This is a genomic window from Rathayibacter sp. CAU 1779, from assembly GCF_054551755.1.
This window is the reverse complement of the sequence record NZ_JBTOLK010000006.1, coordinates 1-57,671: the sequence shown is the minus strand read 5'-3', so window position 1 is coordinate 57,671 and position 57,671 is coordinate 1. Positions and strand designations below refer to the sequence as shown.

Below are 57,671 nucleotides of genomic sequence, written 5' to 3'. Positions count from 1 at the left end.
TCGACTTCGTCGCGGTGACCGGCACCATGGACGGCCGGATGATCGAGTACGTCGACCACCTGCACGAGCACTTCGTCACCCCGGTGGTCCTGGAGAAGGGACGCTACGTCACGCCGACCGCGCCCGGCGCCGGCACCGAGATGTTGCCGTCGTCGCTCGACGAGTTCGAGTGGCACGAGCCCCAGCCGCAGGCGCGCGCATGAGCCATGACCCCAACCGCGGGCGGGACGACCCCGACCGTGGGGTGGGCGACCCCGACCGTGGGTTGAGCTCGTCGAAACCCGGCACCGAGCGCCCTCGACTTGTTCTCGACGACGTGCTGCCGCTCGGGTACGGATCAGCATCCCTCGGCAACCTGTACCACGCGGTGAGCGACGAGACAGCGGCCGAAGCGCTGGATGCTGCGTGGCTGGGCGGAATCCGCTACTACGACACGGCTCCGCACTACGGCCTGGGGCTGAGCGAACGACGCCTTGGCGCGTTCCTGCGCGAGAAGCCGCGGGACGAGTTCGTGATATCGACGAAGGTCGGACGTCTGCTGGAGCCGAATCCGGCGTTCGCAGGCGGACGGGATCTCGCTCATCAGTTCGACGTGCCCGACGATCTGGTGAGGCGCTTCGATCCGAGCGAGGCGGGCATCCGCCGCAGCCTCGAGGATTCGCTGGAGCGACTTGGGCTCGACCGCGTCGACATCCTGTACCTGCACGACCCGGACGCGTATGACCTCGAGCGGGGGCTTCGCGATGGGCTGCCCGCCCTGGCGAAGCTGCGCGACGAGGGACTCGTGTCGCAGATCGGCATCGGCGTGAACGACGCGGCGGTCGCCGCCCGAGCGGTCCGCGAAGGGGACCTCGACCTCGTGATGATCGCCGGGCGCTACACGCTTCTCGAGCAGCCTGCGCTCGACGAACTGTTCCCCGCCTGCCGGGAGCGCGGCACGCGGATCGTCGCCGCGGCCGTCTACAACTCTGGTCTGCTCGCCACCTCGACGCCCGCAGCGGATGCCACGTACAACTACGCCGCTGCGCCCCCGGAGATCATCGAGCGGGCACGCGAGCTCGCCAGGGTCTGCGCCGAGTTCGGAGTCGAGCTGCCTGCGGCCGCGCTGCAGTATCCGTTGCGGGATCCGCTCGTCGCATCGGTCGTCGTCGGAACGGCGAACCCCGACTCCGTGCGCAAGAACCTCGACCGATTCACGGCCGAGATCCCGGACGTGCTGTGGGCGGCGCTGGCCGAACGAGGCCTCATCCCGGCGTGAGCCGAGGTTCCGGTTGTGTGGTCGAGCGGCATTTCGCGCCGACACGCCGCGATCGCGTGGACGACACGCGCCCACCCTGCGTGAGTGCCGCAGGAGCAAACTGAGCAACTGACGGGACGGTGCTCCCCGCGGCCAATCAGCGAGCCGGGTCACTCGGCGTGCGCGTCACTCGGCGAGGGCGTAGAAGCGCCATGCCGTTCCCGCCTCGATGGAGGCGACGCCGTCGGCGTCGACCCCTGCGGCGATCGCCGCGCTCCGCACCCGCCCGCGCCAGGCGGCGAACGTTCCGGTCGCGCCGGTCAACGCGCTGACCGGCCAGTCGCTGCCGAGCATCGCGCGATCCGGCCCGAACGCCGTGATCGCGTGCTCCAGGAATGCGCCCGCGTGAGCGTCCAGTGCAGCGGAATCGGATGCCTCTGCCGCCAGCCCGCTCAGCTTCACGTGTGCCAAGGGGAGGCGTGCCATCCGGTCGATCGCGTGCGCCCAGGCGCGCCCCTCCCGCGATTCGATCCCGGCGTCGACGGGCGGCTTGCCGACGTGGTCCAGCACGACGGCGAGCTCGGGGACCTCCTCGAGCAGGTCCACCGCGTTGGCGAGCTGCGGATGCCGCACGCAGAGATCGAACGTCAGCCCGCGTTGCGACAGCATCCGCAGTCCGTCGAGGAGGGCACTGCGGCTCGCCCGGTTGCGGAGCAACTCACCGGGCTCGTCCTGCAGAAGGTGACGGATGCCGTGCACGCCGACCCGGCGTGGCTTCGGCCGCCGGACGCCTGCGTCCAAGCCAGCACTCCGCTGGTTGAGCTCGCCGAAGCCTTCACTCCGCCGGTTGAGCGTGTCGAAACCAGCTTTGGACGCGGCAGGCTTCGACACCCTCGACCCGGGGTCGGACAGCACCGCCAGCGCATCGAGGTGGCGCTCCAGGGCTGAGCCGGAGCGCAGGTCTGCATCGGCGACGATCGCGGCCAGCTCGGGCCACGCATCCGCGAGTCCGAGCACCCAGCGCACTTCGTCGAGCGCCTGATCGGGCCGGCAGCCGGCCTGCACGAAGACCATGAACGTGGTGGCGTAGGTCTTGGCGGGGCCGTCGCCATCGGGGCGATCGTCATCGGCACGGCCACCGTCGGCGTCACGTCGATCGGTGTCACCGCGGTCGGCGCCGCCCCGATCGGTGCCCCCACGGTCGATATCCGCCGGGAGGAACGCGCGCTGCAGCGCTGGGGCATCCGCCAGCCACGGGTAGTCGAGGCGTGCGGGATCCCACACGTGGACGTGCGCATCCACCACTCCGACAGCGACGTCGGTACGGGCGTTCAATCGAGGCCCATGTCGGCGATCGTGACGTCGTGGTCGGCGGTCCGCTGTTCCTCCAGTCGCCAGACCTGTCCGAGCGGCGTGTAACCGGCATCGCCGTCGGGCCCGAAGAAGTCGTCAACGAAGACGCCGATGCGGTGCTGCCAGCGCTTGTCGGCGTCATCCGCTCGGATCACGCGCATCGACGCCTCGAAGTCCTCGCATTCCACGAGGTGGAACAGCCGGTCGCCGGAACGCCAGATCGTCCAGTCGCGGATGCCGGCCCGATCGAACAGGTCGCGCAGCTCGCCGGGAACTCGGGCGTGCTCCCTCAGGTAGTCGTCGACGGCTCCCGGAAGGAGTGTGGAATGCAGTGCGATTCTCATGAGACTCCGATCGTCATGGCGCTGGCGAAAACGGTGAGCCGATCGTGGCGTCGAGCGCCTCGCGGAGCCATTCCTCGATGCCGGCGATGTGGGTGAGTGCGTGAGCGGATGCCAGTTCCGCGTCGCGCCCTCGCAAGGCGGCCAGGATGGCGCGATGCTCCGCGATCGTGCGGTCCGTCGCGTCCTGCTGGGTGAGACCGCGCCAGATGCGTGCGCGAACCGTGTTGCCCGAGATGGACTCGATCAGCTGGGCGAGGTAGTCGTTGCCGCAGGATTCGACGATCGCGCGGTGGAACTCCAGGTCGTGCTGCACCAGGGCCTCGATGCCCGCGTCCGAGTCGGTGTTGTCGATGAGGCCGGCGATGGCATCCAACTGCCCGTCGGTGATGCGCGTCGCGGCGAGCCTGGTCGCGGCGGGTTCCAGGATGCGGCGCACCCCGAAGATCTCCAGCACGGATCGGTCGTCGTGCAGGTCGATGACGAAGGAGAGTGCCTCCAGCAGCAGGCGGGGCTCGAGGCTCGTGACGTAGGTGCCGTCGCCGCGACGCACGTCGAGCACGCGGATCACCTCGAGCGCCTTGACCGCCTCGCGCAGCGACGAGCGGGAGAGCCCGAGACTCTCGCTCAGCTCCTTCTCCGGAGGAAGACGATCACCGGGCGACAGGCGCCCGCTCGTGATCATCTCCTTGATCTTGAGGATCGCCTCATCGGTCACGGCCATACGCGATGGTACCGCGAGGCGGGCGCAGACATCCGATGTCTGTCGTGTGCGGTCCAGCGGCAATCCGTCGCGACACGCCGCGGATGCCACGGGCCATGCCGACCGCGCTCGCGAAATGCCGCAGGAGCGCACCGCCCTCGTGGGGCGCACTCCGTGGTCCGCCCACTCTGCGACAATGGATGGTCAAACCCCTCGATGGCGACGGTGGGCGCCGCCCGCCTGCCGTGTGCGCATCGGCTGAGCAGGCATCCGCACACACATAAGGAATTCCCATGGGCAACGGATTCACCGTAGGCATCGTCGGCGCAACCGGTCAGGTCGGCACGGTGATGCGGCGCATTCTGGTCGAACGGGACTTCCCGGTGGAGAAGCTGCGTCTCTTCGCGACATCGCGTTCGGCCGGTACGACCCTGGAATTCCGCGGCGAGGAGATCGTCGTCGAAGACGTCGAGACCGCCGACTTCTCCGGCATCGACATCGCCCTGTTCTCGGCCGGTGCAACCGGCAGTCGCGCCTACGCGCCGAAGTTCGCCGAGGCCGGTGCGATCGTCGTCGACAACTCCAGCGCGTGGCGCATGGATCCGGCCGTTCCGCTCGTCGTGAGCGAAGTCAACCCGCACGCGATCGCCGAGGCGAGCCCCGCCGCAGGTGGACGCGGCATCATCGCCAACCCGAACTGCACGACCATGGCCGCCATGCCCGTTCTCAAGGTGCTGGACGCCGAGGCCGGACTTCAGCGCCTTATCGTCAGCACATACCAGGCCGTCAGCGGCTCCGGCCTGGCCGGCGCGCAGGAGCTGGCGGAGCAGGCGGAGGCGGCCGTGGCCTCCGGTCACCTGCTCGACCTCGTGCACGACGGTTCCGCCCTCGAACTGCCGGAGCCGGTGAAGTACGTGCGTCCGATTGCGTTCGACGTCATCCCCCTCGCCGGCTCGATCGTCGACGACGGGCTGGGCGAGACCGACGAAGAGAAGAAGCTGCGCAACGAGAGTCGCAAGATCCTCGAACTGCCCGATTTGCTGGTGAGCGGCACGTGCGTGCGCGTGCCGGTCTTCACGGGACACTCGCTGTCGATCAACGCCGAGTTCGCGCGTCCGATCAACCCCGAGCGCGCCACGGAACTGCTCAGGGATGCCCCAGGAGTCGTGCTCGCGGACGTCCCGACCCCGCTCCAGGCGGCGGGTACCGACCCGAGCTACGTCGGACGCATCCGTCAGGACGAGGGCGTGCCCGAGGGTCGCGGACTCGCGCTGTTCATCGCGGACGACAACCTGCGCAAGGGTGCGGCCCTCAATGCGGTGCAGATCGCGGAGCTCATCGCTGCAGACCTGAAGGCTGCCGCGCCCGTCGTCGCTGGTTGAGCCTGCGGCCGCGGTTCCGGCGCGTCGCGAAGCGACGTGACGGCCGTGCGCTGGGGAGCCAAACCTGTTCGTACCGCTGGCTGAGCCTGTACCGCTGACTCAACCAGCGGCTTCGCCTCGCTCAGGCGGCTCGCGTGTGACGTCGTCGCGGCCTGTCGGCCCGCGCTCGCTGACGCCTGACCTTCGCGACCGCACCGACGGCGATCGCCGCGGCCGCGACGATCGCCGGGTACACGAGGTTCGCTCCGGCGAGCAGGAGCAGGCCCAACACGAGCACGCACGAGAGCACGGACATCCACCAGCCGAGGCTGCGCCGGGGAAGCAGCACGACCGCGCTTGCGACGCCCATGCCGTAGATGGCCGCGGCGATGCTCGTGTGCACGAGGATCACGGGCTGCAGGTCGGGGATCCACGCCACGATCGCGAAGTAGACGGCCATGACGGCTGCGCTCAGCAGCAGGCCGCGACGTGCGATGCCTCCGCGTTCCACGCCGTGTCCGAACCACGCGGGCAGGTCGCCGTCGCGGCCCATCGCGGCACCGAGCTTGCTGAACGCCGCGAAGTACGCGTTGAAGACGCCGACGACGACGATCACGGCGACGCACGCCACGACGAGACCCCAGCCGGGACCGAGTCCGATGGTCACGAGATCGAGGAGCGGCGCCTGGGTAGTCCCGACCCGAGGCCCGAGCACACCGACGACCACGGTCTGGATCGCGAGGTACGCGACCGCGACGATCACCAGGGCGAGTGCGGTGGCACGCGGGATGTCGCGTCGTGGCCGTGCGAATTCGCCCGCGATCCCGGCGACCGCCTCCCATCCCGCGAACGCCCAGACGTACAGGCTGATCGCGACCCCGACGCCGGCGGGCCCGTTCGAGAGCGCGGGCGTGAAGTTCTGCGGATGCGCGTGCGGCGCGGCCGCCGCGAGCGCAAGTACCAGGATGGCCATGAGCGCTGCACTGAGCACGAGTTGCACCCATCCGGCGAACCGCACGCCGAACACCGTCACGGCGACGGGAACGACGATGAGGGCAACGGCGATCGCGATCACCGTTCCGCGTCCGCCGCCGACGATCGCGACCACGTACTGGGCGGTCATGATCGCGGCGATCGGGGCGCCGATCGGGGTGCCGAAGTAGAACCAGTAACTGACGACGCGGGCCGCGGAGGGCCCGAATGCTCGGCGGGCGAAGGTGGCGACGCCACCGGCATCCGGATATCTGGTGGACAGTGCGGCGAACGTGGACGCGAGCGGTATCGAGATCACGGCGAGCGCGGCGACCGCGATGATCGCTCCGGGGCCGGCGGCGCGCGCGGCGAGTGCTGGGAGCAGCAGGATGCCGGTGCCCAGCACCGCGGCGACGTACAGCGCCGTGCCCTGCGCGAGGCCGATGCCGCTGCGGTCCCCGGGACCGGCAGCCTCTCGGCCCGCGTCGGCGGCGACCTCGACGGAGTCCGTTCCGCGGGCGGTCCGGGACTCCTTGTGCGCCCGCGTTCCGTGCGAGCGGCCGGATGCGACGGATCCGTTTCCGGGTGTGCTCTCGGCTGTCATCGCCCCAGTCTCGGGTCGACGGCCGACAGCAAGCGCGCCGAAACCGGGGTAGTGACCGCATGTTGACGGAGGTTGTCCGGATCTCGTCTGCGCCGGCGGGGCATGCCGACCGGGCGAAGTGCACCAGGGTCCGGCATGGTTCGGCAACACGGCCTAGCGTGGTCGCATGACGGACATCCAGACCGCGGTCGAGGTCGCCGACTGGCGCCGACGCGTGTTCGCGTTGTACGAACTCGTGCGGGAGCTCAGCGAGGAGGAGCCGGCTGCCGCGCACGCAGCGTGGGTGGTGGAGCGCGACGCGCTGTTCGCGACACATCCGTCGACGCCGCTGCTGCCGGAGGACCGCGACCTCTTCTCGGGGCTTCCCGTGCCCGAATACGATCCGTCCTGGCGCTTCGAGCTGCCCATCGAGGACACGCAGCCCGCCGACCTCGACGTCGAGACCGGCACCGACGGCGTGGTGCCCTTCGAGCGCATCGGCGTCGTGCGGATGCCCGACCTCGGCTCCCTCGACGTCTGGCGTCTGCGCAGCTACGGCGGCGGCCTGTTCGTGCCAGTGAAGGATGCCTCTGCCGGGCATCCCGACGGCACCTACGGCGGCGGACGCTACCTGCTCGACACGATCAAGGGAGCCGACCTCGGCACCGGATCCCGTCCGGGCACGATCGTGTTGGACTTCAACTTCGCGTACAACCCGAGTTGCGCATACGACCCCGCGTGGGCGTGTCCGCTGGCGCCGCCAGGCAACACGGTCGGCATCGAGATCCCGGTGGGGGAGCGGTACCGGGGCTGAGGGTGCGCGGTGTTCGGCCGCGCCCCGAGCATGCGTTCCGACGGCAGATCGGGGCGACATGCCGCTGATCCCGTGTTCCGGACGGCGTGTCGCGCCGACTCGCCGTCCGAGCGCACGGGGAAGCCGGCACGAGGCGCGACTCGGGTCGAGTCGGTCAGGGGTGCTGACGCAGCAGCCGCGCCGCGACATCCTGATGCGCGAGCCGCCGCATCGCCACCACGACCGGTTCGTACAGCGCCGTTCCGAGCACCGCGTACTCGATGGCGGCGGATGCCTGGCCGGGAGCATCATCCGCCTTGTCGCTTCTGCCCGCGCTGTCGAGGCCCGCCTCGAGGGGGCCGACGTCGTAGAAGCCTGTGCTGTCGGAGCTCCCGCTGTCGAAGTCTGCGCCGTCCGAGCTTCGGTTGTCCGAGCTTCCGCTGTCGGAACTTCCGCTGTCCGAGCTCCCGCCCTCTGCGCCCCTGTCGGCCTCACCCTTGCCGCCTTCGTCTGTGTCCGTGTCCGGCCCACCGACCGGCGTCGCCGACGGCATCTGCGCCACATCGAACTCCGCGAGTCGATGCAGGGCCGCGCCGTAGATGTCGAGCCGTTCATCGCTGAGTGGGATGCCGGCATCCGTCACCGCCTGCAGGGCACGATCGAGCTGGGCCGTGGCGGCGAAGTCGGCGTCGTAGGTCCAGCCGAGCCGTTCGATAGCGGCCTTCGCGCGCGGATGGTCCGCGTCACCGTCCTCCGTCGTATAAGGAGGGAGGGATGCGATTGCCTGCCCGAGCGCCTCGAAGAGGTCGTCACCGGGGTGGTCGATGAGGTCGAGCACCGTCTTGATCCGCGCGATCGGCAGCCCGGCGACATCGATCAGTGAGCGGATCAGTCGCAGCCGCTGCACGTGCTCGTCGCCGTAGTCCGCCTGCGTCGCGCCGCGCGATTCGCCCTGCGGGAGGATGCCCTCCCGCAGGTAGTACTTGATCGTCGGCACGGGCACGGCGGTGGCGTGCGCCAGTTCGGAGATGCGCATCGGCCTCCTGTTCGTGATTGGGTCTTGACATAGATAGTACGACTATCCAGTATGGATACAACCACTATCCAATCGATTCAGTGCACTGCCCCGACACCGGCGCACACGCCGGAGGAAGCGAGACCGTCATGAGCGCGGCATCCGCAGCCCTCTTCACGCCCTCCATCACGATCACGGTCGGCGTGGTGCTTCTCACGGTGATCGGCATCGCCTACGGCGGAACGTTCATGCTCCGCGTGGTCTCCGGCAAGCAGGGCGCGAACGACCTGCAGAAGTCCTTCTTCCGCGCCGGACACGCCCACGCCGGCGTGCTCGTCATCCTCGGTCTCGTCACCCTGCTGCTGATGAGCGCGGCCGGTGCGGGAGTGTGGGGTCAGGTGATCGGGACAGCAGTTCTCTGTTGCGCCCTGCTCATCCCGGGCGGCTTCTTCTTCTCCGTGATAGGCCGCGATCCGAAGAAGCCGAATGCGGCGAGGTCGCTGATCTGGATCGGCTTCGGAGTGCTCACCGTCGCGATGCTCGCCGGTGGGATCCTGCTCATCGCGGTGGGTGCGTCCGCAGCCTGACTTCCGGTGGTTGCGCTCGAACCGTGCAGGCTTGGTCGACTGCGCAGGCAGACAACGCGTTCATGACGAGTCCGCGCGGTGGACCGTTCGGCCCGTCCGCTCAGGGGAGAACGAGGACCCTAGACTCGTTCAACGGGGATACGCCCGAACGCATCCTGTGGGGGGAACATGCACGCCTCGAAGACCCGAAAAGCCCTCTCCATAGTGGGGGCGGCCTTGCTCGTGGGAGGGACTCTGGCCGTGACCGACGCCGTGTCACAGCCGACGGCGGCCCATGCGGCGGACCCGACGATGGTCAACCCGATGACCGTCAATGGCGGCTTCACCGTGTACTCGCGCGGGGACGCCACGCTGTCCAACAGCGAGACCGAGGGCAGTATCGCGGTCGGCGGTCAGCTCACCATGGGCACTTCCGCGACGTACCAGATCGCGCATCGGGTGGCCGGAACCGGCGCCTACATTCCGCCGACCATCGACAGCGACCCGACCCGTCTCTTGGTGGGCACGTACAACCCGAACGCTGCGCAGAACCCCGGCCGTATCAACATCACCAATGTCGGAGCCACTGAGCCCTCGCAGTACGGCGATCTGAAGGTGGTGCAGCGCAACACGCCATTCGTCACTTATCAGCGCGGTAGCTGGCTCCGCTACGGGATCAGCGCAGGGTCCGACACGCCGCCCCTGATCGACGCGACCAACCAGGTGTATCCGGCGAATGCCGCACCACCGACGACGTCCGCGGGCAACGGCAGCGTGTTCACATACAACACGACCTCTGTCGGGACGAGCACAGCCGACGTCGTCGCCGACTACGTGGGAGCCAACGCGCAGGCATCCATGGACCAGATCACGCAGTGCCTCGACCAGGTGACAGTGCCGTCAGGGCCCGGGCACCAACTCACCGCAGTCGCGTACGGCACGCGTTACGTGCTCTCTGCTCTGCAGCCCGGGGTGCCCAACTACATCGACTACGCCGACATCGCCGGCGCGACGTTGATCCAGTTCTCGAGCACAGTACCGGATGCCACTACCCCGCTGATCATCGTGGTTCCGGCTGGCACGAGCGACATTCCCGGACCGCAGATCGATCCGGAAGGGACCTATTCGCCCTTCGTGCTCTGGGACGCATCGAGCGTGACGGGTCCGCTGAATGTGCACAGCGGCTCACGGATCGACGGCTCGATCTACGCCCCGAACGCGGACCTCACGATCACCGCAGCACCGTGGGACGGTCAGGTACTGGGATCCACCGTCACCCTCGCCGGCGGCGGCGAGATGCACTCGTACATGTTCGCCAGCGCCATTCCCTGCGACACAGGCGACCAATCCGGCACGTTCTCGGTGGCCAAGGCACTCTCGGGGGTGACGCCAGGGCAGATGGCGGGCACTTCCTTCACCGTGAACTACACGGCACAGCTGCCTGACGGCACGACGAGCACCGGCACCCTGGCACTGGGTGCCGATGGCACGCCGGTGAGTCCGACGGACACGTTCCCGTACGGAACGATCGTGACGGTGACCGAGGTGGCGCCCGACACATCGGGGCTCCCGCCCGGCTACGTCTGGACGGGCGTGACGTGGTCCGGCCCGACGACCTTCGCGATCGACGCGACGCATCCTGCGGTCTCGCTCGTCGTCACGAACGCCGCCGCCCAGGAGGCGGCTGACTTCACGGTCACGAAGACGATCACGGGCTCAGGCGCCACCGTCGTGCCGTCTGGAACCGAGTTCGGACTCGAGTACACCGTGAACGGTGGAAACCCGATCGCCCTCACCGTGTCACCCGGAGCGCCGGCCACCGTCACCGGCCTGGTGCCGGGCGATCTGATCGCGCTTCACGAGACCACCATGCCCACGGTCACCGGTGTGGACTGGGGAACACCGACGTGGACGGTCGACGGCGAGACGGTCACCCCGGACGCGGACGGAAATGTCACGTTCACACTGGCTGAGGGGCAGAGCGCGAGCATCGGACTGACGAACGTGGCGACGGCCGTCGGATCCATCACGCTCTCCAAGCAGATGGCGGGCAACGCGGTCGATGCCGTCGCCGGCGTGACCTACACCGCGATCTATACCGTGAACGGCGGCCCTGAGCAGACCATGTCGTTCCAAGGCGGTGCCTCGGAGACAATCACCGATGTGCCGGCGGGCACGGTCATCACGGCCCGCGAAGGTCCCTTGCCCGACGTCCCCGGCGTCGACTGGTCGACACCGGCCTGGACCGTCAACGGTGTGCCGCTGACCCCGGATTCCGACGGCACTGTCACCTTCGTCGTCCAGGGGGGCGAGACGATCGGCGTCATCCTGACCAACACGGCCAACGGATTCGGATGGCTCGAGGCCACGAAGACTGTCACCGGCGACGGCGCTTCGGCGGTGCCCTCCGACACGGTGTTCACGGTGCTCTACCACGTGGACACCGGGGCAGACATCACCCAGTTGGTGCAGGCCGGTGTGCCGGTCGTCTTCTCTCATGTGAACACCGGCATCACGGTGTTCGTCAAGGAGGGACCGATGCCCGACGTTCCGGGCGTCACCTGGGGCACCCCGGTGTGGATGATCAACGGACAGACCGCGCAACCGGATGCAGACGGTTACGTCAGCTTCACGGCGCAGACCGCACAGCAGATCACGCTCGGGCTCGCCAACGACGCCGAACTCGCCCCGACGCCGACGCCCACTCCGACTCCGACAGAGGGCGGGGGCGGAGTTCTGCCCGACACGGGATCGAACGATTGGGGCGGTTTGACGTGGGCGTTGGGATTGCTCGGCGCCGGAATCGGGCTGGGCGCGGCATCCGGGGTGTTGCGTCGCAGGGCGGCGGCTCGTCGGGGATGACGCCGGAAAAACACTCAGCAGACTCCCCGTAGAATTGATCGAGTGAGTGATTCCCGAGCCCCGTTAGACGTCGTCCTCATCGGCGGGGGCATCATGAGCGCCACGCTGGGCACCATGATCCAGCGCCTGCAGCCCGACTGGACGATCCGCATCTACGAGAGCCTCGGCGAGGTCGCCCAGGAGAGCTCCAACCCGTGGAACAACGCGGGAACGGGGCACGCCGCGCTCTGCGAGCTGAACTACATGCCGGAGGGCAAGGACGGCAGCGTCACGCCGGACAAGGCCATCAGCATCAACGAGCAGTTCCAGCTGAGCCGGCAGTTCTGGTCGTCGCTGGTGGAGAAGGGCGAACTGCCCAACACCTTCATCACGTCGACGCCGCACATGACGTTCGTGCGCGGCGGCGAGAACGTGAAGTACCTCCGCAAGCGCTACGCGGCGCTCAAGGATCAGCCGCTGTTCGCCGGCATGGAATACAGCGAGGACCACCGGGTGATCCGCGAATGGGCTCCGCTGCTCATCAAGGAGCGCACGCGAGAGCCCATCGCCGCAACGCGCATCACGGCGGGCACCGACGTCGACTTCGGGGCGCTGACCAACGCGCTCGTCGACGGGCTGACGGACCGCGGAGCCGAGTTGTGGCTCAACTGCCGGGTGAAGAGCATCCGTCGCACCAAAGAAGGCAACTGGCGCCTCAAGGTGAAGCACACCGTCGGCAACACCCCGCACACCGTGGATGCGCGCTTCGTCTTCGTCGGCGCTGGCGGCGGCGCCCTGCACCTGCTGCAGTCCTCGGGAATCGAGGAGATCAAGGGATTCGGCGGCTTCCCGATCAGCGGCAAGTTCTTCCGCACCACGAACCCGAAGATCGTGGCGCAGCACCAGGCCAAGGTTTACGGCAAGGCGGCAGTCGGCGCTCCGCCGATGTCCGTTCCGCATCTGGACACCCGCGTCGTGAACGGCGAGGCGTCGCTGCTGTTCGGCCCGTACGCCGGATTCAGCCCGAAGTTCCTCAAGAAGGGCTCGTGGTGGGACCTTCCCGGCTCGGTGCGCGCGGGGAACATCGGACCGATGCTCGCCGTAGCGCGTGACAACGGCGACCTGATGAAGTACTTGATCTCGGAGCTGCTCGCCTCGCGCGCCAAGAAGGTCAAGGCACTGCAGGAGTTCATGCCGTCCGCCAAGGGCGAGGACTGGGAGCTCATCACCGCAGGGCAGCGCGTGCAGGTCATGAAGAAGGATGCCGAGCACGGCGGAGTGCTGCAGTTCGGCACCGAGGTGGTTGCGGCATCCGACGGGTCCATCGCCGGACTGCTCGGCGCCTCGCCCGGCGCATCGACCGCCGTGCCGATCATGCTGAACGTGCTGCAGAAGTGCTTCCCGCAGCAGTGGGCAGCGTGGGAGCCGAAGCTGCGCGAGCTGATCCCGACCATGGGCACGACGCTCAACGACCAGCCGGAGAAGGCTGCCAAGGTGCTGGCCGAAACCTCGAAGGTGCTGGGCGTCGAGCAGTAGCTCGCGCACGTGCGCCAAGTTCTCCTGATCGCGCCGGCTTTTCTGGCGCGATCAGCACAACCTGGCGCACCATGAGTGACGATCCGGGACGGATCGACGTGCGCGTGCACCCGAACGGTCCTGTCTGCGGAGAGCAGAGGAAGCGTTCGGGTGCACCCGCGGGAAATGTGCGGGAACTGCTGGGCGGCGACTACTGCGCGGCGTCCAGCAGACCCTGGACCTTCGTGTTCGCGGCTTTCAGGAGCGCGGGGATGTCCGCGTTTTGATCCGTGAGCACCGCTTGCACGACGGGGTCGAGAGCGCCGTAGAGGTCCTGCGTGTTCGCGGCCGGCTCGGCGAGGAGCGGCTGCGCGAACTCCTTGTCCGTGTAGTAGCTGAACTGCTTGGTCGGCACGTTCACGTACGGGGCGATCCATCCCATGTACTTGTCGTAGGTCGCCTTGTCGAACACAGGGACCTGCGGCACGCCGACGGCTTGGTTGTCGTCCTTCTGCGCCTTCGCCGTGGCCTTCGCGGTCTTCTCGTCGAACTGGTTCTCCATGTAGAAGTAGTCGATCCACTTCACGGCGGCATCCTGCTGCGCCTTCGTGGCCTTGGTGCTCACCATCGCGAGCGTTCCGCCACCGAGGGCACCGGCATCCTTGCCTTGCAGCGGGATGACGGTTTCGCCGTACATGGCCGGCTTGATCGCGTTCTGCGATACGAGCGATGCGTAGTTGCCGCCGCCAGAGATGTACATGCCCAGCTGTCCGGCGACGAAGGCCTGGTTGATGCCGTTCCAGTCGTAGAGGAAGTTCGATCCCATCGAGTCGTCATCCCAGCGCATGTCGTGCAGCAGGCCGAGCGCCTGCGTGTAGGCGTTCGAGTCGACAGTCGCCTTCGTGCCGTCCTCGGATTCGCCGCGGCCGCCGAGTGCGTAGGCCATCGTCGTGAGAATCCAGCCGCCCGTGTTCTGCTGCGTCATCGTGGCGAAGCCGGCCCGACCGGTCTTCTGGGCGATCTGCTTCGCATCCTTGCGGATCTGCGCCCACGTCGTCGGCGGCTTGTCGGGATCGAGGCCCGCCTGCTTGAACAGGTCGCGGTTGTAGTGCAGCGCCTGCCCGTAGGCCGCGATCGGCACGGCCAACAGGTTGCCCTTGCTGTCCTGACCGTTTTTCAGCACTGACGCGTTGAGCTCCTTCGACCACGGATACTCCGCAACCTGGTCGCTGATGTCGGCCACCTGATGCTGCTGGATGAGTCCCTTGCCGTCGGTGAACGCGACAGTGAAGACATCGGGCAGCGTTCCGCCTGCGAGCTGGGCGGCGAAAGTGGTGGCCGTCCACTTGTATTCCTGCGGCTTCACCGTGATGTTCGGGTACTTCTTCTCGAACTTCGCGACGCGATTCTCGATGTCTTTCTTGGCGGCCGGCTGCAGGCCGACGTCCTCGGCGACCGTGATGCTGACCTTGCTGTCGCTCGTCGTGCCATTGCCAGACGAGCAGGCCGTGAGGCCGATCGCGGAGACCGCGACGGCCGCCGTGATCGCCACCGCCCTGCGGAAGGTGAGGGACATGTCAACTCCTCTGTTGATCATTCGGGTTGTGCTGGTGTGCCGTCGGAAAGGGTGCCGAGCGGCGTGGTGCTGGTGAATGCGGTGCTGGATGCGGTGCGTAGCCACACCGTGGTGTCGGGCGGCACCATGCCGCCGACGAGGGGTGCGCTGGCGAGCAGGATGTCGGCATCCGGCTCGAGCACGAAATCGTGTGGCCCGAAGTTGACGATGCAGATGACATCGTCGCCTCGAGCGAATGCGAGAACGCTGTGATCCGGTGTCGCGAGCCACCGGAATCCGTCACCGCGCAACGCGGGCTCGGAGCGGCGCAGCCGCAGCGCGTCACGGTGGAGTCGGAGCATCGAGTCCGGGTCACGCAGTTGCTCCGCGACGCTGAGCACGCCCCAGCTCTCCGGCTGTGGCAGCCATGGCTCTGCAACGCCGTCGTCGGTACCGTCCTGGGCGTCGCCGGTCGTGTCGGGCGAGAAGCCGAAGGAGCGGCCGTCGGCCGTCCAGGGGAGCGGGACGCGGCATCCGTCGCGTCCCGGATCCACGCCGCCCGACCTGAAATGCATCGGATCGGTCAGCGCCTCGCGTGGGAGCTCGGCCTCCGGCAGCCCGAGCTCGTCGCCCTGGTAGAGGTAGAGCACGCCGGGGAGCGACGCGGCCAGCAGTGCCGCGGCGCGAGCGCGGCGGGTGCCGAGCGTCTCGTCGGCCGCCGTGCCGAACCGCTTGGCATCGAAGGAGAATGCCGTGTCCGCGCGGCCGAGTCGAGTGACGGGTCGGGTGATGTCGTGGTTCGAGAGCACCCAGGTGGCCGGCGCGCCGACGGTCGCGTGTGTGTCGAGCGTCTCGCGGATGACGCGCCGCAGCCGATCCGCATCCCACGGCGCCGTCATGAAGTCGAAGTTGAACGCCGTGTGGATCTCGTCCGGCCGCAGGTAGGCGGCGAAGCGGTCGGCCTCGGCCAGCCACACCTCGGCGACCAGGATCCGCGGCTCGGAGTATCCGTCCGCAACCCTGCGCCATGCGCGATAGATGTCGTGCAACTCGTCGCGATCCAGGTGCGGATGCGTTCCCGGCGCGTGACCGGAGACGCCGCGCATGTCGGGCAGAGTCGGGTCCTTCACGGGGAGGCCGGCCGAGTCGATGCGGACGCCGGCAGCACCTCTGTCGAACCAGAAGCGCAGCACGTCTTCGTGCTCGCGCCGCACGTCGTCGTTCTGCCAGTTGAGGTCGGGCTGTTCCGGCGCGAAGAGGTGCAGGTACCACTGGCCGGGCGTGCCGTCGGAGTTCGTGGTTCGCGTCCAGGTGCTGCCGCCGAAGCTCGACTCCCAGTCCGTCGGCGCTTCGGCGCCGGCCGGACCACGTCCGGCCCGAAACCAGAACCTGTCTCGTTCCGCCGATCCCGGCCCGGCGGCCAGTGCCGCCTGGAACCACGGGTGCCGGTCGGAAACATGGTTCGGCACGATGTCCACGATCGTGCGGATTCCGTGCCTCCGCGCCTCGGCGATGAGCCGCTCGGCCTCGTCGAGATCGCCGAACAGCGGATCGATGGTCCGATAGTCCGACACGTCGTAGCCGCCGTCAGCCTGGGGCGAGGCGTACCAGGGCGTGATCCAGATGGCGTCGACGCCGAGATCGCTCAGATAGGGAAGCCGCGACCGCAGGCCGGCCAGGTCGCCGATGCCGTCGCCGTTGCCGTCCGCGAAGCTGCGCGGATACACCTCGTAGACGACTGCGTTGCGCCACCAGTCGAGGTCACGACTCGCTGCCCTACCTTCGCGGCGTTCGGTCCCGGCCGGTGCCGGGGCGACGGGTTCGTCGTGGGTGATGGTCACGTCGTCGTGTCTTTCTGTCGAGAGTGGGTCTGGTGTCGAACGGCCCGGCCCCGGCGGCCGAGCCCCCTCTCCACAGCGGTTCGGGTCCGTAGGGCCGAATCCCGTGGGGCTCGGGGCTGACGCGCTCGGCGCGTCGGGGAGGGCTTCCGTCCGCACGTCCGCGGACGATCCGGCGAGGAAGGTTTAGCGCTACACTCATCGGATGGAAGTTGACCATAGAGCCGTTGCGTCGGCGATGTCAAGCGGCCGTTCGAAGCGGATGGTCGCCGGGCTCGGCATCCGCGATACCGTTGGCCCACCGTGCCGATCGGCTCGCTTGACGCCCGTCGCGCTGTCGGAGTCGACCTGCCCAAGACCCTCGAACGGAGAACCATGCGCGTGACGCTCAAGGACATCGCCGACGAGGCCGGCGTGAGCGTCATGACCGTCTCGAACGTCGTCAACGGCAACCGTGCCAGGGTGTCGCAGTCCACGATCGACCGCGTGCAGGAGATCGTCGAGCGTCGCGGCTATGTGCCCAGCGCGTCCGCCCGATCACTTGCTGCCAACGCATCACGGATGATCGGACTCCTCGTGCCTGCCGCGGACGAGGACAGCCTGATGGTCAGTCCCCATAATGCGGCGATGTTCGGCCTGCTCGAGCGCCGGCTCCGCCGCGCCGGATATCACCTGCTGCTACGCGGCGTCGCGCGTCCCGGTGAGGTGCTCGAGGCGGTGCGGTCGTGGAACCTCGACGGCGTGATCCTCCTCGGGTTCGTCGACGCCGACGTCGACTCGTTCGTCATGGACGGCGGTCCGCCGCTCCTCGCGCTGGACAGCTACTCGGCCAACCCGCTCACCGCCGGCGTGCGCTCGGACGACTTCGAGGGCGGGACTCTTGCCGCCTCCCACCTGCTCGCGCTTGGGCATCGCGAGATCCTGTTCGCCGGTCCGGAGTTCGCGGACAGCGGCGTCGTCCAGCAGCGGCACGCGGGGTTCGTGGCCGCGCACGAGGCGGCGGGAGTTCCGTGGGATCCGTCCCGGCTCGTGCTGGCAGATACGACCTACGCGGCGGGCGTCGAGCTCGGGCGCCGAGTGCGGAAGGAGCATCCGCAGGCGACGGCGGTGTTCGCCACAGCGGACATCCTCGCGGCCGGCCTGCTCGAAGGGCTGCGTTCGGCAGGGGCGGATGTGCCTGGCGACATCTCCGTCGTCGGCTTCGACGACATCGACCTGGCCGGATACGTCACCCCCAAGCTGACGACGATCGCGCAGGACGTCGTGGCCAAGTCGGACGAGGCGGTTCGACGGATCCTCGACGCGATCGACGGAACACCACCCGCCGCGGAGGTCGTGCTGCCCGTGCGGCTGGTGCTGCGGCAGTCGACGGGAGTCCCGACGTCCGGCTGAGGAGTCGCGCTCGGTGGCTGGCACGAGTCTGCTGGCCCAATGACGTGCCGGGGCGTGGAATCCCTGGCGCGTGTTGTCGCATTGCGTCCACGAAGCGACACGTCGCGCCAGGAATTCAGTGGGGACGAAGGATCTACACGGGTACGACGGACCGATCGACGACACTCGCGGCGAGCCTGTTGCACAAGAATCGAATTAATGTTCGAATGAAGCAATGCGGTGGAGCGGTCAGGAGATCACGGTCGAGCAGACGGATGCGCTCCCCGGTTTGGCCAAGCTGAACAACCTCGTGCGCTCGGTGCGCACTCCCGAGTTCGCCGGCGTCACGTTCCACGAGGTGCTCGCGAAGTCCGCGCTGAACAAGGTCCCGGGTGGCGGCGGGGCGCTGCCGTTCGGCTGGACCATCAACCCGTACCGGGGATGCCAACATGCGTGCGTGTACTGCCTGACACCCGACACGCTCATTCTCATGGCTGATGGACGGCAGAAACCGCTCGGCGAGGTCACGCCCGGCGATGTCGTCATGGGTACTCGAAAGGACGGCGCATATCGCCGATATGTTCCGAGCATGGTCCGGGCCGCATGGTCGATCCGCAAGCGCGCGTTTCGTGTCACCCTGGCCGACGGCACCGAGCTGGTCGCCAGCGGTGACCATCGTTTCCTCACGAATCGGGGTTGGAAGTACGTCACGGGTGCCACGGCGGGTGCGGGCCAACGCCCGTACCTGACCGTGAACAACTCGCTCCAGGGCTTCGGCTCGGGTGGCCGGCATGATCAGCCGAGCGCTGAGAGCCCTGAGTACCGTCGGGGATATCTCACGGGCGTGATCCGGGGCGACGGCATGCTCATCGCCAAGGACTACACCCGAAAGAGTGGCGCGATAAACCGAGTTCGGTATTTCCGTCTTGCGCTTGCGGATGCCGAGGCGCTTGACCGATCTCGCGCATACCTTCTGGCGCAGGGCATCGCCACCACCACAAGGCCCTTTGCCGTAGCGGATGGGCATCGTCCGATGAATGCCATCCACTGCAATCGGCATCAGGCATATGCCGACATCCAAAGCCTCATCGACTGGCCGCGCCTTCCGGGTGACGAGTGGTCTCGCGGATTCTTGGCCGGGATCTTCGACGCGGAAGGAAGCTGCTCGAGGGGGGTGCTGCGCATCAGCAACAAGGCGAAAGACATCCTGGACCACACCGGTGCGGCGCTCGAGCGGTTCGGCATCCCGCACGTCGTCGAGCCCGCCAGGCCTAACGGCGTGCGTTGCGTAAGAATCACGGGCGGCCTTGGCGTTCGATCACGGTTTTTCCAACTCGTGCGGCCGGCGATCACCCGCAAGCTCGACCTCGTCGGCACCGCTGTGAAGACGACCTCCGATCTGCGCATCAGGTCGATCGAAGACCTCGGTGCGGAACTCGAGATGGTCGACATCACCACCGAAACGGGGGACTTCGTGGCGAACGGTGTGATCAGCCACAACTGCTTCGCCCGCCCCACTCACCGCTACCTCGAGCTCAACATGGGCACCGATTTCGACAACGAGATCGTCGTCAAGGTGAACGTCGCCGAGGTGCTGCGCAAGGAGGTGGCGCGGGCGAGCTGGAGGCGGCATCCGGTGGCACTGGGAACGAACACCGATCCGTATCAGCGTGCCGAGGGGCGCTACGCATTGATGCCGGGCATCATCGAGGCGCTCGCCGACTCGGGCACGCCGTTCAGCATTCTCACGAAGGGGTCGCTGCTGCGTCGTGACCTCGACCTGATCGCGGATGCCGCCGCCCGCGTTCCCGTCGACCTCGCGATGTCGATCGCGGTGTACGACGAGGAGCTGCAGAAGTCCGTCGAGCCGGGAACCCCGAGCACGAAGGCGCGGCTGGAGACCGTGCGCGCCGTGCGCGAGCACGGTCTGGAGTGCGCCGTGTTCATGATGCCGATCCTGCCGTTCCTCACCGACTCGAGAGAGCACCTGGATGCCGCGCTCGCCGCCGCGAAAGCCGCAGGCGCGAGCTCCGTGCTCTACACGGCTCTGCACCTTCGGCCAGGGGTCAAGGAGTGGTTCATGCTGTGGCTGGAGCGCGAGCATCCGGAGCTCGTTCCGAAGTACCGGGCGATGTACGGCACGCAGGCCTACGCGCCGGTCGACTACCGCAAGTGGCTCGCGGCACGCATGAAACCGTTGATCGCGAAGCACAGGCTCCGGCGCGGGGAAGAGGACCCCGTGACGGGCGGCGTGCGCTCGGCCGCGCTGGCCGCGATGCGCGACAGCGACGGCAACCGGGTGCGATTCGGTGCGGCTTCGGCTGCGGATGCGCCGGGTGCGCCGTCCCGCGTCGCTCCCGAGGAGCGGCTCACGCTGTTCTGAGCGCGCGTCCGTCGTATCGGGCAGGACGCCTCCGCCTCGTCGCATTCGCTCTCCAGCTGTCGCAATCGCTGGTGCCTCCCCGAACAACCGGCAGCCCGCGACGACGGGATGCGGCAACGGGATGCGGCAACGGATTCGACGGCGCGGGGGCATCGTCGCCGGGCTGAGACGGGTTCGGGGGACAACGCAGGGGTACAAGTGCGGGCCGGAGCGTGCCATAATCCGAAGCGTGTCTCTGGGGGTCCCGGCCCAAGTGGCGCGTGAGGCCGGAAATCGCGCGGTAGCCGTGTCGACGCAGGTAGCCGCGCTCAACTGCCTGATCGCAGCCGTCGTCGCCGTCCTCGTGCCAGGGATGTTCGGGTCGGGTGAGGTGCGGTGGTGGGCGGCCGGATGTCTGCTCCCGATGGTCGCGTTGCTGATCGTCCTGATGCGCCGCGCCACGACTGCGCTGTGCGTCGCCTACGTGGTGGTGGGCTGCGCAGCCACCTTCGTCTACACCGTGGCGTTGCTCGAGCAGACGACGGATTACACCAACACGAACCTGTTCGTCGTGGCGCTTCCGCTCGTGGCGCTCATGCTTGTCGGCGGTTCGGCGCCCGACGCAAGGATCGGCGTGCTCTGGGCCACGCTCGCCTACGCGGTCGGGGATCTCGCCGTGTTCGCAGCAGCCCTCGCAACGGGCAGGGAATTCCGCTTCGACTCCATCTCCCTCGGCGCGTATGTGCTGTTCATGGCTCTGCTGCTCTTTCACGGGATGACGCGCGGAGCGTACCGAGGAGCGCACACGCTCATCATGCGAACCCTCCGCGAGCAGCGGGCAGACGAGCTGCGGCGGTCGATCGCCGCCGAACTTCGGGCCGAGTTGCACGACACCACGCTCAGCGAGCTCGCGGCCGTCGCTGCGGCGAACCCGGGGCCCGTTGCGCCCGCTCTGCGGGAACGACTTGAGGACGACATCCGCTTCTGGACGACGAGTGCCGCGACCTCCCGCCACACCAGGCAGCGCACCGAACACGAGGACTGGCGCACCAGTGAACTCGCCGAGGCGATTGCACACGCCCGCGATTCCGGACTGGTCGTCGACGTCTCGGGTGACCACTCGCGCTATGCGAGCCTGCCAGCGGACACCAGGCGCGCTCTCGGCCTCGCAGCCAGGCAGTGCCTCATCAACGTGCTCAAGCACTCCGGGCAGTCGAAGGCCGAGGTGATGCTGTCGGCCTCCCATGACGCACTCTCGCTCGTCGTGGTCGACGGCGGAAGGGGCTTCGACGTGTCCAGCCTCACGGCCGAAGGCAACAACCGGATGGGACTCCTGCACTCGGTGATCGTGCGGATCGAACGCGTCGGCGGATCCGTCTCCGTGTTCTCCCAGCCGGGTGCGGGCACGTCGGTGCTCATGATCGTGCCGACGGTCGTCGAGAACGGCGGGATCCGATGACCACGATCCCGCTGTTCACGAGGCCGATCCGGCTGGATCCCATCGGCGCGACGGCCGCGTGGACGTTCGCACCGTTCCTCGGCGCCATCGCCGTGGGATACGCCGTGATGCAGACCGTCATGCACAACGACGAGATCGTGCACCCCGACCTCGCGATCGTGGCGGTCTACATTCTGGCGGGTGCGGCGATCGCGCTCACTGTGGCGTCGCATCCGAATGTGGCGAGGCTTGATGCCGTGCCGGCCGTCTTCGTGATCGGTGCCGCCGTGCTGGCCGCCGTCCTGGCCGCGTTCGCCAGCTGGGGCCACAACAAGATGGTCCAGGACGATTGGGGTCAGATCGGCGTCGGGCTGATGGTGCTGGGTCTCCTGTGGCTGCGTCCGCCGCGGGACATCATCCTGCTCGGCGGCGTCAGCGCGCTCGCCCTCGGGGTGCTGGCCTTCGAGGAGGGCCGATTCCTCCGCATCGCCAACGCTCCGTTCGTGTACGCCGTCGTCGCCGCCACGCCGGTCGTCGTGCTGACGGCCGTCGCCGCGGCGAGCGGGCACGTGCTCAATCGCTTCAGCTCGGAGTGGATGATCGCCGCCCGCCGCGGGCTCAAGGCGCTCGAGCCCGAACTGCGCGTGCTGGAACAGGATGTGCTGCATCGTGCCCAGCTCGACGAGCTGAGGCAGGTGACGTTGCCGCTGCTGTCCTCCATCGTGCAGCGCGGCGAGATCACTCGGTTCGACATCGAGGCGGCGATCGCGGTGTCCGCCCAACTGCGGGAGCGGGCACTCGAGCAGGTGCACGTGACCTGGGTCGACGGCCTCGTCCGGGAGGCCGGGATGCACCCCGGCGCCGTGTACGACCCGGAGCAGCTGCTCACGCGCGTCCCGCCACGGGAGCGGGCCACCATCACCGCCTGTCTCGTCGAGCTGACACGCCTCGGCGCGCTGGATCCGGCAGGGTCCCGGCTGGTGGTGCAGCGCGCGCCGACGGCGGATTCCTCGGAGCGGGTCCGATTCGAAGTGGCAGCCCCTCTTGCGGCAGACTGGCGATTTCTGCGTCGAACGGCGCGGCCGTTCGTCAGCGTGCTGCGGTCGCTGACGGGCGACGCCACCATCACGAGAAACGGCACCACCATGATCCTGAGGTTCGGCTTTGCCGCCGCGTGAGGTGCGCACTCCGGTGCGCGTGGGCATCCTGGACGACCATGAGTTGCTGCTCGACTCGCTGTCCAACTGGATCCGCGATCATGAGCCGCTTTTCGACCTCGTCGTCGCGGCCCCGACCTGGGTCGACCTCGTGCATTCGGCCGCGTTTCCCACGGACCTCGTGCTCATGGACCTGAACCTGTCCGAGAAGGTCTCGATCGAGGCGCGGGTGCGAACCTGCCGGGCGGCCGGGGCATCCGTCATCGTGCTCACGGCACTCGACACGCCCGAGGAGCGCGAGCGGTGTCTCGGTGCGGGTGCCCTCGCCTTCCTGTCGAAGGCACAGCCGGTGCGCGAGGTGATGGCTGTCGCGAAATCGGTCATGGGACTGACGGATGCCGGCCCCACCGCCGCCGGCGCCGCAACGGCCGCTCGTCTGGTCGCGAAACCGAAGCTGAGCGACGGCGAGCGGATGGCGTTCCTGCTCTACGTGGACGGCAACTCCACCCTGCAGGTCGCGGACGAGATGCACGTGCAGTTCGAGACCGCGAAGACCTACCTGCGACGCGTGCGAGAGAAGTACGGACGTGCCGGACGCCCGACGAGCACGCGCGCGGACCTCATCCGCCGTGCAGCCGAGGACGGCTACCTCACCTGAGGCCGCGTAAGCCTGCGGCTCCGTGGGTCCGCGCGCCGCCTGAGGCACCGCGCGTCGCTCTACGATTGCGGGGTGGCGAAACTGTATTTCCGGTTCGGGGCGATGAACAGCGGCAAGAGCACGGCGCTCCTGCAGGCCGCGTACAACTACGAGGAGCGTGGGCACCGCGTGCTGCTGGCAAAGCCGGCGATCGACACGAAGGGCGATGCCGACATCGTGTCCCGACTCGGCGTGACGAGGGTCGCGGACTTCACGATCGCGCCGGATGCCGACCTCTACCATCGGTTCCAGATCCACCGCGAGCGCACCCTGTCGCGCTTCGATCGCGATGTGAGCTGCCTCCTCGTTGACGAGGCCCAGTTCCTCACCGAGGCGCAGGTCGACGACCTGCTGCGGATCGCCATTCTGGAGGATATTCCGGTACTGGCATATGGCATCCGCACCGACTTCCAGACGGTCGCCTTCCCCGGCAGCCGGCGTCTGCTCGAGGTCTCGCACAGCCTCGAGGAGCTGAAGACCATCTGCCGCTGCGGGCGGAAGGCCATCTTCAATGCCCGCACCATCAACGGCGTCTTCGTGTTCGACGGTGATCAGGTTGCCATCGAGGATGACAAGGACGTCGTCTACGAATCCCTGTGCGGCGCCTGCTACCTGCAGGAGAGCGGCGGCGTACTGAACAACGGCCGCCGGCACTGGCCGCTGGACGGCAGCGCGGTCTACGAGTCGGAGCCGGATCCGGACTTCACGTAGGTGCCTGCCGAGGAGCCGATCACGTTGCCGCTCAGCGAGCGCTAACCGACGCCGAGGGATGCCGCCAGCGACGGGATCCGTTCCGCGAGCGCCGTGAACACCAGCCGGTCGTTGACGTTGTCGTAGTGGTGCGCGATGAGGTTGCGCATGCGGGCGATGCCGATCCAGTCGACATCCGGATGCTCGTCCTTGAACGACTGCGGCAGCTTCTCGGCGACCGTTGCGATCTGAATCACGATCTGCCGGCCGTTGTTGCGGAGCACCCTGCCCCCTGGCGTCTCGTCGAGATACGCGGCCAGGCCGAGAGACACCGTGTACGCGGCATCGCCGGTGAAGCCGGCGAGGTCGGCGAGTCGCCTCTCGACCTGCTCGATGTCCGGCGTGCTCACAGCCGAACCGCTTCGGCCCGGGCGCGTTCGACGACCGGGCTTGATGACCTGGCGTCGACGAGATCCACGTGCACGGTGAGCATCCGCTCCAGTTCGTCTTCGAGGGCGAACAGATCGGCGATATCGAAACGATCGGTGAAGTCGACCAGCAGATCCACGTCGGAGCCGGCGCGGTCGTCGCCGCGGGCCACAGACCCGAAAACGCGAGGAGTGGGAAGGGAAACCGCGGCGAACACGTCGCGCACCGCGTCCCGTCTGGCATTCAGCGCGGCTGAGGGTCGCAGAATGAGAGCCGCGTCGAGCGCCTCGCGTGATGCTGTCGATGGCTCGCGTCTGTCACGCTCGATGGCCGCGATCATGGGCTGCTTCACGCCCGAACGCTCGGCGAGGGCGCGCTGGGAGAGGCCGAGGATGCCCCGTCGCGTTTTCACATGCTCACCGTACGTCGTTCCCATTCCACAATGATAACCGCTTCTGTTATCGCAGTATGCGGGCCGGGACAGGCTCGCGGAACGTGCACGGAACGCGGGGGAGTGCAGGTTCGCGATGGCCTCGGGGCACCCCCTGTGGCACCATGATTTCGGGGGAAGGCGGCTTCTATGGAGTTGCGAGACTATCTGCGGGTGCTGCGCAAGCAGTGGATCCTTATCGTCGCGCTCGTGCTGATCGGCGTGATCGTGGCGGCGAGCTACTCCCTGTTGGCCACGAAGCAGTACCAGGCATCTGCCAAGGTCTTCGTCTCGACACAGGCCAGCGATAACGTCGCCGAGCTTGTGCAAGGCAACTCGTTCACGCAGCAGCGCGTGCAGACGTACGCGGACCTGGTGAACACGCCAGTGGTGCTGGCACCCGTCGCAGCCAAACTCGGCTTGAGGATGACGCCTGAGCAGCTTTCTGCGCACATTTCCGCTTCGTCGCCCGTCAACACGACGATCATCGACATCACGGCGACGTCGACGAAGGCGAACCAATCGGCCTGGATTGCCAACCAGACAGCGGCAAGCCTGGCCAAGACGGTGCAGACGCTCGAGACGCCCAACGGCAAGGGCGCCGTCTCGCCGGTGAAGCTCACGCGGGTGCAGATCGCGAACATCCCCGATTCGCCCGCCAGTCCCAAGCTGTGGCTGAACGTGCTCCTCGGCGCGATCATTGGCCTGGTCGTCGGTGTGGGCATCGCACTCATGCGTGAAACCCTCGACACCAGGGTGCGCAACGAACGCGACGTGCAGCAGATCACGGATGCACCCATCGTCGGCGGAATCGTCTACGACGCCAAGGCCGCGTCGCGTCCACTGATCGTGCAGGTGGACCCGCGTGGGGCGCGCGCCGAATCGTTCCGCACGCTGCGCACGAATCTGCAGTTCCTCGACGTCGGAGCGGATGCCCGCACCTTCGTCATCTCGTCGTCCGTCGAGAACGAGGGCAAGACGACGACGGGTCTCAACCTCGCCATCGCGCTCTCGGATGCCGGCAACCGTGTGCTCATGATCGACGCGGACCTGCGGCAGCCGCGCGTCGCCCACTACCTCGGCATCGAGGGTGCCGTCGGCCTCACCGATGTGCTCATCGGGCGCGCGGAGCTCACGGACGTGGTGCAGCCCTGGGGCAAGACATCCCTCTCCGCGTTGCCGGCGGGATCGGTGCCACCGAATCCGAGTGAGCTCCTCGGCTCGCAGGCCATGGTGAGCCTCATCCAGCGCGTGGAAGGCATGTACGACTACGTGATCTTCGACTCGCCGCCGCTGCTCCCCGTGACGGATGCCGCGGTGCTCGGCAAGACCGTCGGCAACACGCTCCTCGTGGTCGCCGCGAGCCGTACGCGCAAGGCGCAGCTGAAGGGATCGGTCTCCGCGCTCAGCAACGTCGGGGCGCGTCTCGCCGGCATCGTCATCACCATGCTTCCCACGAAGGGACCAGACGCGTACGGCTACGGCCTGTATGGCTACAGCGGCTACGGATACGGATATTCGACCGAAGCCGCGGAGACTCCCGTCACGCCCGCGGCCACGATGCGAAGCGACGCGGACGGCCCCGGCGCGCGATACGTCGGCCGACACGAACGATGACAACTGTGCTCCGGCCGTTCCGCGTGCTGTTCGTCTGCGCCGGGAACACCTGCCGGTCGCCGATGGCCGCCCAGCTCCTGCGAGGGCGTCTCGGGGACGTGCCGGGTTTCGCAGTGGAGAGCGCAGGCATCCTCGCCGAGGTGGGTTCGCCGATGACGGCGGATGCCCGCGCCGCGCTCCTTTCGCGCCTCCCCTCCGTTGCACCGCACCGCGCCCGACAGCTGACGGTGCCGATGGTCGAAGCGGCTGACCTGGTTCTCGCCGCCACGCGCATGATCCGCGCCGACACGGTGCGCAGCGTGCCGGGTGCAGTGCGGCGCACGTTCACCGTGCTGGAGTTCGCTCGTCTGGCCGAACGGATGCCGGATGACGCGACATTCGCACTCGACAGCGTGGTGGTGGCCGTGGCTGCCGAACGTGCCGGAGCACCGGCGGCCGAGGACGACATCGCAGACCCGATCGGGCGACCAGCGCGCGAGTACGAACGGGTGGCCGAGATTCTCGACAGAGCCGCCGGTGTGATCGCACCCGTCCTGCTGCGTGCCGAGCATCGAAGGCGAGAAGCCATCGCCGAGGCCGTTACGCGTGAGTTTCCGGTCGGCAACGGATTGTCGGCACCCTAGAGGTCTACTCCCGCACGGGTTACGCTCGAGATCAGGCGTCGGTGCATTCGGGGGAGTGTCGCGCCTGTGGGGGATTCGTGGTGGATCACGCCGAACACGTCACCGGGTGGCACAACGCCCGTCCGCGCAGGGAACCGGACGCATGGCGGCCCTGGCCGGTTCGCTACGCGACACGCCTCGTCGTGATCGATCTCATCGTTCTCGTCTGGGTTGTTTTCGGTGTTCAGATCGTCTGGTTCGGCTTCGCCACGACCGATCTCGAGCTCCGTGACCTCGGGCGCGGCGGCCTCGCAGTCAGCTACACGGCGATCTCCGTGCTCGTCATCGCGCTCTGGATGCTCGCGCTCACCATCTACGGCACCCGCGGGTATCGGGAGATCGGCACAGGCAGTGGCGAGTACCGGATGGTGGCGGACGCCACGGTGCGCGTGTTCGGATTCGTCGCGATCGTCGCGTTCCTCTTCCGCATCGACATCGCCAGAGGCTACGTGTTGCTGGCGTTCCCGCTTGGGCTCGTGTTCCTGCTGCTCGGGCGATGGTTGGCACGGCAGTGGCTCGTCGCGAAACGAGTCGCAGGGCACTACATGTCGCGCGTCGTCGTCGCCGGGTCGCCGGCGAACGTCACGCACGTGGTGAACGAGCTCGGGCGCTCGCCGCAGTCCGGATACCGTGTCGTTGGCGCCTGCGTTCCGCCAGACGGCAAGAACGAGAGCCTGGGCGCGGCAGTGCTGGGCGGCCTCGACGACGTCGCTCGCGCCATGCGGTTCAGCGGTGCGGACACCGTCGTCATCGCTGGGGCGGACGACCTGTCGCCCGATCAGGTACGCGAGCTCAGCTGGAGCCTGGAGCCCGGCCGCGAACACCTGATCGTGGCGCCGAGCCTGATCGATGTCGGTGGTCCTCGCATCCACACGCGGCCGGTGGCGGGTCTTCCGCTCATGCATGTCGAGATGCCGCGGTACACCGGCGGCAAGCTCGTCGCGAAGCGCGCGTTCGACATCGTCGGATCGTTCCTGGCGATCTGCGTGCTCTCACCCGTGATGATCGCAGTGGCCATTGCGGTGGCCAGCACGAGCAAGGGCGGCGTGTTCTACGTGCAGCGTCGTGTGGGTGCGGGCGGGCGCGAGTTCCACATGTACAAGTTCCGTTCGATGGAGGAGGGAGCGGATGCCGCCCTTCCCGCGCTCCTGGCGGCGCAAGGCACGAACGACAAGCCGCTCTTCAAGGTGCAGAACGACCCGCGACTCACCAGGATCGGCGGCTTCCTCCGCAAGTACTCGCTCGATGAACTTCCTCAGCTCTTCAACGTCTTCCTCGGACAGATGAGCCTCGTCGGACCGCGGCCCCAACGGTCCGCCGAGATGGCGCTGTATCACGGACGCGACTACCGTCGGCTGCTCCTCAAGCCAGGAATCAGCGGGCTGTGGCAGGTGAGCGGCCGCTCGGACATCGAGTGGGAGGACGCCATCCGCATGGACCTGTACTACGTAGAGAACTGGTCGTTGACGGGGGACGTGGTCGTGTTGTGGAAGACAGCGCGCGCAGTGATGTCGCGTGCGGGGGCGTATTGAACCGGCCCTGGACTCGGTGATCGCCAGATGGCCGAGGATCGAATGATGCGCGGATCTGAACCGTCAGTGACTGTGGTGATGACAGCTCGCGACGCCCAGCGCACGATCCGCACGGCCGTTGTATCTACCCTTCGCGCACTCCCTGCCGATGGACGCATGATCGTCCGTGATGACGGAAGCAGCGATGGGACGGTGGCTGTGCTGAACGCCGTGAACGATCCGAGGCTGACTGTGGTGGGCGGGACAGCACTAGGGATTCCCGGCTCTCGAAACGATCTCCTGGGTCGCGTGAAGACTGAGTACGTCGCGCAGATGGACGCAGACGACATATCGCTTCCGTACCGGTTCGCGTCGGCGGCGGCCGGGTTCCATAAGGGGGCTGACTTCGTCTTCGCGCCTGTCATCAAGTGGAAAAGCGGGACTCCGCTCGTGAAACCCCAGGCGATGAGACCAATTGCTGCCCATGCGTCGCGGTTCCACCTCTTGATCGATAACCCCTTCATGCAGCCCACAATGGTCGCCCGAACGAAGGCCGTTCGTGCGCTGGGGGGATATCACGAGGTCGCGAGCGAGGACTACGAACTCTGGCTCAGGGCCAGCACCGCCGGCTACGCGATAGTCCGTCTCTCAACTCCGTCGACGATCTACCGGCTGCACCAAGGCCAGACCACCGCTCAGGCTTCGAGGCGCGCACGTCAGAGCGCCTCACCGATGGTGCATGAGGCATTCGACGTGCTCGCCCACTCGGTTCTGGGATTCTTTCCCTGCTGGTTTGAGTGGCGCAGAGACGGATTCCCCACCGGTGAGGCACCGTCGGAGCTGACTGACGAGCTCGACGCTTTCCTCGCTTTGGCTGCCAAGGAACTTGCTCCGGTCGAGCTTGCACCTGTGAGGAGACGCGTGGAGTACATGAAGAGCAGGGCGAGGGCATGAGCGGCGCTGTGGTGGCCGAACTCGCCCGACTCATCTCCTGCAGAGCGACCGCCTTCGAGCCACTGCTTCGTTCGGAGGACCACGGCCGGCGCGGTGTCAATGACCGCAATTCGAATACGGGAGCGACACGGAGATGAAGATGCTGAAGTTTGTGCGAAATACAGCATTCGCACGCCTCCTGAGCGGTTCGCGCAAGAGCATGCTCGTCGCCATCGCGGTGCTGAGCCTTCTTGGCGGAGCATCAGAGGCACTCCTGCTCATTCTCATCGTCCGGGTGGGCACTCTCGCCGTCGGAGGCAGCGTCAGCACCACCCACGGCATCGACTTCATACCCGCGAGCGTCGGAGGAACGGTAGTCGCAGGGATCGGAGTAGGGATAATCACCCTGGTGCTTCAACTCAGTGCGGTTTGGTTCACCCTTCGTGAGGCCAATCGTCGTGCAATAGCAAGTCGCAGAAGCCTGGTGGACCAGTACTTGAACACCTCACTGAAAGGGCAGGCGACCTGGGGGCCGGGTGAACTGCAGGAGTTGACCTCGCAGAGCGTTCTGCGTGCGACCGACGGTTTCATCACGGCCGCCGGGGTCGGTGCCAATGTGGCGAATCTGTTGATGATGATGCTCGCGGCGTTTGTTGTTTCACCACTCGCCTCCGTCATGCTCATCGGAATGGGAATTCTGCTGGCGATGGTGTTCCTTCCGATTTCTCGGATGAACGTTCGGGCTTCGCGCTCGTGGGTCAGCAACAACGGGGCTTTTGCAGGATTCATCTCAGTGCTGTCTCACCTCGGAACAGAAGCCGGCGTCTTCGGGGTACGAACTCGTATGGAAGCCGTCGCCGACGACCGTGGCATGCGCATATCACGAGCATGGATGCGCAGCCGGGTCGTGCAACTCGGCTCACCCGTCGTGTTCCGCATTGTCATCATGTTGGTGGCGTTTGCGGTGCTCGGCCTGGTGTTGGTTGTGGCGCCGGCGGCCGTGGCCTCGGTCGCCGTGATCGCGCTGCTCCTGGTCCGGTCGCTCTCGTACGTGCAGAGCATCCTGACGTCGTCCCAGAATTTGCACGAGCAGGCGACTCACGCTTCGAGGTTGTCTGAACGCAAGCGGCTTCATTATCCGATAGACGTGGTGTGGGGGACCAAGAAGTTTTCGACGGTCAGAAGCGTCGATATGCTCGCGATTCGATTCGGCTATGGGAACGGCGTCGAACAGTTGAAGTCTGTGGACTTCCATGCGGAGCGTGGCGAACTCGTCACGATTACCGGCGGGTCCGGCGAGGGCAAGTCGACGTTCTTGCGGTTGTTGTTGCGTCTGGTTGAGCCGCTCTCGGGAGAAATGCGCGTGAATGCTGTGAACGCCGAATCAATAAGCGAGAACGACTGGCACGAACACGTCGCGTACCTGCCTCAAGAAGTTCGGTTGATTCCGGGAACCTTGGCTGACAACGTGCGCTTCTTCCGAGATGCAACCGACGACCAGGTGAGGGAGGCGGTCCGGATGGCCGCACTGCCGCTGGCCGAGGATGTCTTTCCCGATGGAATCAAGACCACGGTGCACGAAGATGGTCGAAATCTGTCAGGGGGGCAAAGGCAGCGAATCGGCCTTGCTCGCGCCCTGCTGACGCGTCCCGACTTGTTGGTGCTTGACGAGCCGACCAGCGCGCTCGATCCACGTACCGAGCTGGAGGTGGTTGAGACGATACGGTCGCTGAAGCACGGGATGATCGCGGTGCTCGTCACGCACCAGCCAGCGATCGCAGCCGAGGCGGATCGCACGTATCACCTGCACGACGGGCGGCTCGTTCCCGGGCGCGTGGAGTCTGCGGCATGAGACCGGACTCCAGTGGTGAGGCGGGCGACCTGCCGAAAGGCCAGGTCGTGAGCAGCGAGGAAGGAACGATTTCGCCCGAGGTCCTCGTGGCAGTGATTCTCACCTATGGGGATGGCGAGCGAGAGTCCGATCTTCGGCTCACACTCGAGGCAGTCGTCAACTCGGGGGTGGCCAAGGTCGTGGTCGTCGCGAACGGGGTGTCTGCTTCGTACGCGCTTGCGTTGCGAGGACTCGAGAACGACTTCGTCCCATCTGGGGGCCTCTCGATTGTGTGGCTTGCGCACAACGAGGGCAGTGCAGGCGGATACCGGGCGGGGATGCGCGCCGCTCTTGCTCTTGCGTCGGATTCGAGGTTCGCCCTGCTGCTCGATGATGACAATCAGGTCACGCCGAGTGTGCTGCGTGACTCCATTGCGCTCGTGACACAGGACCCGGACGGGTCGACCTGTTGTTCCTTGCGAGGTTCGGTCAGCATCCACCGGCCCGTGTCGCCGTTTCTGAGCTTCGAATTGAGGCGACGAGTGCGGAAACCGCCGGTTCGCCGGACTATTTCGCGTCCCTCGGAGAAATGGCTTCCGGTCGACACGGCCCCGTACGGCGGGCTCATCCTGTCGCGTGCGGCGCTGACGTCTGCGTCGAGCCGTGAAGCTCCGGACTATGTTCTGTATTGCGACGATCGCGAGCTGACATGGCATTTGTCCCATCACGGATTCGTGATCATGGGCGGGCCTACGGGAATTGATAGCAGTCGGCAATGGTTCATCGGCGGGTCGACTCACTATTTCGCATCGCTGTTGGCTTCTACATCTCGAGTTCGCAAGTATTATCAGGTGCGTAACCGGGTGCATTTCGAGTCGCACGTTGTGAGGTCATCGCGTTTCGAGTACGCGATCAACCGAACGGTCGTCATGTCGTACTTGCGGCTGATTGCGGTGAGGGATCGACAAAGTGCATCGTATCGGCAGATTCGCAAGGCCGTACGTGATGGTGAACACGGTCGACTCGGCATGAATCCCACCTATCCGCTCTCTGACGTCTGAGACGCGAATCATATGGTTACCTGAGGGCGCGTCCGTATTCCTCGACCTGCGTGAAGAGCTTCGACAGTGTGCCCGGATCGTAAGTCGCAGAGATCTGTCGGTCGTTCCCGCCCGCGTATACGTTGACCTGGGAAAGCGTCCCGCTCTCGATATCCGGTGGAATTGCTGGAAAATGACGGGGAAAGGAATACAGCTGCCGAGTCTTTATGTCGTTGGCCGCAGCGATGTAGTGGAGCCACACGTCATCGGCGAAGGGCGCCGCTTGCATAAATGCACGGCCTCGTTCACGAATCAGTGCAGGAAAACTGTGTGGGTATGCCGTCCCCATGCCTCCGGTACTGAAATGGAACAATTCTGGCGTGGACCGCCAGCAGGGGATCCACGAGTTGTATCGGTTGAGCTCTCCTCTTTCGTTGAACGTCAGGCGGTGGGCGCGATACGCGTTGATGGAATCGGGAAACGCAGTCGCTGCAGAAATCAGTTTTTGCAACCACTTTCGCCCGTACATGAGATCGTCGTCGGCCGTGATGAGAGTGAGTGCGTCGATGTTTTCCTCGGACTCGACGAGCGGATAGTACTTTTTATGAGGACCGAGATCTTCTGTGAGTCGAAGTTCGAGGCCGCGAGCGACGAGGCGAACCAGGGAGGCCGGGGGATGGTCGTAGACGTCCTTGTCGGACAGCCACAGAATCACCCGTTTCGGTTTGCGTCGTCCTCGTCCGATCGATTCAAGCGCGAGGTAGACGGTCTCGACTCGAGTCCCGTACGTGGTCAGGCTGACGACTGCAGGGGTGGAGCCGGTTATCGGACGCTCCGAGCGTCGATTCAGTAAGCGGAGACGCCGAACGAGCAATGGGGACCGTATTCTGTTGACGAACAGTTCGGTGTGCACTAGTGCTCGTCGGAGAAACAATTGTGTCGCGCGACGGGAACTCGACTCCTTGGTTCTCATGATCGTTGGCGATGGCGCGTGCGCGTCGCCGCGTCGTGCCTCCGCGATGAATATCGAGCGCGTCGACTCGGAACAGGGTTGTTTCTGGCGTATTCGTCGACGAGTACAGCAAGGTATCCATCACCCATTGCTGTCGAGGACAGTGACGCGACATGCTTTTCGGCACCCGACCGGAGTTCGAGGATCCGTTCCCGATTGCCGACAACATCGCGCATTGCGTCGAACAAATCAGCGACGCTCGGTTCAGGGATGACAAGTCCGCACTCGCCCACGGCCTCAGGCAGTCCGCCTCCCGCGGTAGTGATCACGGCGCATCCGCTCGCGATTGCCTCGAGCGCGACGTTGCCGAAAGTCTCACGCCATCGAGAGGGAATCACCGCAACGGCATTCTGATTGAGTTCTTGTGCCAGCTCGTGTTGTGACAACGCGCCGACAAAGCGGACGTGGTCGCCGACCCCGCGCTGTTCGGCAAGTAAGCGAAGGCTGCTAAGCGCTGGACCCTGGCCGACGAGAGTGAGGTCGCCCCTCCCCGTTTCGCGGCGCAGAAGGGCGAACGCCTCGATCAGCATGTCGAAACCCTTCACGTCGACGAGTCGGCCCGCGCCGACGATACGCCAGGGGTCACGAGATTCTGGTGGTATGGACGCATGGAATACGTCGGTGCGGACTCCGTTACGCACCACCGTGGCGGGAAAGGGAAGGTCGTCGGCTGTCGCCGCGCTATTGGCCACCAATCTGGCGTACTTGTGGGCGACGTGACGGATCTGGGCACGCGCACTCGGCTCTTCGTCGAAGAACAGCCGCACGGCCACCACCCACGGACGTCGGATGAAGAACAGAGGCCACGCCATCTTCAGACTCATCGCATTGTGGAAGACGACGTCGGTAGTGAAGACGAGGTGGGCAAGTCGCCACGGTGACGGTCGCCTGATGACAGGGTAGGGCCGCGCCGTGTGATCGTCTTGGCCGATGGCAGTGGCGAGCACTACTTGATGACCGCGGGTGATGAAGTGCCGTGCCAGGAGATCGGCGGTCGTCTCCACACCACCGACAGAAGGCGCGAACGACCACGAGGCAATCAAGATGCGCATGGGCGGAAATCCTCTTTCTCTCTTTGTCCGACTAGCCATCGACGCAGGAGGAAGCCTTGGCATCGGGAGATGGTGCCGCGCTCGCCGGCATCCGAGACTGCAAAGCGGCGAGGAGGGCGTTCGCGCTGGAATCCGTTCGGAAGCGCTCGAGCCATTCGACGGGGAGTTCCAAGCGGACAGTGCGTACACGCTCGACCGCGTCGGCGAGATCGCACGCTGAAGACGTGCAGGCGAGCTCGCCGGTAATCCCCGGGAGCAATGCGTCGGAAACACCCAAAGCGGTCGACGGAGCGACACTTCGGAGTCCGGCGGCGGCGGCTTCGACGAGGACGTTTCCAAGGCCCTCGACCTTTGACGGAAGCAGGACGATGTCGTCCGCGTCGCATGAGTCTGTCCAGGCGGGATCCCATCCACGAAAGTCCACCGGGACCTTCAGCCGTCGCGCCGTGTCTTGCATCTCGGTCAGCATGGGACCGGCCCCGAAGGAGATGAGTTCTGCGTTGTATCCTCTGCGACGTAATTCACAGACCGTCTCGATCGCGCGCACTGGCTGTTTCTGCTCCGCAAGCCTCATAGGGCTGATCAGGCGGATTGTGTGACTGCCGGGGCTGAACACGCTCGGGCGGGAGCGCATGGGAATCGGATGGTCGAACAGGGGATTCGCGACCACACGTAACGTGTCGCCGGCGACTCCGTATCGCAGGAGGTCTGCTGCTGCGGCGTGCGAAACGCAGAAGGCGAGGTCCGCGTGTGGATAGAGCGCTCGGGCAAGAGTGCGACCCGCTCTGCCTGTCCATGTCGTCCCGGAGATCAGGCTGAGCACGCTATGTTCCGTGATCGCAACGACGGGTCGCCTCGAGCGCGAGACGCCGAGCAGAGAGGCGAGAAGTATCACATTCTGCCGGGTCAGATGCGACATGACGACGTCAGGGCGGCGCTTGAGGACCAGGCGACGTAGTCCGACAGCCTTGCGCAACGGTGGAAGATGGCGCATGCGATATCGGCCGACGCGCGAGTCCAATTCGATATCGTCCAAGTCTGGATTGGTTGTGACCAGGTCGACTTTGTGTCCCATTTCGACGAGCTGATTCGACCAGCGGCTGACAACGACTTCGGCCCCGCCACCGTAGACGCACTGAGCCACGAACATCACATGCATCAGCCGGCCAAAGCGATCGTGACGTCTGCATCCCCCGCCTTGGCCGCGCATTGGTCCACGCGGCCTGACAAACGAACAGAGAATCGACGAGCAGAGAATCGAGGTGTCCGGTTCATGAGAGTCCTCGCACAGATCCGTGGCCGTCAACTGCTGTTGTGCTTTCTGGCATGCCTTCGTTGTTCCGGGTGAAGTGGCCATGGGTGGATTGCTCTCGTGACGGCAGACTTCGCAGTGTCAAGCCGCACACTACGAGTGCAGCGGGAAGAAGGGGAGTGACATGACGCACGGCGGAGCCATAATCCGGCTCGAAGAGAGCCTGCACACAAAGAAACGCCAAGAGAATCGCTGCCGCCCGTGCACCAGAGATGAACAGGCTCTCGGATGGGGTCGGGGCGTCGACCCTGCGCATCCGCGCCAGGCCGGTGTAGGTAGACGCCCAGATCATCGTGACCACAACCGTGATGGCGAGGTAATAGAGACCGCCACCACTCAGGAGCAAGGGAATGGGCACGAGCATGAAAAACGCCGTGAGAACGTTGTTGATCAGCCCGGACAACGGCTCCGCGAACGTAAGGATCGGAGTGATCATCGACTGCGCGTTCGGATCGAAAGTCCGTCCGTCGTTCACCGAAGATCGGTAGATGTCGGGATCCGTGCCGTAGATGACGTAGATCGCCAGTCCAAACACAATGACGGCAACCACTATCGAGGTCACGATGAATCTGAGCGACTTCTTGTGGATGCCGAGAACGCGAAATGCCGCGTAGAGCAGCGCCACAAGCAGCCAGTACGAGCGGAACGAGGCCGCGTATCCGAGCATCATCGCGATGATGACAGCGTCCGCCCCCAAGTGGCGCGGCAGGAAGAGCACCGCGGCCACGATCGGAAGCACCAACACGTCCTTCGAGTAGTACCCGAGATAGACCGCGCCGAACACCAGGGCGACGCACGCCACGAAGATCGTGAACACGCTCGGCTCGTTCCGCCGCACACGGACCCACACTCCGAGAAGGATGAGCAGGAAGGCGGTGTATCCGAGCATTCCGGCCAGCAGCGGATGCGATCCGAGGTCCAGTTGCGCGTACACCCACGCCACATTGCCGAAGGCTTTGTCGCCAAGCGAGGAGCCCGTGCCGAGCGTGATCGAGTGGATTCGGTCGCCGTCGAACGAGAACTTCGCAGGCAGGATGGACTGCCGCAGTCCGACGATCACGTAGCCGGCTACAGCGAAGACGGCGATCAGGTAGTCGCCTGTCGTGGTTGCCCCACGGCTCCGGGATTCCTGTTCGACGACGCTCATGGGCGCCCTCGGAGCCCGGCCGGTCCGTCTGAGCCGGGTGAGGGCACGGCCACGGCGGGAAGCGATTGATACAGGACACGCAGGGCGTCCGCCTGATGGACATCGCTGTGGGACGACGCGAGGCGCCGGGAGAACGACTCTGCCGCCTGACGCTGTTCGTCGTCTTGCAAACGACGCCAGACGTCCACGAAGTCGATGGGTCGGGAGAAGAGGAGCGGCAGCCCTTCGTCGCGAAGTGCTCCGATGTCCCGTCCGATCACAGGAATGCCGAGGGCTGCGGCCTCGAGCACGGAGAGCGGGAATCCTTCCCAGCGAGCGGTGTGGAGGTACACGGATGCGTGACTCATAACCTTGGCGGCATCGCTGCGGTCGAGCCATCCGGTGATCTCCACATCGGCATCCCTGAGGTCTCGAGCGAAGTGGTCCTCTCCCTCGCCGATCCAGATGGCACGGGCGCGGCTACCGGACGCCCGGAGCGCCCGAATGGTTGCGGCGAAGAATGTCGGGTCTTTCGCGTTGCAGAGTCGGCCGGCCCCGACAATCACTGGAAGGCCGGATGACAATGGATCAGCCACACGGCTCCGCATCCGAGGTCTCGTGCGGATGATTGCCAGGTCCACACCGTGGAAGACGTTGGGCACCACGTTGATCGTCGGATGCTTGAATGGCCACGCCGACAGCCGAGCTTCGTGCTGACCGCACGCGGCGATCGTTGTTGTGCGGAACGACAGTCCCCACTCCGCCACGCGGAACAGCCCGCGGGCCGCGGCCGGAATGTCCTGCCGTTGGAAGGAATAGCCGTGTGGTGTGTACACGACCGACAGTCGGGGCGACGGCCGAAGGGCGGAGCGAACGTACATTCCGGCCCAACTCGAGTGCGCGTGCACGATAGGAGGCGACAGCCGTGCCACCGAATCCCGGACGGCGTGGATACGCCTGATGTGTCCGGCCGGCATCCGCTCGTGGGAAGCGAACGCCGCCAGATCGGCGTCGTCCACGGCGGTGTCGGCGTGCGTCGACCAGAGGAGATGGTGCGCGAACTCCGGCGTGTTCGCGACATAGCTGAGGACGGAATTCTTCACACCGGAGCCGAAGGACTCCACGACGTGGAGAATCGTGATCCGGGGCACTGACGTGGAGGTTCTCTCGTCGACTGGGTCGCTATGGAGCCGCGCGCCCTCTTCGGTCGCCGCCCGAACCTTGAGCTCGTCCATCACTGCACCGAGGCGAGGACGAGGTCCGGCATCCTCGTAGCGCGCGCTTCGAACCATCGAAGGGTGTCCACGATGCCTTCGGAGAGGGAGTATTCGGCAGTCCATCCCAGCCGTTCCCGGGCCCTGTCACTCCGTGTGAAGGCGCCGGCGGTGTCGCCGGGCCTTCGCGGCGCCTCCTCGACCAGAACCGGATGACGGACCGCTGCCTCGAAAGCGCGGACGAGTTCTCGCACGGTCGTCCCGTGTCCCGTGCCCAGGTTGATTGCCGTCGAGGATGCGCCGGAGACCGCGCCGTCGAAGCGTTCGAGAGCCGCGACGTGCGCTCGGGCCAGGTCCCAGACGTGGATGTAGTCCCGGATGCCGGTGCCGTCGCGCGTCGGATAGTCGGTGCCCGTGATGGTGAAGGGCATCCGGTTGGACGACTGGAGGATCAGTTTGCCGAGGGCATGTGTCGGATACGGAAGCTGGAGTCCGGTGCGCAGGAGCGGGTCGGCGCCGATCGGGTTGAAGTATCGCAACGACATGACGCGCAACGCCGACGCGGCGGAGATGTCCTCCAGCATCTCCTCGATGATGGCTTTCGTGCGTGCATACGGGCTCAACGGCTCGATCCGGGACTCTTCGTCGACGGTGAAGTCGGCGTCGGGGCGGTAGATGGACGCGGAACTGCTGAAGATCAGGCGACGGCATCCGCATTCCAGGAGGGCTTCGACGAACCGCAAGGTCGCCAGAACGTTCGCCTCGTAGTACAGAACTGGCTCCGCGACCGATTCGGGCACGACGATGAGTGCCGCACAGTGAACGACGGCGTCGATGTCAGGATGCTCGGCGAACACCCGGCGAATCAGGCTCGCGTCGGAGATATCGCCGTCATAGTGGATCCGACCCTGCACGAACTCGTGTCTGCCCGTGACGAAACTGTCGAGGATGACCGGAATGTGGCCCGCATCGAGGAGGGCGGATGCGATCGTGCTTCCGATGAACCCAGCGCCGCCGGTGATCAGTACTTTCACGGTCGCCTTGTCCCGCCCGCCGCAGGCCTAGGCTGGCGCGCCGACGATAGGGCGGAGCCCTGCATCTCCGCGACCATCGACGACGCCGACGGCCGCACCGTTTTCGAACGCACTGCATTACTCACCGCTTACCCCCGACGACTAGCGGTCACTGTCGGAAATCCTCTCCGCCTCACCCCGCGGAGAATTCCCTACGACGGTCCCGACGCTACCGGAAAGGTCTGGATCTGTCAGCAGCGCCACCACGGCGCATCCGCGACCGAGGCCAGGTTGCGAACCCCCTGGACGCCACCCCCGTGCATGGTGTTTGAATGGGCCACGTGCATGCGTGAGCAGGGTGCAGGCATGGCGCGACAGGTTCCGGGGATCGTGGTGGCTGCTGCGCCGTTGGGGTTGAAGACACGGATGCAACCGACGAACACGGCAGCGGCGTAGCCCGACTGCGTGCGTTCGACAGGGGGAGAGACTCGTGACGGAGAAGCCGCAGGATTCGTTCAGTGCCGCAGCCAAGTCGATTGCCAGGCACGTCCCGGGTGCAAAGCGCATCCACGAGAGTTTCCTGTCCTGGCGCAGCCAGCGCGATTTCTCGACATCCGGCGACTACTGGGAGCGACGGTATACGAACGGTGGCAATTCCGGGGCGGGGTCGTACGGGCAACTGGCGGAGCACAAAGCTGAGGTTCTGAACGAATTCGTGTCGGACCACGACATCCACAACGTCATCGAACTGGGCGTCGGTGACGGCCATCAGTTGTCGCTGGCGCGGTACCCGTCCTACGTCGGATTCGATGTCAGCTCGGAAGCCGTCCGCATCTGTCGCGAGCGCTTCGCGGACGACGCCACGAAGCGGTTCCTGCTGCTCGACGACTATACAGAGGACCGGGCGGAACTGACCCTGTCGCTCGACGTCATCTACCACCTGGTCGAGGACGACGTCTTCGACGCGCACATGCGGCTCCTCTTCGACTCCAGCACTCGTTACGTCGCGATCTACGCGTCCAACTACGAATCGAAGACCTCGACAGCGCATGTGCGGCATCGCGAATTTACCCGTTGGATCGGAGAGCACCGTCCGGACTGGACGCTGGAGCGCTGCATCAAGAACCCGTTCCCCTACGACCCGACTGACAACGGCGGCGGGTCGTTCGCTGATTTCTACTTCTATGAGAGCCCGCCAAAAGGCAGGCCCGAGAATACCGGTGAGTCGGGCTGATAGGTGGCGGTCGTGCGCCTGGGTGCGTTGAGCCCGCTTCCCCCCAACCCACCCTCGCAATGCTTGAATGGACCACATGCCGGGGGGACGTAGGCATGAGCGCTCCGCGCGCAAGCGTGGTGCGGGTGCGCTCATCGGGTGGGTGATCGCGGGCTTCGCCGTGGCCGTCGTGTGCGGTGGCGTGTACCTGGGGATGCTCGCCGTCGACGCGCGAGGTCAGTTGCAGGCGTCCGTCGACGAGCTCGCCCATGTGCAGTCATCGCTGACGTCGACCAACGCCGCGAGTGCGCTGGCGACCGCGAAGGATGCCGCGGCATCCGTCTCGGCGTCCACCCATCGAGCCCAGGGCGACACGCACAATCCGGTGTGGCGTGCAGCGGAACTCGTCCCGTGGCTCGGCCCGAACCTCGCGGCGGTGCGTGAGGCGTCCGACGTCGTCGTGGATGCCTCCGACAACGCGGTCGCGCCTCTCTCGTCGCTCGCCGGTCACCTTTCGCCCTCGGACTTCACGCCGAAGAACGGCACGGTGGACACGAGCGTGCTGAGTTCCGCGGCGGGCACGCTGGCGACGGTCTCCACCTCCCTTCACCGTGCCTCGGATGACGCCGATGCGATCGATGCGGCCGGCACCATCGGGCCCGTCCGCGACGCTGTCGTGTCGCTGCGTTCGGAGCTGAGCACGGCATCCGACGAGGCGGATGCCGTCCACCGCGCCGCGCAACTGCTGCCTGCGATGCTCGGTGCCAGTGGTCCGCGCGACTATCTGCTGCTGTTCCAGAACAACGCGGAGGTGCGCTCGACGGGCGGCATCCCCGGCGCACTGGCGGTCGTGCACGTGGACCACGGCACCATCACGCTCACCGGACAGGCATCGTCTGCAGACTTCCCCGGCCAGGCGGATGCCACGAGCCTGCTCCCGAAGTCGACACTCGCGCTCTACGGCGCTCTGCCCGGGCGGTACATCCAGGACGTCACGCTGCCGCCGCAGTTCGCACTCAGCGGCCAGCTTGCCCGCACGCTCTGGCAGAAGTCCACGGGTCAGCAGGTCGATGGCGTGCTCTCGGTGGATCCGGTGGCGCTCAGCTATCTGCTCAAGGCGACGGGGCCGGTCACTGTCTCGTCCGGAGAGACCCTCACCTCCGACAACGCCGTGAAGGTGCTTCTCAGCGACAGCTACGCGAAGTATCCGGTCGCGCAGCAGGACGCGTTCTTCGCTCGAGCCGCAACCGCCGTGTTCAGCGCGACCACCAGCGGAAAGGCGAACCCGGTCCGGATGCTCGCTGCGCTCGCACACGCGGGCAGCGAGGGGCGCATTCTCGTGTGGAGCGCGCATCCGGAAGAACAGACGTCGCTCGCCCAGACGTCGCTCGCCGGTGGACTGCCGACCAGCACCGACGGTTCACAGCGTTTCGGCGTCTACCTGAACGACGCAACGGGCGCCAAGATGGACTACTACTTGCGGGCGACGGTCGCCGTCGGCCGGGCGCTGTGTCGGGCGGACGGCAAGCCGAACATCGCCGTCGCTGTCACGCTCACCAACACGGCACCGAAGGATGCCGCCACCTCGCTCCCTGCATATGTCACCGGCGGGGGTGCGTTCGGTGTGGCGCCGGGAAATGTGGCCACGCAGATCGCCGTCTACGCTCCACCTCAGGCGGCCTGGCTCGGCACGACCGTCGGAGGCGAGAACGTCACCGCCAAGGCTGCCGTCGACGACGGACGTTCGGTTTCGCGGTACACGATGCTGCTTGCGCCGGGGGAGAGCAAGACCGTGAGATTCGACTTTCTCGCCGACGCATTGGCGTCGCAGACGTCCGCTTCGGGGGACCATGACACGGTCCAATCCGTGGCGGCGATGCGCGTCGGGTGGCACCTCGACGACGCTGATTTCGGTGCGGATCCCGCCGCTCTCGTCGAGGAAAATGGCGCGGGATCAGCAAAACGGGTGAGCGCGTTCGTCACGCCGCTGACTCGAGAAGTTTCCACGAAGGGGGTTACGGTCGACTGCAACGGGGTTATACCCTGACCAGGTAACGATCGAACGGGGCCGCGTCTGAGACGGCCTTACTCGGGGGAGATGTTCGATGATTCGGAAACTGTTTGCTGTCCTTGCGCTCGCCGTTCTAGGGATATTCGCGGTACCGCTTGCCGCCAACGCCGCAGGATATGTGCCCTCGGGTGCCTGCGGCGTGAGTGGTTCTCCAACGCCGGGCGGCACGATCACCATCACGTGCAACGCGGGAACCTGGACGGACAACGAGGCGATCAGCATCACCGTCAGCGGAAACACCGCCGTCACGCAAGCAGCCTTCCGAACCGCGGTGACGTCCGGCCCGTTTAGCACGACGGCGGGAGCCGATGGTTCGTCGTCCGCCGCACTCGCGCTTCCGTCGAATGCGAGCGGCACCTACACGGTGACCTCGACCGGCGAGGTATCCGGCAGCGTGGACACGGAGACGTTCACGGTCGTCGCCGCAGCGGCGGCGGTGTCGAACGGGTCATCGTCATCCAGCGAGGTGGCCGCGACCGGGTCCACCATCCCGGTGCTGATCATCTGGGTGGCCAGCGGGCTCGTGCTCCTCGGTGTGGCGATCGTGGTCGTACGGATGGTCGTGCGGCGTCAGCGCCTCAACTCCTGAGGGCGATCGTGCGAACGGCGGATGGCGACATCCGCCGTTCTGCCGTGTGGGAACATCCGTCGCGCTCATGGGTTGAACACTGAGTGACCGATCTGCGCAGAGTTCCCCTCAACGTGCTCGACCTCGCCACGCGTGGGGCCGGCGCAAGCAACGCGGATGCCGTGGCCGGCAGCATCCGGCTGGCACAAGTCGCCGAGTCGCTCGGCTTCCACCGCTTCTGGGTGGCGGAACACCACGGGATGCCGGCCGTCGCCTCGAGCGCGCCGGCCGTGCTGATCGCGGGGATCGCGGCCCGAACGGAGCGGATCAGGGTCGGCAGTGGGGGAGTGATGCTGCCGAACCACGCGCCGCTCGTCGTCGCAGAGCAGTTCGGCACACTTCGAGCCCTTTATGGCGACCGCATCGACCTGGGTATCGGACGCGCGCCGGGCACCGACCCGGCAACCGCCGCAGCACTGCGACGGTCTCCGGATGCCCTGGGCGCTGAGGACTTCCCCCAGCAGCTCCTCGACCTCCTCGGCTTCTTCACCGGTGGCTTCAGTCCGAACGATCCGTTGGCCGGCCTGCGCGCCGTGCCGGGCCTCGGCGATCAGCCCGAGGTGTGGCTCCTCGGATCCAGCGGATACAGCGCCCAGGTCGCCGCCGCGCTCGGTCTCCCGTTCGCCTTTGCGCACCACTTCGCGGGCGAGCACACCGAGGATGCGCTGCGTCTCTACCGAGACCGCTTCCAGCCGAGCGAATCCCTCGAGCAGCCGCACGCGATGATCGCCGTCACGGTGCTCGCGAACGAGGATCCAGAGGAAGTGCGACGCCAGTCACTGCCCGCAGCGATCTCGTTCCTGCAGATGCGACGCGGACAGAAGCCGGAGCCGGTGACGGTGGAGGAAGCATCCGCGTACGAGTTCAGCCAGCTCGAGCTGGACTTCATCGCCGAGCGCAATGCGCGCCAGGCGTTCGGAACGCCCGATGTCGTGCGCGAGAGGCTCGCGTCCCTGCTCGCCTCGACCGAAGCCGACGAGCTCATGATCGCCTCCGGTGCGGCGGAAGCGGATGCCCGTGCCCACTCCCTCGAGCTCGTCGCGAACCTCTTCGCTTGACCCGTCCCGCTCCCTTCGCCGAGGGTGCGCGTTTCTCCGCCCGAGGGTGCGCGTTTCTCCGCCCGAGGGTGCGCGTTTCTCCGCCTGAGGGTGCTAGTTTTTCGTGCCGTGCCGTGCCGTGCCGTGCCGTGCCTTTGGCACGAGCGGCCGCGCCCTGGCTGCCGTGGCCTTCGTCACGGACCGGCCTTCGTCACGGACCGGCCTGCGGGCCGGGCTGTGCTTCTGGTCGGGGTGCGCCCCACCGCCCCTCCACACGCCGCACAGCGGCGCGCGGAGCCTCCGGCGGCGGGGACCCCGCCTGACATGTGCGAGTTGTAATGCAGAAGGACCCGGTCTCTCGACCGGGTCCTTCTGCATTACAACGTCGGGGTGACAGGATTTGAACCTGCGGCCTCTTCGTCCCGAACGAAGCGCGCTACCAAGCTGCGCCACACCCCGATGGCCCCGAAAGGCCTCCATAAGGATACACGTTGGCGGAGGCCCGACGAACCACGCGGGCGGTGCCTTGGCCCGGCATTCAGGCGCTAACCGCGTCCGCCGCCACCTTCGGTGCCGCCGTTTCCACCTGGTGTTCCTGTGCCGCCGTTCCCGCCGCCGCCGGTGTTACCGCCGCCGCCGTTATTGCCGCCGGTGCCGCCGCCCTGAGTCGGGGGATTCGCACCGTTGCCACCTGTGCCGGTTCCCCCAGTGGGCGCAGGCGTCGTTGTCGCCTTCGGCGCGCTGCCATAGATGAGCTTGTTGTCTGGCGCGGGGAATGCGCCTCCGCCGTACGCGGCGTCCAGCGCGCGCTGGATCTGCTTCACCACGTTGAACTTGACGTTGTTACCCTGCACCCCGTTGAAGTAATAGTGGTGGAAGTCGAGGGTCAGCGGACTCGTGATGAGTCCGATCCAGGTCGCCTGCGCCACCTTGCTCGTCGAGGTGACCAGCCAGTTCTCGTGCGCGTAGTCCGTCGTTCCTGTCTTGCCCATGATCGGGACGCCGTCGTTGGGGTTGGCCCCGGTCGCCGTGCCAGCCGTCAGAACGTGCTCAAGGGCCCATGTCACGGTCGCTGCGATGTTCTCCGGAATCGCCTGGGTGCAGGTCGTCTTCGGCACCGGAAGTTCCTTGCCAGCAGAATCCACGATCCTGTCGATCGCGATGGGGGTGCAGGTGCGGCCGCCGTTCGCGATGCCCGCGTACGCCGTGGCCATCGAGAGGGGTGAGATGTAGTTGGTTCCGATCACCATGGGCGGGTTGATGACCCAGGGATTGCCACCCTGGTCGACTGGTGCAGGGTTGGCGGAGTGTGCACCGAGGGCGTTCGCGGCATTCGAGATGTTGCAGAGGTTGAGCTTGGTGGCCATCATGGCGAACGCCGTGTTCACCGATGCCTCCGTGGCCTGCAGCACGGACATCGTGCCGCCCTCCGACGATTCGTCGTTGGCGACATTCCACGTGACTCCGTTGAATCCATCGCCGCAGGTCGCGAACGAATTCTCGTTGTACGTGTGCACGTTGGCATTGATGCTCTCGTAGAGCGAGTGGCCCGCCTCTAGCCAGGCGACGAGGTCGAACGCCTTGAAGGACGATCCGGTCTGGAATCCGTTCGACCCGCCGTACGCGTAGTCAGTCGTGTAGTTGATGGCAGTCGTTCCGGGGTCGGGGCTGCCGCTGTCGTCGAACTGCTTGTTCTCGACCATCGTGACGACTCGACCTGTACCCACCTCCATCGAGACGTTCGCGCCGCCGAGATCCAGGCTGTAGGTGGGTGGGATGTATCCGCTGAGCGCGGCCTGCGCGACGTTCTGCAGATCGAGGTTGAGAGACGTGTAGACCTGCAGACCACCCTGTTGGAAGAGCTGCTGCCGTTGCTCGGACGTCTTGCCGAACGCCGGATCCGACTGCATGATGATGCGCACGTAGTCGCAGAAGAAGCCGGCGTCCGATGCCACAGCGCTCTGGCATCCGGACGGCTTCGGCGTGATGTGCGGATCGATCTTGCTGGCGACCGCCTGCGTGTACTCGGCCTTCGTGATCGTGTGAGCCACGAGCATCCGCTTCAGAACGTAGTTGCGACGTTCCATGGTTGCCGGGAATCCCTTGGCCGCGACGTTGTCCGATGAGGTCGAGCCGTCGTCGATGCGCAGATAGTTCGGGTTGTTCAGGATGGCGATAAGCGTCGCAGCCTGCGGCAGCGTGAGGCTCTTGGCATCTGTGCCGAAGTAGTACTGGGCCGCCGCTTGCACGCCGTACACGCGGCCGCCGAATCCCACGATGTTGAGGTAGCTGAGCAGGATCTGGTCCTTGCTGTACCTCTTGTCGAGACCGATGGCGTAGCGGATCTCCTGCATCTTGCGCTGAATCGTGACGCCGGTCGCATCTTCGTAGCAGGCCTCGAACTTGGTCTGCTGCTTCTTCTGCACGTCCGCGCTCGCGTTGGGATCGACGGCCTCGTCCTGCTCGCAGCGCTGCACCAGGATGTTCTTCACGTACTGCTGCGTGATCGAGGATCCGCCCTGCACATCATTGCCAGCCGCGGTGGACAAGGCGCCGCGCACCGTGCCGATGACGTCGATGCCGCCCTCGCTGTAGAACCTCGGGTCCTCCGTGGAGACGGCTGCGTCCTTGATGGACTGGGAGATGGCATCCCACGCGACGTCTTCGCGGTTCTGGGCGTAGAAGGTGGCGATGGGAACGGGCTGGCCACCCTTCGACGCATAGAAGGTGGTCGTCTGGTCGAGTGGCTGCGGAGCGAGGTAGTCCGGCAGCCCGTCGAACGCACCCGTTGCGTCGCTCACGGCAAGAGAGGCGACGGCCGCGGCGGGCGTGACCGCACTGACGACGAGAACGCCGGCCACCGCGCTCATGGCGATGAATCCGACAAGTGCCCCCCAGGCCTGTACCGCTGATCTCACCTACCCGAGGCTACGCGTGACACTCGTTCGAGTCACGGCTTGCTGAGGGATGTCGCAGGTCGGAACGGAATCGGATGCTGTGGACGGAGCGATCGTGAACGCCCGCTCCCGCACATCGCTGCTCGGGCGTCGGGCGTGGGTCAGCGCGCCGATGGGGACGTCGGTCCTGTCATCCGTGATCCGTCATCCGCCGGTCGTCGGGGGACTCGCGCCGCCGCCGCTGCCGCTGCCGCTGGAGCCGGTACTGGATCCTGAGCCGGATCCTGTTCCGGTGCCGGTCGAGCCGCCCGTGCCCGTTGTGCCAGTGCCACTTCCCGTGCCGGATCCGTCACCGGATCCCGTCGACGTTCCGTTCTCGTCGCCGTTCCCGTTCGGGGTGCTGTTTCCCTCAGTGCTGCTCTGGGAGGATTGCCCGTTGCCGGACTGGGTCGTCGAAGACTTGGCGGATCCGTAGATCAGCGTGGTGGGCGGGGTCGTGAACTCTGACCCTCCATAGACGCCGTCCAGCGCTTTCAGGATCGTGCGGTCGGCGTAGAACTTCGCGTTGTTGAGCGGGGATCCGTTGTAGTAGTAGTCGCGCAGATCGTGGCTGCCGCTGATCTGACCGACCCAGGTCGCGTTCGCCACCTTGGAGCTCGAGGTCACAAGCCAGTTCTGCTGGTAGCTGTCGGTCGTGCCCGTCTTCGCGAGGATCGGCGTGCCGTCGTCGGGATTTGCAGAGGTGGCTGTGCCTGCCGTGATCACGTGCTCAAGCGTCCAGGCGAGGGCCGCCGCAACGGTCGACGGGATCGCCTGCGTGCACGTGGACTTCGGCACCGCGACGCTCGCGCCCGTCGTCGTCACGATCTTGTCGATCGCCACATTGGAGCAGTACACGCCGTTGTCGGCGATGGCAGCGTAGGCGGTCGCCATCGTCAGGGGAGCGATGTAGTTCGTGCCGATCACCATCGACGGCACGATCTGGAACGGATTCGCCGACGGGGACGCGGAGTGCACGCCGAGCGCCTTGGCCACGTTCGCGATGTTGCACAGGTCGAGCTGCGTGGCCATTTGCATGAACGCTGTGTTCACCGACGACTCGGTCGCGGCCAGCACGCTCATCTGCCCGCCCTCGGATGACGAGTCGTTGCTCACCGGATACGACCCACCGCTGAGCCTGCCCCCTTCGCACGACGCGGTGAAGTCGCTGAACGGGAACGCGTATCCGGAGTAGTGCGCATCGACGGATTCGGATGCCGAGTGCCCGGCCTCGAACCACGCCGCGAGGTCGAACGCCTTGAACGACGATCCTGTCTGGAAGCCGTTCGAACCGCCATAGGCGTTGTCCGTGTTGTAGTTGATGGCTGTGCTTCCCGGGTCGCCGCCGCCGGTGTCGTCGAACGCCTTGTTCTCGACCATCGTGACGATGCGGCCGGTGCCGACCTCGACGGAGACGTTGGAGCCGCCGATGTCCACCTCCGAATCGGATGCGGGCACCCAGGTGCTCAGCGCCGACTGCGCCGTGTCCTGCAGGTCGAGGTTGAGCGTTGTGTAGACGTCCATGCCTCCGCGCTGGAAGCGGAGCTCCCTGGCATCCGCGGTCTTGCCGAACGTGGGATCCTGCAGCATCACGTGCTCGACGTAGTCGCAGAAGAAGCCCGCGTCGTACGCGACCGCGGACTGGCATCCGGATTGCAGCTCGGTGATCTTCGGTGTGACAGGGGTGGCGACCGCCTGCTTGTACTGCGCCTGCGTGATCGAGCCGTGCACGAGCATCCGCTGCAGCACGTAGTCGCGTCGCTCCTTCGTGAGCTTGTACCCGTTGTCGGCGTTGTTCGCGGTGTTTGTCGTTTTGTCTTCGTCGATGCGCAGGTTGGACGGGTTGTTCACGATCGCGACGAGGGTCGCGGACTGCACAACGTCGAGGTCTTTGGCGTCGACGCCGAAGTAGTGCTGTGCCGCTGCCTGGATGCCGTATACCTGACCGCCGAAGCCGACGATGTTGAGGTAGGACTGCAGGATCTGCTGCTTGCTGTAGCGCTGATCGATGCCCATCGCGTAGCGCATCTCCTGCAGTTTGCGCGACACGGTGACGCCGGCGGCGTCCTGATAGCACTGCTCGAATTTGGCCTGCTGCTTCGCCTGATCCTTCTTGGATGCGCCGGTGTCGACGACGTCTTGCTGATCGCAGCGCTGCACGAGCACGTTCTTCACATACTGCTGCGTGATGGATGATCCGCCCTGCACATCATCGCCAGAAGAGGTGGCGATCACGGCGCGGATCGTGCCGAGCACGTCGATGCCGCCCTCCGAGTAGTACCGCGGATCCTCCGTGTCGACAGCCGCGTCCTTCACGGACTGCGCGATCTGATCCCATGACACGTCTTGGCGGTTCTGCGCGTAGAAGGTCGCGATCGGGACCTCCTGGCCGCCCTTCTGGGCGTAGAAGGTGGTCGTCTGGTCGAGCGGCTGCAGCGCCAGATAGTCGGGGAGGCCGTTGAACGCTGCCGTCGCATCGCTCACCGCGAGCGAGGTGACGGCGGCAGCGGGGGTCGCCGCGGCGGCGACGAGCACGGCAGCCACGGCGCTCATGGCGACGAAGGCGCCGAAGGCTGCCAAACGCCGGGACGAGGGTGCGCGAGTCGAACGGAATGCCACCAGTGGAGGCTACGTGGACAGTCTGGCCTCGCCGTGGACGACCGCTATGCCTGGTTTCAGAATCCGGGGGGCGTCTTCTGGGAAACTCCGATGTGCTCCAGACAGATGAGGTGTCCTCCGACCGCGAGTGCCCGACGGCGGATGACGCCCAGTGGATCCCAGCGTCGCTTTCGATCCGTCCGGCGTCGCACCCGATCAGTCGACGGTGTCCTGCGGTACAAGCGTGATGAGCGTCGCCTCCGGACGGCACGCGAAGCGCACCGGCGCGTAGATCGACGTGCCAAGGCCTGCTGACACGTTGAGGTACGCGACGCGCAGCGCGTGCGTCCACGTGCTCAGGCCCTTGGCCTGGCTGCGCGGGAGGTCGCAGTTCGTCACGAGGGCACCGACACCGGGCACGCAGACCTGACCGCCGTGGGTGTGCCCGGCGAAGATCATGCTCGCACCATTCGTGACGAAGGAGTCGAGGATGCGCCGGTACGGCGCGTGCGCCACCCCGATCGAGACCGTGGGCACGTCGGCCTCGCGCGCTGACGCTCGATCCGGCCACGTGGCATCCGTCACTTCGGATGCTCGCAGCTCGTCGAGCTCGCCGATCACCGTGTCCAGACGGTCGAAGCTTCGGTGCGGGTCGTCCACACCGAAGAACTCGATCCGTGTTCCGTTCACCGTCAGCTCGCCGGCGTGGTTGTTCAGATCGAGCCAGCCGAGCTCGTTCGTGAAATATCCGGTCAGCTCGTTCGTGTCGAGGTTGGACGGCTTCAGCTGCACCTTCGACGGACCGCCGAAGTACCGCATCGGGTTCTTCGGGATCGGACCGTAGTAGTCGTTCGATCCGTTGACGAAGGCGCCCGGGATGCCGCGGAACGGCTCGAGCGCGTACTCCACGCCATCGAATCCACGCTGGTGTCCGAGGTTGTCGCCCGTGTCGACGACGAGATCCGGCGCGAATGCCGCCAGCGAACGGATCCACTCCTGCTTGTCGCGCTGCCACGGCGCCATGTGCAGGTCGCTGAGGTGCAGCACCCTGATCGGCTTGACACCGGCGGGGAGCACAGGGGCGCTGACCTGCCGCAGGGCGTACCAGCGACGTTCGATGAGCGTGCCCCAGACAACGGCGGCAGCGGATGCCGCCCCGAGCGCGAGCGCGACCGTTCCGACCGCGCTCCCGCCCCCGCGACGAGTCATCAGCCGTTCCCCGGATTCGGGCTGGATGTGTTCTTGCCGCCCCCGCCGCTATCGACCGTGAGCTTGACCTTCGTGCCCGGTTGCGCCGGCGTGCCGGCCGGCGGATCCGTGGCAGTCACCGTCGCCGTGGGATCGTTGTTGCCGGATTGCTGCACCGAGAACCCTGCTGCAGTCAGGGCCACCGTGGCTTCAGCCACCGTCTTGCCCGTGACATCGGGTATCGCAGCCAGGTTGCCCTTGGACGTGTACACCGTGACGGACCCACCGATTCCGACGTTCGACCCGGCGGCCGGGTTCGTGCTGGCAACGGTCCCGGCCGGCTGCGCGGAGTCGACGGGGCCGCCGTCCTCGTACTGAAGGCCGAGGGCCTCGAGCGTCGTCTGCGCGTCAGCGGGCGACTTGCCCGTCAGATCGGGGACGGCGATCTGCTTGGCCTGGAGTACCGTGCCGGTCGCCTGGGGGAACGGGTCACCGCCATAGATCTTGTTGAGAGCGGCGATGACGGGTTTGGCGACATAGAGCTTGGCGTCGCGACCACCGTGACCGCCCAGCGACAGGTTGCCGAAGTTCACGGAGTTGCCTACCGTCTGACCGACCCAGGAGACGTTCGCGACCTTCGTGGTCGAGGAGACGAACCAGTTCTGGGCCGCGTGGTCGGTGGTTCCGGTCTTGCCGAAGATCGGAACGCCATCTCGCGGATTCGCGATGGAGCCGGTTCCACCGGAGACGACGCCCTGAAGCGCCTTGATGGCGCCCGCCGCGACATTCGCGTCGACGCCCTGAGTGCAGGTGGACGGCGTGACGGGCAGCTCCTTGCCGTCGGAACTGACGATCTTGTCGATTCCGACCGGCGTGCACCATTTGCCGCCGTTGGCGACCCCGGCGTACGCCGTCGCCAGCGTCAGCGGCGACAGCTCGTTGGTGCCGAGGATGGTCGCCGGGCTGCCGAGCAGCGGGTTGGGGACGTCCTTCTGCAGGTCGTCGCTCCACACCGTCGGGCTGGCCGTGTGGATGCCCAGGTTCACGGCCATCTGACGGATGCCGCACAGGTCGAGCTTCGTGCCCATGACGGCGAATGCGGTGTTGACCGACTGGGCCGTCGCCGTGGCGACGCTCATGTTGCCGCCTTCACCGGCGGAGTCGTTGCCAACGCTCGGCCATGTTGCGGCAGGGGCGTCCGAGGGACATGTCGAGTGCCACTTGCTCGCCGGGATGGAGACCGGTCCGGCGGGCGCGCTGATCATGTCGTTGATTGAGTGGCCCTCCTTCAGCCACTCCAGCAGCGTGAAGAGCTTGTAGGTCGACCCGGTCTGGAATCCACCCGATCCTCCATCTTGGAAGTCGGTGTTGTAGTTGATTCCCGAATAGTTCGGGTCGTCAGACGCTCCTGCGGTGTAGTTGGTGTTCTGCACCATCGAGATGACGCGACCGGTGCCCACTTCCACCGAGAGGTTCGTGCCACCAAGGGAGACGCCTGCCTTGGACGACGGGACGATCGAGCTCAGCGACTGCTGAGCCGTCGCCTGGATGTCCAGATTCAGCGGGGTGTAGATCTTCAGACCGCCTGCGCGCAACAGCGCGTCGCGCTCGGCCTCGGTCTTTCCGAGACCGGCGTCGTCGGCGACCAGGTGCTGCACCCAGTCGCAGTAGTACGCCGCGTTGTACTGCGCCGCCGTCTCGCAGCCGTTGGGCTGAGGCGTGATCTTCGGCTCGATCTTGGTCTTGACGGCTTCGTCGTACTGCTGCTGCGTGATCTTGTGGTTCTTCAGCATGCTGCGGAACACGTAGTTGCGACGGTCGAGCGTTCGCTTGAAGCCGTTGTCCGCGTTGTTCCCGGGATTCGTCGCCTTGTCCTGGTCGATGCGCAGGTTGGCCGGGTTGTTCAGGATCGCGACGAGGGTTGCCGCCTGGGGGAGCGTGAGCGTCTTCGCCGTCGCCCCGAAGTAGTAGCGCGCCGCGGACTCGACGCCATAGACGGAGCCGCCGAAGCCCGCAATGTTGAGGTATCCGTTGAGGATCTCGTTCTTCGAGTACTTCTTCTCGAGGCCGATCGCCTGCTTCATCTCCTCGACCTTGCGGGAGATGGTCGGATCGGTCGCGTCGTTGTAGCAGTCCATGTACTTCTTGTCCTGGGCTGCCTGGCGCTTCTTCAAGGTCTTCTCGTCACCGCCGGTGATTTTGAGATTGAGCTTCTCGCATTGCTGAACCTTGACGTTCTTCACGTACTGCTGCGTGATGGACGATCCGCCCGATGTCGACTTGTGCAGCAGTCCGGTCATGATGATGGCGCGGGCGGTGCCCTCCACGTCGATGCCGCCGTGCTCGTAGAAGCGCGGGTCCTCCGTGGAGATCGTGGCGTCCTTCATCACCTGGGCGATGTCGTCGGAACCCACCTCGACGCGGTTCTGCGAATAGAACGTGGCGATGGGGACGTCCTGGCCGCCCTGCTTCGCGTAGATGGTCGACACCTGCGGGAGCGTCCCGATGTCGAGGAACTCGGGGAGGCCGTCGAACGCGCCGATGCCGTTGTTCGCGGCCATGCCGGTGACGGCGATAGCCGGAGTCACTGCTGCTGTCACAAGAAGGCCGGCGACAACGCTCATTCCGATGAACGCGCCGAGGGCGCTGAGCGCACCTCTAGCCGTGGGTTTTTGGGCAGACATGTCGCCCAGGCTAGCGGCAGAACCTGGCAAACCGCGTACCGAGGGCGCCGCCGTGTGGACGCTGTGGGACAGACCAGAACTGGCGAGGGCGGGTAGTCTGTCCGCTCAGCCTGGCTCCCAGGGGTTGCGCCGTTTCCCATCCGGCTCTCAGGGAACGCACACCTGGGTCAGTGCGCGGTTCGGCACGCATGACCACGTCGAACGCCGTCGATGGTGGTGGGCGACCGCCCTCAGAGCGGTGGAGCAGCGGATGCTCGCGGTCGCGACGGATTCGCTCGGGTTGCGCGGAGCATCCGTGATGGGATTGCCTTCAGATGCGCCATCGCGCGGGGCACGCCCGCGCCGCAGACGAAGAGAGAGACCGATGCGTCGCTGGGAGTATGTGACAACACCGCTGATCGTGCACAACACGGCAGCCATCCTGAACAACTGGGGATCGGAGGGATGGGAACTCGTGCAGGTGGTCACAGGCCCCGAGGGCGGTCTCGTCGCGTACTTCAAGCGTCCGGTCGAGGACGACTGATGGGCGCCTTCGAGGCACGTCTGGCCGAGCTCGGGATCGACCTTCCGGATGTCGTACCGCCCGTCGCGGCGTACGTCCCGGCTCTGATCAACGGATCGCTCGTGTACACCGCGGGCCAGCTCCCGATGGTCTCTGGCGCGCTTCCCGCCACCGGCAAGGTCGGCGATGGCCATGGCCTCGTCCCTGCGGATGACGCTCAGGCTCTCGCGCGAACGGCGACCCTCAATGCGCTCGCGGCTGTCAGGTCCGTGATCGGATCGCTGGACAGGATCACGCAGGTCGTCAAGGTGACCGGATTCGTGGCATCCGATCCGGCGTTCACCGGACAGCCCGGCGTCGTGAACGGCGCGTCGCTGCTGCTCGGCGAGATCTTCGGTGATGCGGGCAGACATGCGCGGTCGGCCGTCGGTGTCGCGGTGCTGCCGCTGGATGCTCCGGTCGAGATCGAACTGATCGTCGCCTTCGAGTAGGGCGGTCGCGCCGAAGCTCGGATGAGAACGGTCGGCCGGAGGAAGATCTCACTTCCTCCGGCCGACCGTTCTTCGTCAGAGCAATCGTCTCTGACAGCGCTGTCGCAACGCGACCTGGCGCGTGCGACCCTCTGCTCAGTCCTCCGAGGGAGCCACGCCACCCGTGAGCTTGTCGGTGATGATCGCCATCACGGTGGTGTCTGCGAGGGTCGTCGTGTCGCCGACCGGGCGTCCCTCTGCGACATCACGGAGCAGACGACGCATGATCTTGCCGCTGCGGGTCTTCGGCAGCTCCTCGACGATGTAGATGTCGCGGGGACGGGCGATCGCGCCGATCTGCTGCGCGACGTGCGCACGCAGCTCGGCGTTGACATCCAGCTGCGCCGCAGCCTCGCGCTGGTTCTCCTTGATGATCACGAAGGCGACGACAGCCTGCCCCGTCGTCTCGTCGGATGCGCCGACGACGGCGGCCTCGGCCGTGAAGGAGTGCGCGACGAGGGCCGATTCGATCTCCGCGGTCGAGAGTCGGTGACCAGAGACGTTCATGACGTCGTCGACGCGGCCCAGCAGCCAGATCTCGCCGTCTTTGTCGCGGCGTGCACCGTCGCCCGCGAAGTACTTGTCGCCGAACTTCGACCAGTAGGTCTCTTTGTAACGCTCGGGGTCGCCCCAGATGCCGCGCAGCATGCCAGGCCACGGTTCGGTGACCACGAGCAGGCCGCCCTGGTCGGCGCCGACCGACACGCCGGCATCCGTCACGACGTCCACCGAAATGCCGGGGAGCGGAACCTGCGCGCTGCCTGGCTTCGTCACGGTGATGCCCGGGAGCGCCGAGATCATGATGCCCCCGGTCTCGGTCTGCCACCACGTGTCGACGACAGGAGTGCGGTCGCCGCCGATGACGTCTCGGTACCAGATCCAGGCCTCGGGGTTGATCGGCTCGCCGACCGATCCGAGCACGCGCAGCGACGACAGGTCGTATTGCTGCGGGATCTGCCTGCCCTGCTTCATGAACGAGCGGATGGCAGTGGGCGCCGTGTAGAAGATGCTCACCTTGTACTTCTCGATGAGCTGCCACCAGCGGCCCGGCTCCGGGTACTCGGGCGTTCCTTCGTACAGCACCTGCGTGGCGCCGTTGGCGAGCGGACCGTATACGACATAGGTGTGGCCCGTGATCCAGCCGACGTCCGCCGAGCACCAGTAGACGTCCGTCTCCGGGTGCAGGTCGAACACGTACTTGTGCGTGTAAGCGGCGTGCGTGAGGTAGCCGCCAGAGGTGTGCACGATGCCCTTCGGCTTCCCTGTCGTGCCGCTCGTGTACAGGATGAACAACGGATGCTCGGCCGTGAACGGCTTCGCCTCGTGGTCCGCGTCGACGAGCGGCATCTCTTCGTGCCACCAGAGGTCGCGTCCCTCGACCCACTCGACGTCGTTTTCGCCGCGGCGCACCACCAGCACCTTCTGCACGTTGGTGCCGCCATCCGCCAGCGCAGCGTCCACCGCTTCCTTGAGCGGGAAGACCTTGCCCTTGCGGTAGCCGCCGTCGGCCGTGATGACGAGCTTCGCGTTCGCGTCGTCGATGCGCGAGCGGAGGCTGTCGGCGCTGAATCCGCCGAAGACGACCGAATGCACGGCACCGATGCGGGCCACCGCCAGCATCGCGACGACGGCTTCGGGGATCATCGGCATGTAGATCGCGACGCGATCGCCTTCACGGACACCGAGGCTCGTCAAGAGGTTCGCCGCACGCTTCACGTCGGCCGTGAGCTCCGCATACGTGATGGAGCGAGAGTCTCCGGGCTCCCCCTCCCAGTGGAGCGCGACGCGGTCGCCGTTGCCGGCGAGCACGTGACGATCGAGGCAGTTGTACGCGACGTTGAGCTCGCCGTCGTCGAACCACTTGGCGAACGGCGGGTTCGACCAGTCGAGCGTGCGGGTGAACGGGGTGTGCCAGTGGACCAGCTCGCGCGCCTGATCGGCCCAGAAGCCGAGGCGGTCGGCGGCGGCCTCCTCGTACAACGCCGGCTTCGCGACGGCATTGGCCGCGAACTCTGGACTCGGCGCGAATCGCCGTGACTCGTGCAACAGGTTGTCGATCGTGTCTGAAGACATGGAATTTCGCTCCTTCGCGAGGTGTGTCAAGGGGCGGCTGGCACAACGCAAAAGACGATACCGGTTGACCGCCGCCCCTGCGAGCACGGGTGGAATCGGCGCCACGGAGCGACATGTGGACGACGAGTGAGCGGGGGCGGCTTGGGTGCTCGACCGGCCGAGGACCGGGCATCGACCGGCGTGATCTGTGCGCGCTCTCATCCGCGTCGTCACCCGTGTCGGGCCGTCGGCGATGGCGGCTTCGTCGGGGTCCGCAACAAGTGTGGAAAAAACGTCTTGCGCAAAGCTCGCGATGGCGTACACTATCGATCGGCCGAATGATAATTCTGGCGTGCGGCGAGCGAGATTCCCCCCAATCCCTCGTCGCTGAGGCGGCACCTGTTCCCCCCAATAGGTGCCGCCCCTTGCTTTTAACCCGGCGATCGCAGCGCGGTCCGGTGAGCCGGGATCGGAGCCCCAGAGTCGTACCTGTTTCGTGCTGTTGTGCCGGTTTGCTGGACCGGGCTGCGAGCAGTGGGGGCTTATCGGCCAAAAAGAGTGGATGGGTTCGGGCGTGTTCGTTTAGTGGACGTGTCCTGATCGGGTCCAGAGGCCTTCTTCTGCGGTGGGGCTTGTGTCGTAGACGATGTGGCTGAGTTGGT

44 protein-coding genes, 1 tRNA gene and 1 pseudogene (1 of these 46 running past the window's edge) are annotated in these 57,671 nt (G+C 66.2%); 25 read left to right on the top strand and 21 right to left on the bottom strand.

What is annotated here, in order from left to right:
• Together ACX9R5_RS18460 and ACX9R5_RS18455 are read left to right on the top strand one after the other, a co-directional pair.
• Positions 1 to 203, top strand: the final stretch of a protein-coding gene (locus ACX9R5_RS18460) for an L-fuconate dehydratase (protein WP_459410526.1). It extends 1,099 nt beyond the left edge of the window; the window shows 203 of its 1,302 coding nt (coding positions 1,100-1,302); the start codon falls outside the window, past its left edge; the stop codon is at positions 201 to 203.
• Positions 200 to 1,258 carry an aldo/keto reductase gene (locus ACX9R5_RS18455; RefSeq protein WP_459410525.1) on the top strand — a complete coding sequence of 353 codons (1,059 nt, stop codon included), beginning with the start codon at positions 200 to 202 and terminating at the stop codon, positions 1,256 to 1,258. Before ACX9R5_RS18460 ends, ACX9R5_RS18455 begins: the two co-directional genes overlap by 4 nt.
• A 165-nt stretch (positions 1,259 to 1,423) precedes the next feature.
• Here ACX9R5_RS18455 and ACX9R5_RS18450 read toward each other — a convergent pair whose 3' ends face one another.
• Genes ACX9R5_RS18450 through ACX9R5_RS18440 form a run of 3 tightly spaced genes read right to left on the bottom strand, consistent with a single transcriptional unit; the run spans position 1,424 to position 3,655 of the window.
• Positions 1,424 to 2,572 (bottom strand): amidohydrolase family protein, encoded by a 1,149-nt coding sequence (locus tag ACX9R5_RS18450; RefSeq protein WP_459410524.1) that lies wholly within the window; start codon positions 2,570 to 2,572, stop codon positions 1,424 to 1,426.
• Complete coding sequence (locus tag ACX9R5_RS18445; RefSeq protein ID WP_459410523.1) at positions 2,569 to 2,934, bottom strand: L-rhamnose mutarotase; 366 nt, start codon at positions 2,932 to 2,934, stop codon at positions 2,569 to 2,571. Before ACX9R5_RS18445 ends, ACX9R5_RS18450 begins: the two co-directional genes overlap by 4 nt.
• Positions 2,935 to 2,947: 13 nt before the next feature.
• On the bottom strand, positions 2,948 to 3,655 hold the full coding sequence (locus ACX9R5_RS18440) for a FadR/GntR family transcriptional regulator (RefSeq protein WP_459410522.1): 708 nt from the start codon (positions 3,653 to 3,655) through the stop codon (positions 2,948 to 2,950).
• 272 nt (positions 3,656 to 3,927) lie between these two features.
• Between ACX9R5_RS18440 and ACX9R5_RS18435 the strand changes: the two genes are divergently transcribed.
• Positions 3,928 to 5,016 carry an aspartate-semialdehyde dehydrogenase gene (locus ACX9R5_RS18435; RefSeq protein WP_459410521.1) on the top strand — a complete coding sequence of 363 codons (1,089 nt, stop codon included), beginning with the start codon at positions 3,928 to 3,930 and terminating at the stop codon, positions 5,014 to 5,016.
• 121 nt (positions 5,017 to 5,137) lie between these two features.
• Here ACX9R5_RS18435 and ACX9R5_RS18430 read toward each other — a convergent pair whose 3' ends face one another.
• Positions 5,138 to 6,571 carry an APC family permease gene (locus ACX9R5_RS18430; protein ID WP_459410520.1) on the bottom strand — a complete coding sequence of 478 codons (1,434 nt, stop codon included), beginning with the start codon at positions 6,569 to 6,571 and terminating at the stop codon, positions 5,138 to 5,140.
• Between the two features lie 166 nt (positions 6,572 to 6,737).
• Here ACX9R5_RS18430 and ACX9R5_RS18425 point away from each other — a divergent pair, with 166 nt between their 5' ends.
• A complete protein-coding gene (locus ACX9R5_RS18425; RefSeq protein WP_459410519.1) occupies positions 6,738 to 7,364 on the top strand; it encodes a DUF1684 domain-containing protein in 627 nt (208 codons plus the stop codon).
• 154 nt (positions 7,365 to 7,518) lie between these two features.
• Here the strand turns inward: ACX9R5_RS18425 and ACX9R5_RS18420 are convergent, their stop codons facing one another.
• Complete coding sequence (locus tag ACX9R5_RS18420) at positions 7,519 to 8,379, bottom strand: MerR family transcriptional regulator (RefSeq protein ID WP_459410518.1); 861 nt, start codon at positions 8,377 to 8,379, stop codon at positions 7,519 to 7,521.
• Between the two features lie 128 nt (positions 8,380 to 8,507).
• Between ACX9R5_RS18420 and ACX9R5_RS18415 the strand changes: the two genes are divergently transcribed.
• The 3 genes from ACX9R5_RS18415 to ACX9R5_RS18405 all read left to right on the top strand — a co-directional run bounded on the left by ACX9R5_RS18415 (position 8,508) and on the right by ACX9R5_RS18405 (position 13,301).
• Complete coding sequence (locus ACX9R5_RS18415; RefSeq protein WP_459410517.1) at positions 8,508 to 8,945, top strand: hypothetical protein; 438 nt, start codon at positions 8,508 to 8,510, stop codon at positions 8,943 to 8,945.
• A gap of 240 nt (positions 8,946 to 9,185) precedes the next feature.
• Positions 9,186 to 11,786 (top strand): collagen-binding domain-containing protein, encoded by a 2,601-nt coding sequence (locus ACX9R5_RS18410; protein ID WP_459410516.1) that lies wholly within the window; start codon positions 9,186 to 9,188, stop codon positions 11,784 to 11,786.
• Between the two features lie 42 nt (positions 11,787 to 11,828).
• Positions 11,829 to 13,301: a malate:quinone oxidoreductase gene (locus tag ACX9R5_RS18405; protein ID WP_459410515.1), complete on the top strand. Its 1,473-nt coding sequence runs from the start codon at positions 11,829 to 11,831 to the stop codon at positions 13,299 to 13,301.
• Positions 13,302 to 13,491: 190 nt separating this feature from the next.
• Here ACX9R5_RS18405 and ACX9R5_RS18400 read toward each other — a convergent pair whose 3' ends face one another.
• Entirely contained in the window at positions 13,492 to 14,856 is a 1,365-nt protein-coding gene (locus ACX9R5_RS18400; RefSeq protein ID WP_459410514.1) for a type 2 periplasmic-binding domain-containing protein, read from the bottom strand.
• Between the two features lie 17 nt (positions 14,857 to 14,873).
• Positions 14,874 to 16,676: a glycoside hydrolase family 13 protein gene (locus ACX9R5_RS18395; RefSeq protein WP_459410513.1), complete on the bottom strand. Its 1,803-nt coding sequence runs from the start codon at positions 16,674 to 16,676 to the stop codon at positions 14,874 to 14,876.
• Between the two features lie 300 nt (positions 16,677 to 16,976).
• On the opposite strand from ACX9R5_RS18395, the gene ACX9R5_RS18390 reads away from it, so the two are divergent.
• The 6 genes from ACX9R5_RS18390 (at position 16,977) to ACX9R5_RS18365 (ending at position 24,409) form a co-directional block, all read left to right on the top strand.
• Positions 16,977 to 18,065, top strand: coding sequence for a LacI family DNA-binding transcriptional regulator (locus tag ACX9R5_RS18390; protein WP_459410512.1), 1,089 nt, complete (start codon positions 16,977 to 16,979; stop codon positions 18,063 to 18,065).
• Between the two features lie 214 nt (positions 18,066 to 18,279).
• On the top strand, positions 18,280 to 20,427 hold the full coding sequence (locus tag ACX9R5_RS18385; RefSeq protein WP_459410511.1) for an intein-containing Rv2578c family radical SAM protein: 2,148 nt from the start codon (positions 18,280 to 18,282) through the stop codon (positions 20,425 to 20,427).
• Between the two features lie 229 nt (positions 20,428 to 20,656).
• Positions 20,657 to 21,865 carry a sensor histidine kinase gene (locus ACX9R5_RS18380; RefSeq protein ID WP_459410510.1) on the top strand — a complete coding sequence of 403 codons (1,209 nt, stop codon included), beginning with the start codon at positions 20,657 to 20,659 and terminating at the stop codon, positions 21,863 to 21,865.
• Entirely contained in the window at positions 21,862 to 23,022 is a 1,161-nt protein-coding gene (locus ACX9R5_RS18375) for a hypothetical protein (RefSeq protein WP_459410509.1), read from the top strand. Before ACX9R5_RS18380 ends, ACX9R5_RS18375 begins: the two co-directional genes overlap by 4 nt.
• Positions 23,009 to 23,659: a response regulator gene (locus ACX9R5_RS18370; RefSeq protein WP_459410508.1), complete on the top strand. Its 651-nt coding sequence runs from the start codon at positions 23,009 to 23,011 to the stop codon at positions 23,657 to 23,659. Before ACX9R5_RS18375 ends, ACX9R5_RS18370 begins: the two co-directional genes overlap by 14 nt.
• 72 nt (positions 23,660 to 23,731) lie before the next feature.
• A complete protein-coding gene (locus tag ACX9R5_RS18365; RefSeq protein WP_459410507.1) occupies positions 23,732 to 24,409 on the top strand; it encodes a thymidine kinase in 678 nt (225 codons plus the stop codon).
• A 41-nt stretch (positions 24,410 to 24,450) separates the two neighbouring features.
• Here the strand turns inward: ACX9R5_RS18365 and ACX9R5_RS18360 are convergent, their stop codons facing one another.
• Both ACX9R5_RS18360 and ACX9R5_RS18355 read right to left on the bottom strand, forming a co-directional pair.
• The gene (locus ACX9R5_RS18360; protein ID WP_459410506.1) at positions 24,451 to 24,798 is read right to left on the bottom strand and encodes a HepT-like ribonuclease domain-containing protein; all 348 of its coding nucleotides are present in this window, start codon (positions 24,796 to 24,798) and stop codon (positions 24,451 to 24,453) included.
• A complete protein-coding gene (locus ACX9R5_RS18355; protein ID WP_459410505.1) occupies positions 24,795 to 25,253 on the bottom strand; it encodes a helix-turn-helix domain-containing protein in 459 nt (152 codons plus the stop codon). Before ACX9R5_RS18355 ends, ACX9R5_RS18360 begins: the two co-directional genes overlap by 4 nt.
• A 144-nt stretch (positions 25,254 to 25,397) precedes the next feature.
• On the opposite strand from ACX9R5_RS18355, the gene ACX9R5_RS18350 reads away from it, so the two are divergent.
• From ACX9R5_RS18350 to ACX9R5_RS18325, 6 genes are all read left to right on the top strand, one after another.
• Positions 25,398 to 26,864 carry a tyrosine-protein kinase domain-containing protein gene (locus ACX9R5_RS18350; protein ID WP_459410504.1) on the top strand — a complete coding sequence of 489 codons (1,467 nt, stop codon included), beginning with the start codon at positions 25,398 to 25,400 and terminating at the stop codon, positions 26,862 to 26,864.
• Positions 26,861 to 27,487: an arsenate reductase/protein-tyrosine-phosphatase family protein gene (locus ACX9R5_RS18345; RefSeq protein ID WP_459410503.1), complete on the top strand. Its 627-nt coding sequence runs from the start codon at positions 26,861 to 26,863 to the stop codon at positions 27,485 to 27,487. The genes ACX9R5_RS18350 and ACX9R5_RS18345 overlap by 4 nt, the downstream gene beginning before the upstream one ends.
• Before the next feature lie 80 nt (positions 27,488 to 27,567).
• Entirely contained in the window at positions 27,568 to 29,058 is a 1,491-nt protein-coding gene (locus ACX9R5_RS18340; RefSeq protein ID WP_459410502.1) for a sugar transferase, read from the top strand.
• A 27-nt stretch (positions 29,059 to 29,085) separates the two neighbouring features.
• Positions 29,086 to 29,991: a glycosyltransferase family 2 protein gene (locus ACX9R5_RS18335; RefSeq protein ID WP_459410501.1), complete on the top strand. Its 906-nt coding sequence runs from the start codon at positions 29,086 to 29,088 to the stop codon at positions 29,989 to 29,991.
• A gap of 133 nt (positions 29,992 to 30,124) precedes the next feature.
• Positions 30,125 to 31,822, top strand: coding sequence for an ATP-binding cassette domain-containing protein (locus tag ACX9R5_RS18330; protein WP_459410500.1), 1,698 nt, complete (start codon positions 30,125 to 30,127; stop codon positions 31,820 to 31,822).
• Positions 31,819 to 32,862 (top strand): glycosyltransferase, encoded by a 1,044-nt coding sequence (locus ACX9R5_RS18325; RefSeq protein ID WP_459410499.1) that lies wholly within the window; start codon positions 31,819 to 31,821, stop codon positions 32,860 to 32,862. The genes ACX9R5_RS18330 and ACX9R5_RS18325 overlap by 4 nt, the downstream gene beginning before the upstream one ends.
• A gap of 16 nt (positions 32,863 to 32,878) precedes the next feature.
• Here the strand turns inward: ACX9R5_RS18325 and ACX9R5_RS18320 are convergent, their stop codons facing one another.
• The 6 genes from ACX9R5_RS18320 to galE all read right to left on the bottom strand — a co-directional run bounded on the left by ACX9R5_RS18320 (position 32,879) and on the right by galE (position 39,591).
• Positions 32,879 to 33,556, bottom strand: a complete 678-nt coding sequence (locus tag ACX9R5_RS18320) for a hypothetical protein (protein ID WP_459410498.1) — start codon at positions 33,554 to 33,556, stop codon at positions 32,879 to 32,881.
• Positions 33,557 to 33,810: 254 nt separating this feature from the next.
• The gene (locus ACX9R5_RS18315) at positions 33,811 to 34,905 is read right to left on the bottom strand and encodes a glycosyltransferase family 4 protein (RefSeq protein ID WP_459410497.1); all 1,095 of its coding nucleotides are present in this window, start codon (positions 34,903 to 34,905) and stop codon (positions 33,811 to 33,813) included.
• Positions 34,906 to 34,936: 31 nt separating this feature from the next.
• Positions 34,937 to 36,262, bottom strand: coding sequence for a glycosyltransferase (locus ACX9R5_RS18310; protein ID WP_459410496.1), 1,326 nt, complete (start codon positions 36,260 to 36,262; stop codon positions 34,937 to 34,939).
• Positions 36,177 to 37,364: a hypothetical protein gene (locus tag ACX9R5_RS18305; protein WP_459410495.1), complete on the bottom strand. Its 1,188-nt coding sequence runs from the start codon at positions 37,362 to 37,364 to the stop codon at positions 36,177 to 36,179. The genes ACX9R5_RS18310 and ACX9R5_RS18305 overlap by 86 nt, the downstream gene beginning before the upstream one ends.
• Positions 37,361 to 38,467, bottom strand: a complete 1,107-nt coding sequence (locus ACX9R5_RS18300; RefSeq protein WP_459410494.1) for a glycosyltransferase — start codon at positions 38,465 to 38,467, stop codon at positions 37,361 to 37,363. The genes ACX9R5_RS18305 and ACX9R5_RS18300 overlap by 4 nt, the downstream gene beginning before the upstream one ends.
• A gap of 110 nt (positions 38,468 to 38,577) precedes the next feature.
• On the bottom strand, positions 38,578 to 39,591 hold the full coding sequence (galE, locus tag ACX9R5_RS18295; protein ID WP_459410493.1) for a UDP-glucose 4-epimerase GalE: 1,014 nt from the start codon (positions 39,589 to 39,591) through the stop codon (positions 38,578 to 38,580).
• Positions 39,592 to 40,060: 469 nt separating this feature from the next.
• Here galE and ACX9R5_RS18290 point away from each other — a divergent pair, with 469 nt between their 5' ends.
• The 4 genes from ACX9R5_RS18290 (at position 40,061) to ACX9R5_RS18275 (ending at position 44,540) form a co-directional block, all read left to right on the top strand.
• Positions 40,061 to 40,804, top strand: coding sequence for a class I SAM-dependent methyltransferase (locus ACX9R5_RS18290; RefSeq protein ID WP_459410492.1), 744 nt, complete (start codon positions 40,061 to 40,063; stop codon positions 40,802 to 40,804).
• A gap of 76 nt (positions 40,805 to 40,880) precedes the next feature.
• Positions 40,881 to 42,830 carry a DUF4012 domain-containing protein gene (locus ACX9R5_RS18285; protein ID WP_459410491.1) on the top strand — a complete coding sequence of 650 codons (1,950 nt, stop codon included), beginning with the start codon at positions 40,881 to 40,883 and terminating at the stop codon, positions 42,828 to 42,830.
• Between the two features lie 163 nt (positions 42,831 to 42,993).
• Positions 42,994 to 43,443: a hypothetical protein gene (locus ACX9R5_RS18280; protein ID WP_459410490.1), complete on the top strand. Its 450-nt coding sequence runs from the start codon at positions 42,994 to 42,996 to the stop codon at positions 43,441 to 43,443.
• 92 nt (positions 43,444 to 43,535) lie between these two features.
• A complete protein-coding gene (locus tag ACX9R5_RS18275) occupies positions 43,536 to 44,540 on the top strand; it encodes an LLM class flavin-dependent oxidoreductase (protein WP_459410575.1) in 1,005 nt (334 codons plus the stop codon).
• Positions 44,541 to 44,904: 364 nt separating this feature from the next.
• Here the strand turns inward: ACX9R5_RS18275 and ACX9R5_RS18270 are convergent.
• The 5 genes from ACX9R5_RS18270 to ACX9R5_RS18250 form a co-directional block, all read right to left on the bottom strand.
• A tRNA-Pro gene (locus ACX9R5_RS18270) sits at positions 44,905 to 44,978 on the bottom strand.
• An 86-nt stretch (positions 44,979 to 45,064) separates the two neighbouring features.
• Positions 45,065 to 47,437 carry a transglycosylase domain-containing protein gene (locus ACX9R5_RS18265; protein WP_459410489.1) on the bottom strand — a complete coding sequence of 791 codons (2,373 nt, stop codon included), beginning with the start codon at positions 47,435 to 47,437 and terminating at the stop codon, positions 45,065 to 45,067.
• A gap of 183 nt (positions 47,438 to 47,620) precedes the next feature.
• Positions 47,621 to 50,074, bottom strand: a complete 2,454-nt coding sequence (locus tag ACX9R5_RS18260; protein WP_459410488.1) for a transglycosylase domain-containing protein — start codon at positions 50,072 to 50,074, stop codon at positions 47,621 to 47,623.
• Between the two features lie 195 nt (positions 50,075 to 50,269).
• On the bottom strand, positions 50,270 to 51,262 hold the full coding sequence (locus ACX9R5_RS18255; RefSeq protein ID WP_459410487.1) for a metallophosphoesterase: 993 nt from the start codon (positions 51,260 to 51,262) through the stop codon (positions 50,270 to 50,272).
• On the bottom strand, positions 51,262 to 53,925 hold the full coding sequence (locus ACX9R5_RS18250) for a transglycosylase domain-containing protein (RefSeq protein WP_459410486.1): 2,664 nt from the start codon (positions 53,923 to 53,925) through the stop codon (positions 51,262 to 51,264). Before ACX9R5_RS18250 ends, ACX9R5_RS18255 begins: the two co-directional genes overlap by 1 nt.
• Positions 53,926 to 54,289: 364 nt before the next feature.
• On the opposite strand from ACX9R5_RS18250, the pseudogene ACX9R5_RS18245 reads away from it, so the two are divergent.
• Together ACX9R5_RS18245 and ACX9R5_RS18240 are read left to right on the top strand one after the other, a co-directional pair.
• A pseudogene (locus ACX9R5_RS18245) lies at positions 54,290 to 54,433 on the top strand (DUF4177 domain-containing protein); the annotation flags it as partial.
• Positions 54,434 to 54,447: 14 nt separating this feature from the next.
• Positions 54,448 to 54,918, top strand: a complete 471-nt coding sequence (locus tag ACX9R5_RS18240; RefSeq protein WP_459410485.1) for a RidA family protein — start codon at positions 54,448 to 54,450, stop codon at positions 54,916 to 54,918.
• 135 nt (positions 54,919 to 55,053) lie between these two features.
• Here ACX9R5_RS18240 and acs read toward each other — a convergent pair whose 3' ends face one another.
• On the bottom strand, positions 55,054 to 57,030 hold the full coding sequence (gene acs / locus ACX9R5_RS18235) for an acetate--CoA ligase (RefSeq protein ID WP_459410484.1): 1,977 nt from the start codon (positions 57,028 to 57,030) through the stop codon (positions 55,054 to 55,056).
• Between the last annotated feature and the right edge of the window lie 641 nt (positions 57,031 to 57,671).

Excerpts from the sequence above, each read along its gene's own strand:
- ACX9R5_RS18425 (WP_459410519.1), top strand. The coding sequence starts at position 6,738 with ATGACGGACATCCAGACCGCGGTCGAGGTCGCCGACTGGCGCCGACGC.
- ACX9R5_RS18335 (WP_459410501.1), top strand. The coding sequence starts at position 29,086 with ATGGCCGAGGATCGAATGATGCGCGGATCTGAACCGTCAGTGACTGTG.
- ACX9R5_RS18250 (WP_459410486.1), bottom strand. The coding sequence starts at position 53,925 with ATGTCTGCCCAAAAACCCACGGCTAGAGGTGCGCTCAGCGCCCTCGGC.
- ACX9R5_RS18435 (WP_459410521.1), top strand. The coding sequence starts at position 3,928 with ATGGGCAACGGATTCACCGTAGGCATCGTCGGCGCAACCGGTCAGGTC.
- ACX9R5_RS18375 (WP_459410509.1), top strand. The coding sequence starts at position 21,862 with ATGACCACGATCCCGCTGTTCACGAGGCCGATCCGGCTGGATCCCATC.
- ACX9R5_RS18345 (WP_459410503.1), top strand. The coding sequence starts at position 26,861 with ATGACAACTGTGCTCCGGCCGTTCCGCGTGCTGTTCGTCTGCGCCGGG.
- ACX9R5_RS18385 (WP_459410511.1), top strand. The coding sequence starts at position 18,280 with ATGCGGTGGAGCGGTCAGGAGATCACGGTCGAGCAGACGGATGCGCTC.
- ACX9R5_RS18285 (WP_459410491.1), top strand. The coding sequence starts at position 40,881 with ATGCCGGGGGGACGTAGGCATGAGCGCTCCGCGCGCAAGCGTGGTGCG.
- ACX9R5_RS18255 (WP_459410487.1), bottom strand. The coding sequence starts at position 51,262 with ATGACTCGTCGCGGGGGCGGGAGCGCGGTCGGAACGGTCGCGCTCGCG.
- ACX9R5_RS18310 (WP_459410496.1), bottom strand. The coding sequence starts at position 36,262 with ATGGCCACTTCACCCGGAACAACGAAGGCATGCCAGAAAGCACAACAG.
- ACX9R5_RS18420 (WP_459410518.1), bottom strand. The coding sequence starts at position 8,379 with ATGCGCATCTCCGAACTGGCGCACGCCACCGCCGTGCCCGTGCCGACG.
- ACX9R5_RS18325 (WP_459410499.1), top strand. The coding sequence starts at position 31,819 with ATGAGACCGGACTCCAGTGGTGAGGCGGGCGACCTGCCGAAAGGCCAG.
- ACX9R5_RS18400 (WP_459410514.1), bottom strand. The coding sequence starts at position 14,856 with ATGTCCCTCACCTTCCGCAGGGCGGTGGCGATCACGGCGGCCGTCGCG.
- ACX9R5_RS18440 (WP_459410522.1), bottom strand. The coding sequence starts at position 3,655 with ATGGCCGTGACCGATGAGGCGATCCTCAAGATCAAGGAGATGATCACG.
- ACX9R5_RS18445 (WP_459410523.1), bottom strand. The coding sequence starts at position 2,934 with ATGAGAATCGCACTGCATTCCACACTCCTTCCGGGAGCCGTCGACGAC.
- ACX9R5_RS18415 (WP_459410517.1), top strand. The coding sequence starts at position 8,508 with ATGAGCGCGGCATCCGCAGCCCTCTTCACGCCCTCCATCACGATCACG.
- ACX9R5_RS18330 (WP_459410500.1), top strand. The coding sequence starts at position 30,125 with ATGAAGATGCTGAAGTTTGTGCGAAATACAGCATTCGCACGCCTCCTG.
- ACX9R5_RS18350 (WP_459410504.1), top strand. The coding sequence starts at position 25,398 with ATGGAGTTGCGAGACTATCTGCGGGTGCTGCGCAAGCAGTGGATCCTT.
- ACX9R5_RS18305 (WP_459410495.1), bottom strand. The coding sequence starts at position 37,364 with ATGAGCGTCGTCGAACAGGAATCCCGGAGCCGTGGGGCAACCACGACA.
- ACX9R5_RS18430 (WP_459410520.1), bottom strand. The coding sequence starts at position 6,571 with ATGACAGCCGAGAGCACACCCGGAAACGGATCCGTCGCATCCGGCCGC.
- ACX9R5_RS18315 (WP_459410497.1), bottom strand. The coding sequence starts at position 34,905 with ATGCGCATCTTGATTGCCTCGTGGTCGTTCGCGCCTTCTGTCGGTGGT.
- ACX9R5_RS18240 (WP_459410485.1), top strand. The coding sequence starts at position 54,448 with ATGGGCGCCTTCGAGGCACGTCTGGCCGAGCTCGGGATCGACCTTCCG.
- ACX9R5_RS18455 (WP_459410525.1), top strand. The coding sequence starts at position 200 with ATGAGCCATGACCCCAACCGCGGGCGGGACGACCCCGACCGTGGGGTG.
- acs (WP_459410484.1), bottom strand. The coding sequence starts at position 57,030 with ATGTCTTCAGACACGATCGACAACCTGTTGCACGAGTCACGGCGATTC.
- ACX9R5_RS18355 (WP_459410505.1), bottom strand. The coding sequence starts at position 25,253 with ATGGGAACGACGTACGGTGAGCATGTGAAAACGCGACGGGGCATCCTC.